Source organism: Pseudothermotoga hypogea DSM 11164 = NBRC 106472 (assembly GCF_000816145.1).
GTDB lineage: Bacteria > Thermotogota > Thermotogae > Thermotogales > DSM-5069 > Pseudothermotoga_A > Pseudothermotoga_A hypogea.
In genome coordinates this window covers 1210677-1268347 of record NZ_CP007141.1, presented here as the reverse complement: position 1 = coordinate 1268347, position 57671 = coordinate 1210677, and the positions used below count along the sequence as shown (strand labels likewise).

The window sequence follows — 57671 nt, the reverse complement described above, 5'->3', positions numbered from 1 at the left end:
CCAGATGATCGTCACCACCGACGATGGTTCTTTCGGCATCAAGGGTGTCGTCACCGATGGTATGCAAATGTTTTTTGAGAGAGAAAAGATAGATATCGTTTGGGCTGTGGGACCAACGATCATGATGAAGTTCTGTAGCATGAAGGCGAAAGAACACGGCGTGAAGATCTGGGTGTCTCTGAACCCCATCATGGTAGATGGAACCGGCATGTGCGGTGCGTGTAGGGTCACCGTGGACGGAAAGATCAAGTTCGCCTGCGTGGACGGTCCAGAGTTCGAGGGAGAACTCGTCGATTGGGACGAGCTTTTGAAGAGATTGGCTCAGTACAGAGATGAGGAAGAGAGGAGCTTGAAACTCTTCATGGAAAGAGTGGGTGATCTGTCATGGCTGTGAAACCATTCCCAAAGAAAACACCGATGAGAGAACAAGAAGCGAAGGAAAGAATAAAAAACTTTTTCGAAGTTCCGTTTGGCTACAGCGAAGAAGAGGCAGTTCTGGAAGCTGGCAGATGCCTCCAGTGTCCCGCGAAGCCGTGCGTGAGTGGCTGTCCTGTGGGCATTGACATACCCGGGTTCATAAGGAAGATAAGGGAACGGAACTTCGCTGAAGCTGCGAAGATTTTGAAACTCTACAACAATTTACCCGCGATATGTGGAAGGGTTTGTCCTCAAGAAACACAGTGTGAAGAGAAGTGTGTGGTCGGTAGAATACCAGGTTCAGAACCAGTAGCCATAGGTAGGCTCGAGCGGTTCGCCGCCGACTGGGAGGCCGAACATTCCGTTCAGACGCAGATCGAGATCGCTCCAGCCAAACACAAGAAGGTGGCAGTGGTTGGCTCGGGTCCAGCGGGACTCACCGTGGCGGCGGATCTGGCGAAGCGAGGCTACGAAGTTCACATCTTCGAAACGCTTCACAAGCCCGGAGGAGTTCTGGTTTACGGAATACCCGAGTTCAGGCTTCCCAAATCCATCGTTGAGAGAGAAGTGAACTACGTCAAATCTCTGTCCGTTCAGATCTTTCTGAACATGCCGGTCGGAAGGGCGATACCGGTGAAGGACCTTCTGAGAGAGTACGACGCAATTTTCATAGGAGTCGGCGCCGGCACACCCAAGTTCATGGGGATCGAAGGGACGAACCTCAATGGTGTCTATTCGGCCAACGAATTTTTGACACGCGTCAATCTGATGAAAGCCTACCTTTTCCCGGAGTACGACACACCGGTGCGACGGGGAAAGAAAGTCATAGTGGTGGGTGGAGGAAACGTGGCGATGGACGCAGCAAGAAGCGCGCTCAGGCTTGGTGCTGAGAGCGTCACGGTGGTGTACAGAAGGACCGAACAGGAGATGCCTGCCCGCCGCGAGGAATACTTGCACGCAGTGGAAGAAGGCATAAAGTTCTACTGGCTCACGCAACCGATAAGGTACGTCGGGAACGAGAAGGGTGAAGTGGTTGGCGCTGAATGCATCTCGATGAGACTTGGTGAACCAGACGAATCTGGAAGGCGCCGTCCCATTCCGATAGAGGACAGCAGGTTCATCTTGGAGGCAGACACCGTGATAGAAGCCATAGGGACAGAGGCGAACAGGTTCCTCCTCAGTCAGTTCGATGGACTGAAATTGAATAAATACGGCTACATCATCGCCGATGAGAACACCTGCGCAACGAGCATGAGGAAGGTCTTTGCAGGTGGAGACATCGTCACCGGAGCGGCCACTGTGATCGAAGCGATGGGTGCTGGTAAAAGAGCTGCTGAATGGATCGACAAGTTCCTCTCTGGTGAATACGATCCATGGAAGTGAGGAGATCTTATGATAGTCTGCATTTTTGTCGAAAGTTCCGAGCATTTTAAGGAAAGAGTGAAAGATTGGTTCAAAGAGCGAAAGATGCAAGTGCGTTTTGTTGAGAGCGAAGCGAACGTGGACAAGTTGACCGAGCTGTTGTTCGAACACGCTCGAGACGATACGCAACTCGTGCTGGTTCTCGGGGGTGTGGATGTAAGGTCCAGAGCAGTTTCGAGTATAGCACTGAAGAGGATCGCCGATGAAAGAATATACACTTTGGAAACGTACCTGTGCGAGTACATCGCAGAGAACTGTCCGGAGTGCTTGCTCACTTCACCGACCGTTGGTCTGAGAAACCGAACCATCATGATTTCGTTGCCCGACCACGAAGTGATCTTCAAACTTCTGAGTTTGATACTCAGCACTTTAGAAAGAGGCGGCTGAGCCGCCTCTTCATTTACTGTAGACGAGCTCACCTTCGATGTAAACCTTCTCCACAACGGACTTCATGTCGAACGGATGTCCCGACCAGACGACTAAATCTGCGTCCTTGCCGGGTTCTATCGAACCGAGTCTGTCTTGTAAGCCAAGGATCGTGGCGGGGTTTATGGTGAGCATCTTCAAAAGATCCTCTTCTTTCACACCATAGCGCATCGCGGCCGCCGCCTGGACCGATGCGAACTCGAGTGGTATCACTGGATGATCGCACATCAGAGCCACGAGTACTCCCTTCTCAACGAGTATTTTCAGAGCTTCCATGGTCATCTGCCTGAGTTCCAGCTTCGTGGCGAACGTCATGAGCGGACCAGCCACGACAGGTATCTTCTTACTCGCAAGTATGTCCGCAACTTTGTAGCCCTCTGTGCAGTGTTCTAAGACGATCTTCAGGTTGAACTCCTCGGCGAGTCTGACCGCCGTCAGGATATCGTCGACACGGTGCGCGTGTATCCTTGCAGGAAGTTCACGCTTCAAAAGTTTCTCTCCTACTTCGTGCTTGGGATCTCTCTCCAAGAAGGGTTTTCCCTCCTTCAGCGCCTGCTCTTTCTTCTTCATGTAATCTTCCGACTTGAGCAGGAACGTTCTTATGACTGCCGCCGTTCCCATTCTCGTCGTCGGCATCATCTTCTTCTCAGAGTAGACCCTCTTTGGGTTTTCCCCGAGCGCCATCTTCACCCCTGCGGGATTCACCAGGCACATATCAAGCGCAGTTTTACCTTTGAATTTTGCTATGAATCCCACACCACCCACGGGATTTCCGCTCCCCATAACAACGAAGGCGGTCGTGACGCCACCGGAGAGCGCCTTTTTGATCGATTCGTCCTCAGGGTAGAAAGCATCGATCGCCTGAAGGTGTGCCGTGATGGGATCTGTCATTTCGTTTCCTTCGCTCTCGGTCGGTCCCAGACCTTCTGGGTAAAGCCCGATGTGTGCGTGTGCATCTACGAAGCCCGGAACCAGGAACTTGCCTTTCAGATCGATCACTTCCATGGACTTCGATGGCTTGATCTGGCCGATTTTCTTGATCTTCCCATCCTCCACGAGCACGTCCCCGACGAAAGGTTTTGAAGTTATCGGTAATACCGTTGCGCCCTTGAAGAGAAGCTTCATTCGTCCACCTCCAATTGTTCGCTCTGCTCACTTTATGATAACACGTTCAGGCCTTGATCGCGCCTTGAGTCAAGCCTTCGACGATGTACTTCTGAGCGAGCGAAAAGACCACGATCGTCGGCAAAAGCGCCACGATTATGCCTGCGGCCATCACGTTCCACTGTATTCCGGCTTTCGAAACAAACGAATACAGCGCCACGGGTACGGTCATCTTGCTGTCCGTGTGCAAAAACAAAACTGCCGTGAAGACCTCGTTCCAGCTGTTGACGAAGCAAAAACTGAATATGGAACCCACACCGGGAAGCAAAAGTGGAATCACCACCCTGAAGAGCGCCTGAAATCTGTTGCAGCCATCTATCAGGGCGGCCTCTTCGATCGTTCGAGGCAAGTTCTTCAAAAATGCCCTCGCCATGATCGTGCCGAACGCAGAACCGAAGCCTGTATAAATGATGATCACGGACGTCAGCGTGTTCGTGAGTTTGAGCCTTGAAAACATTGTGAACTGGGGTATCATGATCAGATACGTGGGTAGCATCTGAACGAAGAATAGAACGAGGATCAAAAAAGTTCTGAGCTTGAATCTCTCGCGCGTCAGTACGTAACCTGCCATGAGCGAGAAGAAGGTGGAGAATCCAGCCGAAACCGTTGCCACGACGAAGGAGTTCTTGAAATACATGTTGAACCTGGCAAAGCTGAAAAGATATCTGTACGCTTCGAAAGTCGCTCTCGAAGGAAGATACTTCACGGGAAACGTGTAAACCTCCGTGGCGGGCTTTATCGAAGTGAGGAATATCCAAATCAAAGGAAAGAGCGCCACAACGAGAAATATCCCAAGTCCAATCGCCCTCAGGATACCGATCGCTCTCTTCTTCACAGTTCGAACTCACCCCGTTCGAGCAACGTGAGATAGATCACGGCGAAGATCGTTAAGATAGCGGTTATGATCATGCCAAGTGCGGAGGCCAGCCCGAAGTTGTTCCTGTAATAGACGATGTTTATCATCTGAACGGACAAAATGTTCGTTGCCCCAGCGGGGCCCCCACGCGTCATTCCGTAGATGATGTCTGGAAAGTTCATCACCCAGATGATTCTCAGAAGGACGGTGCTGTAGATGGTCGGACGAATGTAAGGCAACGTTACAGAGAACAGTTTTCTAAAGAAACCTGCACCATCGATCTGCGCAGCCTCGTACAGCTCGCTGGGAATCGACTGGATCGCCGCGAGCAACATGATGGCGAAGAACGGAATACCGTACCAAACGTTCACCAAGATGACCGAGAACATCGCGAACCTCTCGTCCGAGAGAAACCCTATGGGTGTTTTTAACAGGCCAAGCCTTATGAGAACATCGTTCACGATGCCGAATTGACCGTTCAAGAGCCAAGACCAGAGCAGACCTATGGCAAAGCCAGAGAGCGCCCACGGGTAGAAGACCAATCCCATGTACAATCCTCTACCGAAGAAGGGTTTTGCCAAGAGCAACGCCAAGATGAGTCCGAAGAGGAACTGGAACGCCACCGAACAGGCGATCCAGACGAACGTGTTCCAGAGCAGGCGTGGAAAAGCAGGATCGTTCAAAATCGTCCTGTAGTTGTTCCAGCCAACGAAGCGCGGGTTGTTCAGGTTGAAAACGGTGAGCCTTTGAAATGAAATTACCCCCCCGCGGACGAGGGGGTAAAGGTTCACGAAGAAGACGAGCGCAAAAGTTGGAACGAGCATCAGTATCCAGAATTTGGATCTCTTCACTTCTTCCCAAGACCCGCCTTTTTCCAGAAGTCCGCCCAAGTCTTCAAAGCGTCTTCTGGCTTCATCTTGCCCAGAAGCACCTGTTGCATCGTCGTCTCGTGCAGTTCGTTCCATTCGCTCCAAGCTTCGTTGTCAAGCGGATACTTGGTGAATTGATAGTGCTCCTCATCCTCGAACATCGCAGTCCAGCCATAGAAGGTTTCACTCTTGAAGTAAGGATCGATCTCATAAACTCTCATGTCCACGGGCAGCGCACCGTAGTCTCTACACCAGTACGCGTTGATCTCTGGTGAGTTGAAGAATTCTAAGAACTTCCAAGCCAAATCTTTGTGCTTCGAATAGCTCGTGATGCCCCATCCGGCGAAGCCGATCGTTGGGTAAGCCTTTCCACCACGACCGATCGGCAGTGGCGCGGTCTTGTAAGTTCCTTCCTTCATGATTTCGTTGAGCAAACCAACCGTGTCTGGATCTTGGAAGAGATAGGGAGTGATTCCAGAAGCGAAGGCGTTCACCTGCTCGTCGAATCCCCAGTTGATCGAGTCTTTTGGAGCCGTTTTGAACAGCTCGATGTAGAACTTGATTCCTTCCAGAGCCCTGGGATCTTCGAAAATGAGTTTTCCATCTTTCTTGAGGTACATGCAGTTCGGATCTATATCGTCGAAGAAGGATGTCATCACAATGTCGATGAATGCCGTCGGATAACCTTTGCCTCTGAAGTCGAAACCGTACTGGCCGACCTCGGGTTTGGTCAGATTTCGACAATGCTCCAAAAGCTCGTCCATCGTCTTGGCAGGTGGTGTGATGCCGTACTTGGTTATCACGTCTGGCCTGTAGAACAACGTTTTGACGTAGATGGCGTTCGGCAGAAGGTAAGCCGTTCCTTTATAAGTTCTTGCGGCCTCCAGAACACCCGGAACCAAATGCTTGGTGAGCTCGGACTTGGCGAGGTAAGGTTCAAGAGACAGGAGCTTTCCCATGCTCGCGAGCGCACTCAAGGACCAATCGCCGACCTCGACTATGTCGAGGGGTTCCTCAGCACTGACCATGAGGTAGATCTTTTGATACGCCGTTTCGTAAGGTGGAGAGATGAGCTCGATCTTCACACCGGGATTTTGCGCTTCGAACTTCGAGATGATGTCCTCGAGCACCTTCGTCCTCAGAGGACTTGTGAACACCTGAATCATGCGGAGCGTCACTTGCTCTGAGAACACCAGTACAGAAAGGAGAACGACCAAAATGAGGATCAACTTTCTCACAGTTCCACCTCCCAAGAGTTATTCTACACAAATGTGGTGAGCATGGATCGGCACGAAACTCGTTTGCCAAACCTTCACTCAGACTCGACCTTCAACGAGCGAACCTGCCGCCCAAGAACATCGTGAACCACGGTACATAAGTGACCAGCAACAGGATTGCGATCATCACGGCGTAGAACGGTATGGACGCCTTGGCGACCCTTTCCATCGTGCTCTTTCCGATGGCGCATCCGACGAAGAGCGTGGTGCCAACTGGCGGTGTACACAAACCTATACCGAGATTTATCATCATCACTATCCCGAACTGCACTGGGGACATTCCCAGCGATTTCACCAGAGGCAAAAGGATCGGTGTGGTTATGAGTATGAGTGGAGCCATGTCCATGATCATACCCAAGAAGAGGAGCATCAGGTTTATCAGCAGCAAGAGCACGTACTTGTTCGTAGAGATGCTCGTCAGCGCGCTCGCAACCAACGCCGGCACTTTCAAATACGCCAGCAGGTAACCGAACGCGGAGGAGCTCGCTATGATGAACAAAACCATCGCGATGACCACCGCAGTGTTTTGAAAGGTCCTCAGTAGCTTCTTCAAATTCATGGTCTTGTACACGAAGGTCGTTATGACTATCGCGTAAACGGCTGCGACGACTGAAGCTTCCGTCGCCGTGAACACGCCGAATATGATACCTGCTATGATGATGACACCGACCAACAATCCCAGAATCGAGTCTCTCGTTATGATCAGTGCCTCCTTGAAACTCATCTTGCCAGCCACCGGATAGTTCCTCTTTCTCGAAATGATGTACGCAACGATCATCTGTGCTACGCCGACCATGATGCCTGGAATGTAACCAGCCATGAAGAGCGCTCCAACCGAAACTCCGCCTGCCACGAGTGAATATATGATCATGTTGTGACTGGGTGGAATGATGATACCCAACGTAGAGGAGGTGATCGTCACGGCAATGGAAAAGTCCCTGTCGTATCCTTGGTCGACCATCATCGGGATCAAGAAGGCGCCGATGGAAGATGTGTCCGCCACGGAAGAACCGCTCACGCCACCGAAGAACATGCTCGCAAGTATATTCACCATTGCAAGTCCGCCGCGCACTCTACCGACCAGGATGTTTGAAAACTCCACTATCTTCTGTGCGATCCCACCTTCCGCCATGACCTGACCGGCCAGTATGAAGAACGGAATGGCTATCAAAGAAAACGCGTTTATGCCGGCGCCCATCCTCTGGAAGATCACCATCGTTGGAAGGTTCAAATAGATCGACGTGAGAAAGGCTGGAATGCTCAAACAGAAGGCTATCGGCACTCTGAGCATCATCAACAACACGAACGATGTGAACAGTACGATCCTTCCACCCTCCTCGCGGGAAAAACCCTGAACGATGGGAAGTTTGAACATGAAAGCGAGGAGCACTCCCAAAAGAAAGATGATGAAAGCGCCGAAGATGTATGAGAAAAACTTCTTCATCGTTTTCTCCCTTCTTTCAAGGATGCGATCTGTTCAAGGATCTTGAGAAAAGCACACATGACTACCAGAACACCACAAACGGCGATTGGTACGTACATCCATGCGACCGATATACCCGTCGCGGCGAGTCGATTGGGTAGCCTTTGAACCATCATCACGGTGTAGCGAGTCATCTGAACTCCAAAGTAACCGATTAACACCATGATCGCGATCTCAACGAATCTTTGAATTTTCTTTGGAAAGACCGACATGAACACTTCAACACGCACGTGTATGTCGTTCTTCAAACCGATACCGGCACCGAGCATGGCGATCCATATCATGGTCACGAGGGCGATCTCTTCGGTCCATTTCGGCGGCTTGTTGAAGAAATACCTCGCTATCACTTGATAGAACACGATCACGACCATGAACGCAACGCCAGCGATGGAGAAACCAACCACGGCGTTCTCGACCCACCTGAGGATCTTCTCAAGAACCTTCCTCAACGTGCTCACCCCGAAAGGCTGGGCGCAGGGCGCGCCCAGCGAGGAGAATCATTTGACTTCCTGGATTCTCTTGATCAAATCTTTGTACTGTGGGAACTTGTCGTAAACCGATTGAGCTGCTTTCTGGAAGGCGGTGATGTCCGGCTGGAATATCTTCGCTCCACCTTTCTGAACTTCCTCCAAAGCCTTGAGCTCCATCTGCTTCCACAGGTATTTCTCGTACTGCGCAGAGGCTATGGCTGCCGTCTTGAAGATGAGCTTTTCTTCGGGAGTCAGCTTGTCCCAGAACGCTTTGGAGATGAGCAGGATCTCAGGAATTCGCGTGTGTGCGTCGAGACAGTAGTACGGTGCGACCTCGAAGTGTCTGGTCGTGTAATAAGACGGTGGGTTGTTCTCGGCACCGTCCACGACACCAGTCTGAAGAGCGGTGTAAACCTCAGCGAAGGCCATGGGAACACCCGTCGCACCGAGCGCTTGCATCAGCGCCACCATGACCTCGTTCATCTGGACCCTGATCTTCATACCCTTCAGATCCTCTGGTTTCTGAACAGGTCTTCTGGTGTAGAAGCTCCTCGCACCCGCATCGTAATAGCAAAGCCCGACCAAACCGATCTTTTCAACGCCTTTGAGCAGTTCTTCACCGATGGGCCCTTCGAGCACTTTCCAGAAATGATCTTCGTCCCTGAACAGATACGGCATCGTGAAGACTCCGATGGGATCGTAGAACATCTGCAACGGTGCAACGGAGACGCGTGTCATCTGGATCGCGTTCATGATCGTCTGCTCAATCGTTTCTTTTTCGTCTCCCAGCTGTCCGCTCGTGTACACTTCGATCTTGTACTTTCCGTTCGTCATGACTTCGATGATCCTACCCATCATCTTGACGGCTTCCACAGTTGGATAACCATGCGGGTGCACATCCGAGGATTTGATCACGATTGGCGCAGCAAAGCTCATAACCATTAAAGAGGCCAACAAGATCACCAGAAACCTCTTCATACAAACACCTCCTCACAAAGAGTGTGGTACATAATCTTCCCTTATCGGAGTGAAAACATCCAGCAGAACACCATCCGTGAGCGCCTCGACTTGGTGTTTCACGTTGCTTGGCACGTAGATCGCTGAACCTGCCTTCATGTGGTACTTCTCTTCCCCAACGCTGTACATGAATTCACCCTCTACCACGTAGCTGATCTGTTCGTGAGGATGGCTGTGAAGATCTCCCACACAACCTTTTTTGAAACTCACCTGCGTCATCATCAACTTTCCAGACCACACCAGAACTTTCATTTCTATGCCTTCCTTGACCTTCTTCGGAACCACTTCGTGTGCGTTCACGAACGTTCTCATCTGCTCAACCAACCTCCGTCCACAACGATTACGGAACCAGTCACATAGTTGGAAGCTTCGCTCGCCAGGAAGACCACAGCACCTTTGAGGTCTTCCGGCAAACCCCACCTGCCCATGGGTATCCTCGAGAGTATTTCGTTGTATCTTTTCTCGTCCTTTCTGAGCGCCTCGGTGTTGTCGGTGACCATGTAACCGGGAGCGATCGCGTTCACGTTGATATTGTACCTCGCAAGCTCGTTCGCGAGCAGTCTTGTCAAACCAAGTATACCGTGTTTCGAAACGGTGTACGCCGCGGTGTAAATACCACCCTGAAAAGAAAGCATGGAAGCGATGTTGATGATCTTACCTTTCTTTTGATTTTCGATCAAATACCTCGCGAACTTCTGAGAGAGAAGAAAAACCGATTTCAGGTTCACATCCATAACTTCGTCCCAGTCCTTCTCGCTGTACTCGATCACGGGGGCCCGCCTTATTACGCCCGCGTTGTTGATAAGTATGTCCACCGTGCCGAACTCCTTCACGGCTACATCGACGATCGCTCCAACTTTGTCCAGCTCTCTCAGATCGAGTTCGATTCCAACATATTTTCTACCCAGAGATTCGACAGCCTTCTTTGTCTCTTCTTGTTGCTCAGTCGACCTGCTCACGCCGACGATGTCCGCACCTGCTTCGGCCAAGCCTATCGCCATCGCTTGACCAAGCCCTCTCGATGCGCCCGTGACGATTGCGACTTTTCCATTCAAAGAGAAACTCTCCAGAACACCCAACACCATCACCTCACACAGAGAGGTTGTCCTCGATGTTTTTGATCATCTTCGTTGCTTGATCTATGAACCTCATCTCTGGATCGACGTAAGGTATTTGAACTCTCTCCTCACCCGCCAAGAACCAAAGATAATAGACCGTGAATCCAGGCGCCGCAACGACCGTGTGGTACCCCTTTGGAATGAGGTGCAGTGTGTCGTCCTTTATGACACCAGCAAAATCTATGGCTCCATCGTCGCTGTAGTGGCGAGCCAAGCCCCAACCCTTGGGATGATCGACCCTGTAGTAGTAGATCTCTTCGAGGAAAACTTCTTCGGGTGGGTTGTGCCTTTCGTGTCTGTGCGGCGGATAGGTGGACCAGTTGCCTGAGGGTGTGAAGGTTTCACCCACCATCAATTTCACTGCTGGGTGCTTCTCATCCACGGCTATTTGATGGAAAACCCTCGAGTAGTTCGAGATACCCCACTTGCCACTGTTCACTTGAGAAGGAGTTATCAGATATGGTTCTATCGCCGCAGTTCCATGAATGAGAGCCTTAGCTAATGCGACCTCACAGCCGAAATCGAGCGCCTGTTCACCTGATTAATCAATGTACTTGCCCTTTGTCTCCCTCCCAAAGGTCAAGATGATGATTCCTGTCAGTATTGCTATCGCAGAAATCCAGGCAAGAGTTTCTGTGATACTTTTCCCCTTTTCCATCATGAAACTAGTGTAATATGGTGCTATTACTCCCGCTATTCTTGCCCACACACCCGCTGTTCCATTTCCAGTACCTCTGATGGGAGTAGGATAAAGCTCAGGCGTGTAGGCATAGACCAGTCCCCATACACCAAGACAAAAGAACGAAAGGATCATCGCAGAGACAAGGAGAGATGTTCCACTTTGCACGTTGGCCCAGAGCAAAGCTGCAAGACCCGTTCCTATAAAATAGACAGCAAGAGAAGGCTTTCTGCCCCATTTATCAATAAAATAGGCTGCTGAAAGGTATCCAGGCAGTTGTGCTACCATCATATAGAAGGTAAACCAAGTAGAAGTTATAACGTCTACACCCTGAGAAGAAAATATCCGGGGTGCCCACGTGAAGAGTGCGTAGTAGATAAAGCTTACGGCAAACCAAGAGATCCATATAACAATAGTGTCCTTTAGGTGCTCTTTTCCTAAAATGGAAAACAATGGTACTTTCACTTTCTTTGGGGCTTCTATATTTTCCTCTATCTTAACCCCTAGAACTTTTTCCAGCGCTTTTTTCCCACCTCTCAAAAGAGCATATCTTGGGGTCTCAGGGATCAACAGAAGGACAGGGGTAAAGATGTAACCAGTACCGAAGATCCAAAAGATCCATCTCCAGTCAGGGAGAACGAGGACGGCGAATAATCCTATAAGGATGCTGCCAACCGCCCAGCTAGCTTCTAAAAGAACAAGGTATCTTCCCCTCAGAGAAATACTGGTGAATTCAGAGAGATATGCGTTGAAAGAAGGCATTAGTCCCCCATATCCGAACCCAGACAGAAACCGAAGGATCATGAGCGCGGAAGCAGATTTAGAGAAACCCGAAAGAAAGGTAAAAGTGACCGTAATCATAAAAAAGAATAAATTTGAAGTTTTTCTTCCAACCAGATCTGCTACGAACCCGACAGAAAGAGCACCAAGTAACATTCCCATGAAAGTGGAACTCGCTATTGTGGCTCCCTGAGTGGGACTAAGGTTCCAGTCTTTGATCACAAAAGGTAGCACAAATGAGAGAAGCATAACACCGGCTGCATCGAACATCCAGGCTATTGAAGTAAGAATCAGGAGCTTTCTCTGAAAGCCCTTGCTTACGTACTTTTCAACAGCTTCGTCTATTCTCATCTCAAGTTTCACCCCTTCCTCTTAAAGAGCCTTTATTTCTCACGACTTCCTCGCTAGGGGCTTCCATGGTGTGAAGATATTGAGGTTTACAAACTCAAAAATCTCTTCTTCCGCTCACCGATCTTTTCAAAAACTTTGTCTCTCACCTTCACAGTGCATTTTCCACCCAACACGACGAGAAAGATCTCAAAATCTTCGCTGCTTGAAGTATGGCGCCGTCCAGAAGGAAGAACGAGTCTTTCGAAACCCAAATACTTCATGCCGTTCGCAGGCGGTTCACTCACGAAATGCTCAATATCCCTTATCTTGATGAACATCGCATCACCCAAAAGCAATTTTACCGAATGTTTCAACTGTTTTTCAAGAAAAAGGTCGTTGGACTTTATATGAATGGTGTATAAACATTAACCAAAAGAAAATCGCGCGAGCTCTTGGAAGGCCACGCGACTCATCTACGTACAGATTCAAATCCTGTGCCGAACGAGATAATGAAAGATCACGAATTCAAAACTCTTTGCACTTACCCAACTATCTGAACTCACCGACACACTGGACAAGAAGTCGTGGTGAACTTCCACACAGGCCCTTCAGTTTTGCCACCTTTGTCATCCTCGGCAACGATTTTCCAAACATAGTCGACGTCGAATCGGCCAAGTTGCTATCCAACCTCGCGGTGTGACCCGTTGAGGTGCAAAGAGACTCCGTTAAGGAGAGTCAGAGTAGAAAGCCCTGATCTCTGGCAAGATTCTGAAGAGGTTCGCTATGTCTTGTGCGGTGAACCTCTCGATCGTTCCCACCGCGACGAAGAGGTTTCCAGCCATTCCGTTCGGTGGAAAGTAGGCCACCAAGTAATACCTGCCCGTCTCGGATAACGCTATCCTCTCGCTCAAATGGATCCAAGAGTGCGTGTTCGTGAACGGTTCGTAGAAGGCCCTGGGCGGACCGGTTGGCTCGAAGACGATGGCTCCAAGCTCAGCGCGAACTTCGAACGGCAAGTCGGACCTAACGGGCAAACCCGGACCCAAAAGAACGGCGATAGGCCTCATCGTCTCATACCTGATGGTCTTCGGTGTGCCCAGATCTAATTTCAAGACCTCTCCTTTCTCACCTTCGAAGGTCAACCAGACGAAACTGTTGTCGTTGTTCAGAATCTTGTACAAAACTTGCGATATCGCGATGTTTTTGACTGGTATCGCGCACGAAATGCATGAACCGGGCAATTCTGAAACTATAGGCGCGTGGGAGTAGCCTGTCAATGGTAAGGATATCAGAAGAAACAGAAGCCCACGAAGAACTATCTTCATCAGCTTTTCCCTCCTATCATTTTAGGCTGTACAAGAATGTTAGCGTTACAAAAATTATCTTGTTCAACACGATCTTACCACACCACGATGCTTCGATCTTCGTTCGCTTGACACCAATTTTGCGTCACACCAATCTTGTTCATGTCTTGAGACATCTTAACGAGGGAGCCGAGTTATAATAGCTTTTGGTATGCGCGACTCTCATGGAAGGAACATAAACTATCTCAGACTTTCGATCACGAACAGGTGCAATTTCGACTGTTTCTTCTGTTCCTCGAACAGCTCTCTTGTGCATGAAATCACTTTGCAGGAGCTTCGAATTCTTTCCGAGCTTTTCTCACAGCTGGGAATAGAGTACGTGAGACTCACAGGTGGTGAACCCACACTCAGAGAGGACCTCCCCGAAATAATAGAACTGTTCTCGAAACGCTTTCGTGTCTTGATCACGACCAACGGTTCACGTTTGAAAGATTTCGCAAAGCTCTTCAAAAGGTACAACGTGCACGTGAATTTGTCACTCCACAGTCTCAACGACGAGACTTTCCACAAGATCACACAGGCGAAGCTGAAAGACGTTCTGGACGGTTTGAAAAACGCTATGAAAGAAGGACTCAACGTCAAGCTCAACTGCGTCGTGAGCGAGTACAACGTTGATGAAATCCCAGAATTGGTTCGTTTCGCTGGTGAGCTTAAAGTGCCCATCAGGTTCATCGAGCTCATGCCCGTGGGTAAAAACAACAAGGCCGTACCATTCAAGGAAATCTTGGATCGTCTGAAAGATTTTGATCTCAAACCCGTTGATGTCAAACTCGGTTTCGGCCCGGCGAGCTACTACGTCACAAAGGATGGCAACTACGTCGGAATCATCGCCGCCCTGAGCAAGAACTTCTGTGACAGTTGCAACAAGATCAGACTCAGCAGCGATGCGAAACTTTATCCTTGCCTCGGTTCGAACTTCCACATCGATCTGAGGGCGATCATGAACCGTTCGAGCGAAGAAATTCTGAAGGTCATGAAACAAACCATAGAGACCAAACCTTTGAAGCACAGAATGGATGAGACGCCTGTTTCAAACAACATGAGAGAGCTTGGAGGCTGAGTGATGTCAGAATTCTCTCATCTGGACGAACAAGGTAACGCGAGGATGGTTGACGTCTCTCAAAAGCAAGACACCGAAAGGACCGCGATCGCGCAGGCGAAGGTACGCATGAAGCCAGAGACGCTGAAGGCGATCTTGGAAGGTTTTGTCCAGAAAGGCGATGTACTCACCACTGCAAAAATCGCCGCGATCATGGCCGCGAAGAGAACGTCCGAGCTCATCCCTCTGTGTCACAACATAAACCTTTCGCACGTGGATGTGGAGTTCGAATCAGACATCGATAACGGAATCTTGACCATAAGAAGTAGCGTCAAGTGCGTTGGAAAAACCGGTGTCGAGATGGAGGCGCTCGTTGCCGCGTCGATCGCCGCGCTCACCATCTATGACATGTGCAAGTCCGTCGAGCGAGGAATGGTCATTGAAGAGATCTGTTTGCTGTACAAGGCAGGTGGAAAGTCCGGTGAATGGAAAAGATGAACTCACCGCGATCGTGCTCTCTGTGAACGTGTCCAAGGTGAAGGGTGTGAAGAAGGTCCCTCAAGGAGAGATAGTCTTGGTTGAAAACCATGGAGTACTTGGCGATGCGCACGCTGGCGATTGGCACAGACAAGTCTCCATGCTCTCGAAAAGCAGCATAGACAAAGCCAGGAGCTGGGGAATAGACGTTTCTTTTGGAGACTTTGCAGAGAACATAACGATCGACGGCGTGGACGTGTGGAAGTTGCCCATTGGAACGAAGGTCTACATAAACGACGCGATACTCGAAGTCACCCAGATAGGTAAAGAATGCCACGATCGTTGCGCTGTGGCGAAGATGGTTGGAAAGTGCGTCATGCCCATCGAAGGTATCTTTCTCAAAGTTCTGAAGGGTGGAACTGTGAAACCCAACGACAAGGTGGTGTTCGTCCTTCCCAGATGAGAAGTTCTCTGATCTTTTTCTTGCTTCTGTCTGCCACGTTGCTTTCCAGACAGCTGATCATCGCAACGACCACGAGTCTGTATGAAACCGGTTTACTCGATCTTCTCAAGGCTCATTTCGAGAAAAGATACCCCATCCATGTTGTCTTCGCACCTGTAGGCAGCGGCATGGCCTTGACGATGGGCAAGCGTGGTGATGCGGACCTACTCTTGGTGCACTCACCATCGGACGAGGAGCAGTTCATGAAAGATGGTTTTGGTTTGAAAAGAGTGAGTTTCATGTACAACGACTTCGTCGTCGTTGGACCGAAGGAATGGCAGGAGAGAGAATTCGCAGACGCTCTCTCTTTCATGAGACACATATACGAGAATCGTCTGCCCTTTGTCTCGAGATCCGATAACTCTGGAACGCACAGAAAAGAACAGGAACTTTGGAAGAGCATCGGCGTTGTACCAGAAGGAAAATGGTACCACATGGCGGGCACGGGTATGGCTCAAACGCTTTTGATCGCGAACGAACTGAGGGCGTTCTGTCTCACAGACAGGGCGAGTTTCGAAATGTTGAAAAATAGACTGAACATGAAAATCTGTTGTGAGGACGCCGAGCTTTTGAGGAACGTCTACAGCGCGATCTTGGTCAATCCCAAAAACGGAAAGAGAGTGAACCACGAAGATGCGAAAAAGTTCTTCGAATTCCTCTTCGAAGATTCCACGCTCAAGTTGATCGAAAACTATTCCGTGAACGGCGTGAAGCTCTTCAGAGTGTTCAGATGAGCGAACTCGTCGAGATCTCACTCAGGTCCATCTACGTCAATTGCCTTGCGACGTTCATAGCTTCCTCGATAGGCGTACCGCTGGCGCTCCTTCTGGATGTCGCAAGACCCCGCTTCAGAGGCGGTATCATACTCATCTTTCAAACCCTCGTTGGAATTCCACCCGTTTTGGTTGGCCTGATCCTCTGGCTTCTGTTTTCCAGAAGCGGCCCACTCGGCGCACTCAATCTTCTCTTCACCACGACTGCGATGATCGTTGCTCAAGTTCTCATCGCCCTACCGATCATCATCACGATGAGTCATTCGCACTTTGTAAGGGTGGACGACAAAATCAAGTTGCTGGTGCTGACACTCGGTGCGAACAAACTCCAACTCATGGGAGCCATCCTGAGAGAATCTCTCTCTGGCGTTCTTTCTGCGATCCTCACGGCCTTCGGAAGGATCGCGGGTGAAGTGGGAGCGGTCATGATCGTGGGAGGAAACATCCTTGGAAGAACACGCGTTCTGACGACATCCATCGTGCTATACACGAACACGGGTCAGTTCGAGAAGGCCATCTTGGCTGGAGTGATCTTGCTCTGTATCGCTTTCACGGTGAACTTCGTTGCAAATCTGCTCTCGAAGAGGTCCAAAACATGAGCGTGTACAGTGTGGAACAACTCAAATTCAGCTACGATAAGAGATTCACGCTTTTCGTGGAAAGCTTCGAAATGAATGAAAAATGCGTCGGCCTCGTTGGACCATCCGGCAGTGGAAAGACAACATTACTTTTGAATCTCGCGTTTCTCTTGAAAGGAAAGTGGAAGAAGTTCGAATTCTTGGGCCAAAACGTCACCGAGGCAAACTTCGAACGACTCAGACGTCACGTGACGTATGTCGCACAGCATCCAGTTCTTCTGAGAAGAACGGTCTTCGAAAACGTCGCTTACCCCATGGCCTTGAGAGGAACTTCGAGGGAGGAAATCACAGAACGAGTTGAGAAAATCACAGAACTGTTCGATCTGAAAGATCTTTTGAACAAGAAACCCTGGCAACTCTCAGGCGGTCAAGCCAAGAGGGTTTGTCTTGCGAGGGCCTTCGTCTTCGAACCAAAGGTGATCCTTCTGGACGAACCTACGGCAGATCTCGACGAAAAGGGCAGAGAGATTTTGAACAATGTGCTGAAGGTTTTCTCGGATCGAACCAGTTTCATCATCGTTTCTCACGAGATAGACTGGCTCGAGAGCGTGTGCGAAAAGATCTACACAATGAACGACGGTGCTCTGAAGGAATACAGAGCAAAGGTTAAGAAAAATTAATTGGAGGTGCAGACGTTGCAGAAGAGAAAGTGTCTTCTTTCCGTGGCGATGATCGTTAAAGACGAAGAACACAACATAAGGCGGGCTTTGGACAGCATCAAGGACGTTGCCGACGAGATCGTCGTTGTCGATACCGGTTCAACAGATAAAACTCCACAGATCGTCAGAGAATACACCGACAAACTCTACTTTCATCCCTGGAAGAACGATTTTTCCGAGGCACGAAACAATTCCTTAAAGTATCCCACCTGCGAATGGGTTCTCATCTTCGATGCGGATGAGGAAGCCTCGGAAGATTTCAGAAAGAACATAAGGAGTTTTCTGGAAAGTTTGCCTCCAGATGTGAACACGGTTTATTTACCCACCTTAAGCTATCTGGACTGGGATTTCAAGAGGTCCGAAGTTGCCTCGACTCCACGCATCTTTCGCAACGGTACGGTGTACTACAAAAACATCGTGCACAATCAAGCTATATACAAACCGAAGGTCGTGAATGCAAACTTCTTGATATACCACTACGGCTACATCTGGACCAGGAAACTGAAAAAACAGAAGTACGAACGCACTGGCAACCTCATAAGAAAACACCTTCAATCTTGTAAAAACGATCAAGAAAGGCTCTACTATCTGGTGCAACTCTACAAGACCGAGAAAACCGGTGGCACATTGTACCAAGCGAGCGAGGTGGGTTGGCAGGCATTACAGCTTCTCAAGAAGCTGACATCGGTACCAGCCATAGGCTTGGAATTTCTTTATCTTTTCTCGGTGGATCTTCTCAACGCCGGTCTCTACGATCTCGCCGAACAGCTTTCTAAGACTGCGATTCAAGCAGTTCCCGAATATCCAGATCCATACCTCTCTTTGATCCACGTGAGCTTCAAGAAAAAGGATTGGCAAACTCTTCTGAAACACTACGACGATTTCAAGAAGGCCGTGGAACACGCATCAATCAACATCGAAAAGTTCGGTTGGACGATCATGAGCTTCAAAGACGTTCCCACAGCCGATCTTTTGGCCATGATCGCCGCCATAGAAGTCGAAGACTACGACAAGTTCAACGAGATAGCACTCGAAAGATTTGAGAAGGATGAAGATGTGAGAGAAGACCTGGTCCAATATCTTCTCAACAAGGCGAGCGCGAAGGACGCCGAAAAAGCTTTGCCTGGTCTGAAGAAGTTGCTCGAATTCGCAAGGAGGAAGAATCTGCAACTCAACGCACAGGCCTTTTACGAAAAAGTCGTTGAAAAACGTTTGCCCGTCAAACTCGAAGAGATACTGCTCAAACAGATCACACCGTTCTCTTACTATCTGATCAAGCGCTTGGAAACCAACGCCGATCTGTTGCTCGACTTTCTGTCCTCTGGTCAGCACGAAAAGCTGGTGCGCGAAAATGGAGTCGGTGGCCTGCTCTTCGTCTACACTCATCTCCGCGATGATGAGAAGAAACCATTCTTAGAAAAGTTCTTGGAAGACGAAGACAGTTTGATCAAGGGTGTGGCAAAGGCGTTGTACGCGGACCATCTTTTGAAAGAATCCAAGTTCCTCGAGGCCATAAGGGCCTACAGAGACTCTATACAACTGGTTCCAGAACTTTCACAGTTCATCAAACCCATCGTGGAGGACCTCAAGACCAGACTCGATCCCACGATCGAAGGAGTCTACGAGGAGCTCTATAGGTTCTACGCGAAACAGAAGGAGTTCATGATAGATTTCAAAAAGTACGCCGGAAACGATGTCTCCAAGCTCTATCTGATCTCAGACAGCGACGTGGCGCTCTACGTCTCCGCCGTTCACACCGACAAGGCCGAAAAGTCCGTAGAGCTTTTGAGCAAGATCAAAGATCCTTCGAAGTTTCCCATGTATCACTACAGGATGGCCAAGTTCTACAACAAATTCGACAAAGAGAAGGCCTTCGTACACCACATCAAGGCCGTTGAAACAAACGAAAAGCTCGCCGATCTGGTCTTGGGCAGGTTCAGTTACACCGGACTTTACCCCAACGCAACGCTGAACTGGTTCGACAGATCCGACACCATCGTGTGGGTGGGCAACATCTCGGAGAAGTTCCCCACGCTCGGAGTGATCCATCCAATCAGGGCGTGGAAAAGAGCGAAAAATGGTTTGCTCTACGCCATACCGTTCCCCATAGATGAGTCCATCAAGGCTTACAAAGACTTGGAGAAAGAGTTTGGCATCGAGTCGTTCGCGAAGGTGAAAGAATCGCAGCTCCGTCAAGCACTCGTCGAGACAAATTGGGACAACGTCGAAAAGACTGAATCGCTCGAAAGTTTTGAACACCTTTTCGAAGATCTTGGAGTGGAAACATCGAACGATTCGAAAAGGCGCATCGTTTTGGAAGGTATCGAAACCCAACTGGATTTGAGCAAACTCGTCGGTGATTCCAAGGAAGCTTTGATCTTCTATCACTTTCCAAATCTTTCAGACGAGAACGATTTGGTGTGGTTCTACCCCGCTTTCAGAGTTTTGCGTTCGAGCGCACAGATGAGGAAGGAACTCTCCAAGCTTGGCTTTCACCTCGTCAAAGAGTTCTTCTTCGACAGAGGCCTGAGGTGCGTTTGGGTGAAACGCGAGGGAAGTGACCCTTGATCAATTCATAAGAACGTGCCAAGCGCAATAGTCTCACTCGGACGTTGTATGTCGCATTGCAATCTTTTCTGAACTGAATTGATTTGGCTCGAAGTTGAATTTGTTATGCTCGTATGGTTTATAATACATAACAAGGAGTGAAGACCACGTATTATCGCTGTCCGAACTGTGGGCAGATGTATTATTCGGCAGCAAATCTCGAGGGTGAACAGCTCATCTGTGACCGCTGTGGGGCGACGATTGCACCGATAACGTACGAAGAGTTCAAAAAGCGCATTGAAGAAAAGACAAGATCTTCGAATGAAGAACAGCGTCCTTAACTCTTTTTGTTATACACGCTCTCATGCGTTCTTTCTTCATGAAAGCAAAGCAATACAATCAAGGAAGTTTCAGCACCGTTCTTTCAACTATTGGATCGGGGATCACGTAACGTTTCGAGCCGTCTTCAAAGCGTTCTTCGAGGTAGCTGTACTTCACTAAGGCTTTCAAGACGTTGGTGAGGGTTCTATCGTTCATGGACATCGATTTCATAACGGAGTACTCCTTTATCTTCGAAAATGTGTTCATTCTGTGTGCAATCGCCTCCAGCACGATTCTGTAGTTTTCGGATTTTTCAAACAGTTCTTCCAACTCTTTCTCAACGATCCGTTCCGCACTCTCGAGTGTTTCCGAAAGCGCCGTTTCGTAACTTCCCTTCTGCCACACGGTGTATCCGTACATGACCAAATAACCCACCAATCCATCCAAGCCGTCAATGGCTTCTTCTATCTTTCTCAAATCCTGTTTCAAGTTCAGCTGTTCAAAACCTTTGACCAAAAAGTCGATGGAACGTTCCCTGGAAAACCTCTCGATTTTGATCTCGTTCAAGTACCTTCCAAAGAGTGGAGAGTTCGCATCGTCCAGTCTGAGAAAATCGTGCAGCACACCAACTTCGGAACCATTGACACTCCCAATCCCCTGAAGGAGATGGGATTCTTAGCAGCTCTTTAGGCTGCCTTCCATGGAGCATTTGATACTCCATGGCCACAGAGGTGTGGTTTAAACCTTACACCTCTGATGGGTGCCAATCCCGCTACTACTTGGGACTTCTTCCCAAGATACCTCTGCCAGATGTTTATCGCTCCTACTCCGTCCCTGTGATAACTAAATCCACAACTTTTACACTCATAGTTGCGACCAACCGCATGATTCTTGCTACCACATACAGGACAGACCTGACTCGTATATTCTTCCGAAGCAAGTTTCACTTCAATCCCCAGTAGCTGTGCTTTGTAGGTTATCATGTCCACCATCTTTCTGAAACACCACTGATGAACTTTTTGATTAAAGTTATCGTTCCCTTCTACACGCTCTCGAATATTTGTGACATCACCAATTGCAATAGTGCCCACGCCTTTCTGCGAGCAAATTCTCAGAAAGTTGCTGGTTATCTTGTGCAGTATGTCCGTTATTTGATGCTTTGTTCGTTTCAGCATTCGCTGCTTTGCTTTCAACAGTTTTCTATACCTCTTGGAACCTTTCTTGCATTTGCTTAACGTTCGCTGAAAGTCTGCCAACTTCTTATGAGGTTCAAAAATTCCAGACCACCACTGCCGTCCAACCTCATGTTCTGAACTTCGTCCATCGCCACGATCAACTTGCGCCTGGATTTTTCCAGCTTCGAGTTGACCTCGTTCAGAACGTGCGCGAGAGAAGTCTGAAGACCTTCCTTTCCCTTCAGTTCAACCTCCAGCCAAGGAGTCTTGATGTTCGAAATCGATCTTGCGGCCCTCTTGAGAATGCTCTTTTTAAAAACGTTCTGAATCTCGACGATCATATGGTCCTTTATCGTCCTCTTGTCGAGCAAGTTTCCCCGCCTCACGAAGGCCCTGCAGTCTACGAATATATGGATGTTTTGCCTATCCTCCTCGTGTCCGTCAATAGAACTATCCTTCCGTTCTCGAAAGCTCTTTCCAATTCGTCCAGTTCGTTCTCCCTGTCGTAGAGGTCTTCTCTCCTCGTTTTCGGTTCCAAAGAGAAGAACATGGAAATCCCTCCGTCAACCATCACTGAACATGGGTTCAGTAGTATCCTGCCATCGAAAGATCCAGAGTGAAACGTCCAACAGAAGCGTAATATCCACGCACGAAGAAGATGGGGGTTGGAAGAGAAGGTTCCAGTCTTCAAAATCTCTTTTTTCGTCCTCGAAGAACGACACGCAACACAGAAACTCGAAGGTGCAGAGTTCATAATTTCTTGCGTCAAATCTTCACACGAACCAGTCTACATCGCTTGCTTGGGCCCACTCCCCGAGATCGCTGAAAAAATCGTGCTGTGGATCGGAAGATGGTGGCCAGTCGGTGGCCCCGAACACAACGTGTTCGATGGTTCAGTGTCTTCGACGTGTGCGCAAGACGATCGTCGAGGTTCTTGCCGGTGAGATCTTCGCCGACTTTTTCAGAAAGTTGGAAGCTTTCAGTCTGCAAATCCGTTGAACTTGAAAGGCCTCACCTCGGCCAGCGTTCCTCCGCGCTCGGTAGCTGTGGGAACGGTGCGTGTGGCTCGACCTGGTACCAGTAAGCGACCGAAGCGATGTCGTCCGTGAGAGGTTGGAACCTCCCGTTGGGCCACCATCCGAGCGCCTGTATCGTGACCTTCAGATTCTGCTTGAACCTGATGGGATCGTAGATGTGCCAGCGGTACATCGCGTGTTTCGGAGCTTCCCCAAACCTTTTGTGCCACAGAGGATAACCACTGAAGGGAGCGTTGAAGGTTTGACCGAAGCACCACGCACCACCGAAATAATCTTCGGTTCCCGTTCCACAGATGGTGGGATATTCTGTATCTCCGTCTATGTAGAACTTCACCTCACCTTCGCCCCACCAACCGCTCGAAAACTGTGTCCACGCGATGAAGGTGCCTACGTAATGACCTTGACCCACGATTCCATCGACTATGATGTGTTCTGGGTGCTCGCGCTTGGTCATCGATCTTCTCCACTGTGCATGGAAGTAAGCGATCTTCTCAGGTAGGTCGGTCAGCGCGTAGGTGATTTGGTAGAAAAAGCCAGTTATCTTTTCCCAACGCTGGTTCTCTATCGTGATGAGCGCACGTTTGCGAAACGGCATGGGAAAGTAACAGTTGAACCCACCAGATGGATTCACCGCAATGGGTATCGAGACCACGTTGTACCTCATTCCATGGCCGTTGCAGAAGAAATCACCCAGTGGAACTTCGACGGAAGGTTTTTCTTCTTCGTCCCAGTACATGCGAAGTACGGTGTCTCTGTAAGCTTTCGTGTCCACCGTGATCCAGATGTGCTGAATGATGCCAGGTCCAGCGATGTCTGCAAGAACCGTCGTGCTCTGTGGTTCCAAATCGATGCACGGCCGAACCTTCCAGCCTTTGCCGAGCAGGAACGCAGGATTGTTTTCATCTGGCACCGCCTTCGCCCCACCACCCTTCTCGCCCGTTGGGTTCTCTGCGGATATGGAACGCGTCTCTGCATCCGACAACAAAGGTAGACTACCAAGTCCAAAGTTCAACGAGTAAAGTTCTCTCACCATGAACACCTCCCAAAATCTTCAACTGAGCAACCAATTCAAACTTTTCTCCAGCAGTTGTTTGAACTTCTCGTTTTTCAATGCTTCTTCGTCGTGTGCTGGTGTTAACGCCAAGATCTTCCCACTTCCAAGAAGTTTCTTCCAACCAGCGGTGGATCGACCGAAGATCGACTCGGACCAAAGGAAAACTTCAACGTTTCCTCTCAGTTCGACGAAATAGTGTTCGTCGAAGATTTCGAAAGAGAATCCATCCTCGGTGAAATACCTCACCGAAGTTCTTTCTGGATGAAAGATGAACCTTCCTCCCACAAGTTCTGCGTAAGACTGGGGATATCTCGCAAGGCCTGAGTGCCACACGAAGAGCCTTCCACCGTTCTCCGCCCAACGCGTCAGAAGCTGAACGAGCTCTTCATCCAGCCAGAAAGTCCCACTCTCGCTCAAACCCCATTTGGCGATGACGATCGAGTTTGGATTTTCTCTCAAAGCTTCCTCCAAGTTTTGCCCCTCTTCGACTTGGAACGAACCAAACTGTTTCTTCAAAGCTTCGGACAGCACGTCGAAAAAGGCTTTTTTGTCGTGGTATCGATCACCCAAGAAAGAGAAGAGTTTCATCATCGACCCCCCACTCACTCATCCTCTGAGCCTGCTCAGATCGGCACGCATGAAGAGAAGTAAATAGTAAACAGGTTCTGTGTGATCTTTGACGTAGATCCAGCGGGACATTTTTAAAAATGTGTCTGTGTCGATCAAACCCTGAACGTGGTCTTCTGCTTCTTTTTGTGTGCATGGTTCTATGATCTGTTCAATTCTCGCGATCTCGATGTGTTTCAAGCTCTCGAAGAACACCTTCGCCAATGACTTGGTCAGATCCTCGTTCTCGATCGCTTTCGCGATTTCTGGATGAAAGTACGACTCTTCCACTACGATGGGAAATTCGTCCACGTACCTGAGGCGCTTCACCAAAAAACACTCTTGAACGGCTTTCCATCTCGCATCGCACGACAAATTCTCATCCACCTTCAAATACCCTTTCTTCAATACAACGTTCTTGCTCACAAAACCAAAAGTTTCGAGCGCGTAATTGAGACTTATGAGCGGTTCGAAACTGAAGGTGGGTCTGAACTTCCTGACGAAAGTGCCAATGCCGTGACGCTTCACCAAGAAACCTTCAGCAACGAGCGTGTCTATGGCGGCTCTCACCGTCGCTCTGCTCACACCGTATTTCTCCATGAGCTCGAACTCAGGAGGGATCTTTTCTCCGTCTTTCCATTCGCCTCTCAATATTTTCTCTTTCAGTTTTTCTGCAAGCTGTGCGTAGAGCGGTACAGCACTACTCTTGTCGAGCAAACGTTTCACCCATGTTCATTTTACCATGTGTTCACCATCGCTCAGATCCAGCGCCAGCGTCCCACCGGGGTTCATTATGTTGTTCGGATCGAAATGACGCTTCAAAGCCCTTATGACCTCCAGTTGGTTTTTCCCGATGCATCTTTCAAACCACGGTGCGAACAACCTTCCAACTCCGTGGTGATGACTGAGCGAAGCTCCACTCTCAACGATCTTGTCCACGATCTTGGCCTGATAGTCCACGAACTCTTCGATACTTTCGAATTTGCCTATGAATATGAAATACAGATTCGTACCCTGTGGATAGAAGTGTGAGCAATGGCTCATCACGATCGTCTTCGGACGTGCTTTGCAAACTTCCCTGACGGTTTTCCAAACGTACTCGAGCTGGTCCCAAGCCATCGCACACTCGAGCGTGTCGATGAGTATTCCAAAGTCGTTCAGATCGTCCCTCAGGTATGGATCTGTGAACCTGCCCTTTTCCCAGGCTTTGGCCACGTAACCCGTGGTGTAGAGCGCTCCGTGAGCCTTGGCGATCTTTTTTATGTTCCTCTTCACGTTTTTCGCGAAGTGCTCTTCGCCCTGTGCGATACCGAGCAGAAGGCATCTTTCCATCGGTCTGTAGCCCATAGCAGTGACGAACTTGTCGATCACAGTGCCCTCAACGCCGTAGAGTTTGAAGGCAACATCTGTTTCTTCTGGGTCTGAAAGTCTCATGACGGCGGGAAAACCGAAGTTCGACTGCATGATCTCTCTGCACGCTTCGATCGCGCTGTGAAAGTCTTTGAAGACGAAACTGAAGTACTGATCGTTCTGAGGCATGTATCGAAAAATCTTCAGCGTGACAGAAACGAGAACTCCGAAGGTACCCTCGCTTCCGATCATGATCTGATCGATCGAAGGACCGATCGCCGCACGCGGATATTCCTTGGTTTTTATTTCTCCAACTGGTGTGACGTACTCCTGACAAACCACAAGATCTTCTATCTTTCCGTAATACGTCGAGTTCTGACCAGCACCTCGCGTCACGACCCAACCACCCACGGTGGAATACTCAAAAGATTGTGGTAGATGACCACAGGTGTAGCGATGTTTTGCGCCGAAGTATTTTGGTGCGTTGTTGAGTTTTTCTTCGAGCGCAGGTCCGTAAATGCCAGGCTCCACAGTCACGGTACAGTTGGTCTCGTTGAGCTTCAAAATTCTGTTCATGTGTCTGGTCAAATCCAAACTCACACCGCCACAGACACATTCCGTTCCCCTCGTCACACCCGAACCTCCACCGCGCGGATAGATGGGTATTTTGTGCTGATTGCAATATCTCACGATCTCGACCACATCTTTCTTGTCCCTTGGGTAAATCACAAGATCTGGCAAGTTCTCAACGATCTTGTGTCTGAGTCTGAGCACGTCGTACTGGGTCTTTCCGTAGCTCGCTTTGATTCTGCTGTAAGCGTCGAGTGCGACGTTCTCTGGACCGACAATTTTTTGAAACGCTTCTATATGCTTTGCTTCGAGCCTTATAGGAACCTCCACATCCACGATTTCAAAACCTGTGTTCTTAGGACTTTTGAGATCTTCTTCAGTCAGTTCGAAAACCTGTCTCATGAGTTTGCACAGTCTTTCGTTCGGATGCTTGAAATAGCTTGGATCTCCCCAACGAAAGATCGATCTGTAGCTTTTTTCCGGTGCGACCTGCTCGATCCACTTCGGACAACTCATCTATTTCACCTCACATCTCTGGATAGTTCGTTATCCTCTGCATCGCTCTGTAGAGAGGTCTGAGTCTTGGATAGAGTCTTTTGTAGACGCTTCGATACAGCTTCTGATAGAGTGAAGTCCTTTCTGGATTGGGATCGCACTCGTGGACGTATCTGACCATCTTCCCGACGGCTTCTTCGAAACTTTTGTAAAACCCAAGGCCACAGAAACTGACGATCGCAGATCCCAAGCCTGCAGCTTCGTACACGTGCGTCCTCAAAACCTTTCTGTTCAACACGTCGCTCAGAATTTGACAAACCATGTTGGAGCGAGAACCACCACCTGTCGCCACGATCTTTTCTATAGCGGTCTTGGAAACTTTCTCTATTTTCTCCGCCGCATCCCTCAGAGCGTACGCCAAACCTTCTATGATCGATCTGTAAAGATACGCACGGTTGTGCACATCCCCAAAGCCCACGATGGCACCACGCGCTTCGGGTTGCTTCAACCCAGCCCCCCAGTAAGGTTGTAGGACCAGTCCGAAGCTACCAGGTTCAGTCTGCAGCAACAGTTCTTCGAGCACTTCTTCTGTCGAAACGTTTCGTTCGCGTGCGATCTGAGCTTCGACCGAGGCGAACTGTTCTTTGAACCATGTCACCATCCAAAAACCTCTGAATATCTCAACTTCCGGGTTGAATTTGCCAGGTATCACCGCTGGATAAGAGGGCATGAATTTGATCGGTTCGAGGTATTTCTCGCTCGTTATTTGCAACGTAGTCGTCGTGCCCAAGCTGGCACAGGCCATGGACTCTTCGATGCACCCAGCTCCCAACGTTTCACAACCCTTGTCCGACCCCGACGCGATCACAGGTGTTCCTTCTTTCAAACCGGTGAGTTTCGAAGCCTGGCTCGTCAGACCACCCACGATCGTTCCCGGTGCAACCAATTCTGGAAGTTTGTTTCTGTCTATCGGGAAGAGGTACGGATGAAAGTCTCTCTTCGGATCTGCCCAGGTCTGCTTTTTGTAGTTGAAGGGAATGTGACCGATCTGGCTCGCGATCGAATCGACGAACTTTCCAGTCAGGAGATAGTTGAACCAACCAGAAAGGAGCAAGAACTTGTGAGTTTCCTTCCAGATCTCTGGCTCGTTCTGTCTCACCCAGTTCGCCTTGCACTTCTTTGAAGAGATCATCGCAGCTTTCTCCATACCCACGATCTTGAAACCGATCTTGAAGTGTAGAGGAAGTTTCGCATCGTACTGGGCCATCCTTTGATCGAGCCAGAGGATCGCTCTCTTCAACGGTCTTCCGTCCTTCGCCAGAAACACGCACGTATCTCGCTGGCTCGTTACGCTGATCGCAAGTATTTCTTCTGGTTTTACCTTGCCATTCTCGAAGAGCGTTTTACAAGCCTTCGAGAGCGCTGATTCGTAAACTTGGAGGTCCTGTTCCGCCCAACCAGGTTTCGGTGAGACGTAGGTTTGAGGATACTCCGCCTTGCACATGTCAACGAGATTTCCGGTCTCATCGAACGCGAGAGCCTTCAAACTCTGTGTGCCACAATCAACGCTCAAGACGAGCTTCGACATTCGTCCTCCCCCCAGAAAGATTGTACAGAGTCGCAGTGGCAACGAGATTGGCGTTCGTGTTTTCGATATTCTCCACGATCACTTCCCCACGGCGAACAGTCTTTTTTACCACGATGCTCTTCACTCTGTTCATGACTTTCTCAAAACTTTCGAGTGGGATCTCTCTGTCCGTTCTGACGGGAAGAAGTCTTGCATCTTTTGTCAGAACGGTCGTGCAGAGGACTCTCCTCGGATTGATGATGTCTTGTTTTGCAAATTCGAGCCCCTTCTCACAACTATAGCCTCTGAAGATTGGGTTTGAGGCATCTCCGTACAGCTCTATCTCACAACCTTTTGGACACACGATGCACACCAGGCTCTTGAAAGGTTGCTCTCGTTCATCCAAGGAAGAGACGTGTTTGAGCGACATTTCCAACGGCTCGTCTTCGAACCTCGGCGTTACATCGATGAATTCTATCTGCTGTGGTCTCAAGATTTTGAACTTCTTCGAAACAAGCTCTTGTCCTGCTTGAGAGACTGCGATCTGCGCGTTCACAAGCTTCGTTTTGGCCCTGAAATAGATCCTCACCTTTCCAGTCAGAGGAAAACTCAACATCTGTGGCACGCAGTACTGCAACGATGAATCGAATTTCAGTGGAACTCTCTTTTGCACCTTCAGTTTGCCCTTTGCGTACTCACTTGCCCATTTTCCCGCCTCAAAACCAGTCCACGTGACGTAGTCCACCAGATCGTGCACGTGCAGAGAGTTTCCACAGCTGAAAACACCTTCCACCGTGCCCATGAAATACTGATCCACGAAAGGACCGTTCGTGACTTGATCGATTTGAAGTGAGAGCCTTTCAGCCAACTCGTTCTCGGGTAGCAAACCGACGGCGAGCAAGAGCCCGTCGCATTCGATCGTTCTTTCGCTACCAGCAACAAACGAAAGGTTTTGATCGACTCTCACCACTTCGACCTTCTCGACACGATTTTTTCCAAAGACTTTGCTGACGGTGTGTGAGAGATACAAGGGGATGTTGAAATCGTGCAGGCACTGTGAAACGTTCCTCAAGAGTCCCGCTGGCTCGAATTTTATCTCGTAAACTCCTATCACCTTGGCACCCTCGATGGTGAGTCTGCGCGCCATGATCAAACCGATGTCCCCACTGCCTAAAACGACGCATCTTCTGAAAGGCAAAAGACCCATCATGTTCACAAACCTCTGTGCCGCTCCCGCGGTCATGATCCCTGCTGGTCGTTCGCCGTGGATGAAGACCTGCCTGGAGGTTCTCTCCCTACAACCGGTTGCAAGGACAATGGTCTTCGAACGAATGGAAAAGATGCCTTTTTCGTTCTGAAGTGTCAAGGTGAAAAATCCTTGTTCTCTTCGAACGTCCAGTAAAAAGGTACTGGTGAGAACGTGCACATCTGTCTTCAAAAGCTCTTCGATGAAAATCTCCGCGTACTCTGGCCCTGTGAGTCTCTTTCTGAAATGAATAATCCCAAACCCATCGTGGATGCACTGTTTCAGTATTCCTCCAAGCTCCGGCTCTCTTTCGATGATCACCACACTTGAACCGTTCTTGGATGCGGATATGGCAGCCGCAAGCCCAGCAGGCCCAGCACCTATCACCGCAACATCATACATGTTCGTCTCCTCCCAGTCTTGTTTTCGCGACGAACAGCTCCGAACCAGGACCCTTCTTCGTCATGGTGAGTGGATCGATTCCAACCTCTCGCATTAACTCGACCAAAAACGGTGTACAGAAACCGCCCTGACACCTTCCCATCCCAGAGCGTGTTCTCCATTTGATTCCATCGAGCGTGGTGGCTGGTACGTTTCCATGGAGCGCTTGAAGGACTTCACCCTTCGTCACGGTCTCACACCTGCAGATCACGACGCCGTAGTTTGGATTCTTCTCTATGATCCTTTGTTTTTCTTCCAGAGAGAGCTTCTTGAAATCTGGATCCTTTTTTCTGACAGGACAGAATTTTTCGTTGGGAGCGATCTTTATCTCTTTTTGTAATTTTTCGATGCACATAGCCGCTACATCCACCGCTATGGCAGGTGCACTGGTAAGTCCCGGTGACTGGATTCCCGCAGCGTGGATCAGGTTCTGGATTTTCTGAGAAGATTCAACGATGAAGTCTTCTTCATACGTTGCTGCCCTCGTCCCAGCGAAGTAGTTGATCACATCCTTCTTGCTGAGACCTTCAACCAAGCCTGCGTGCTTGTTGAAAAGTTCGTCCAAACCTTCCTGAGTCGTGCTGTAATCTTCTCTGTCTGGAACTTCCACCGCAGTTGGTCCAAGAAGAAGATTCCCATGAACCGTCGGAATCAATCCCCCACCCTTGGTGACCGAACCGAGCTGTTTGAGAGAAACTTTCGAGAGAGTCAGTCTGGACAGGTTGGATTTCTTTTTGTCGATAATCGCCATCTCGCCTTTTCTCGGATGAATCGTGAAGAACTCATCGTTGGCAAGAGCCGCGATGTGATCTGCCCAAACACCGGCCGCATTCACAACGATTCTTGGAAAGATCGTTCCCCTGTTCGTCACAACGGCCTCGATTCTGTCATCTTTGACGACGAAATCCTCAACGAAGGTGTTGAAAGAGAATTTTGCTCCGTTCTGAACGGCGTTCTCGGCGAAGGCTAAGGTCATTTGGAAAGGATCCACCACGCCCGCTTCCCAAATCACGTACGCCCACGAGAAGTTCTTCTTCACGTTCGGCTCGATCTTCAAGAACTTCGAAGCGCTCAAGAACTGTGTGTCTTTGACGTCGTTTTGAACTTCTCTCATCTTCACGAAGGGCAGCAGGAGTGTGAACCACTCGCTCGGGAACAACATCGCCATACCGTTCCTTTGGAAGGGAAAATCGAGCTCGCGTGAGAGTGTTTCTATCATGTCCAGGCCTTTCCTGTTGTAACACGCCTTCTTACTCTTCGGATGCGGCGCGATCGGTGGATGCATCATGCCAGCGTTGTGAGAACTTTGGTGCATGGCAACGTCTGCTTCTTTGTCGACAACCAAAATATCCAGCTTCCATTTGGTCAACTCCCGCGCGATCGCACAGCCTATCACACCTGCACCGATGATTAAAACATCCACTTTTCTTCCATGAAGGTTCATATCTCGAAAGGTTGGAGCTTTCGGAGTTGAAGGTTCGGCGTCTTCACACTCGATCTTGTTCACAACACCCCTGAAGCCAAATTTCGTCGCGAACTTGCCTATCTTGACGACTTGGTCCCAACTTTTGACCTTCCCGTACAGAAAGAGCGCTCCGTTTCTTTCTTCACACTGGATGGGAACTGAGAATTTTTTGAAAAGTCGTCGTTCTATCTCTCTCACGAAACGGTCCTCCTTACATACGGTTGTCCGTACATCCGTATCATAACATTCCCGGTCCTCCCTTGTCAACACACTGAAAAACTTTCGTAGGACAGAAAGTGCACGATCACCCTCGACAGTCAAATGGCGAAAACCCCTGCGTGAAGAAAAAACTGCGTGGTGAAAGCGAGTAATTAGAATTCCTGTCTTTCGTATCTACAGTAAAAAGGGCCAGGAGAGACCCTTTCCCTTTTTCTTTTTCGCTCAATGAACATCAGCGTTTGCTTTGCGCTTTTGATTAGCATCCTCAAACTGTCCTAAGATTCATTTTGTGTCGTTGAGAGTATCGTATAGAAACCTCTCTTTGGAACTTCAAAGATCGTGAATTCAGCGCGCCCAGCCATGACTTCCTGCATCGACAGAGTCTCAAAACTCGTCGCTCTGTACTTTTGAGAATCTCTCTCACCTGCAGATAGAGTCTCAAAATCAGACTTCTCCAAGCTTCTTGCGATCTCCCGCACCAGCATTGTCAAATCCAATCCCTGAACCGGTTCGCTCAATTTCGAGATGTTCATGTTCGCATACCACATAGTTCAGATGAAACCTGTAGACAAATTGCTGATATGCCTTTGGCAACAGTTGCCATTCAACTGATATGCGTTTTGGCAACACCCCTTAGTGGCGTGAAGTCTATGATGGTACCTCGAGGTGACGAAAACACGGTCAAGACGACGTGTTTGTGCAATTCCCCAAGGTATTTCTGTAGCCCCGCATGATCATGATGCAGTTCAAGTGCCAATTTCCGCACGCTGAACATCAATTTTGTGTTTTTGTATTTGACGAGAATCCGCATAGAACGTGAATAGTTGTCGGTGTAGTGTTCAAATCGCAGAGTCTATCTACCATTTCTATGGTTTCTTCCGCTGTTAATGTCTCACCTAAGGGTATTACACCCTGGGGTGTTTCCGTTTTGGCAACACTTGGTGTTGCCGTTTGGGATATATCCTTTTTGGCAACACCTTGATCGGTTTCGGCTGGTTGGGTGCCAGACGTTAGCGTTTGTGTAGTACGCTGTTCGGCAACAGTTGCCGATTGGTCAGCATGCTTTTCGGCAACACTTTCTGTTGCCGAATCGCTTATAGGCGTTTTGGCAACGCCTTGGTCCGTCTGCGACTGGTTACATACCACATAGTTCAGATCAAACGCGATTGAGACAAGATCAGATGGCTCGTTATGTTGCCAAGTTCACATCCCACATAGTTAAGATCAAACGAAAAGGCTGTACCTTGATTTTGTAAATCAGACCGAGTTCACATCCCACATAGTTCAGATCAAACATGGTCATGTCTGGCGCTGGCAATTAGCTCTTGCCTGTGTTCACATCCCACATAGTTCAGATCAAACTCTGATACCAATAAACATGTTCTAAACACACTCAAGTTCACATCCCACATAGTTCAGATCAAACACCTGACAAACGCAACGGAAGATTACTTTCTGAAAGTGTTCACATCCCACATAGTTCAGATCAAACAAGAATCTGAAGATGCGTTTCAGACAAACGTATCCAAGGTTCACATCCCACATAGTTCAGATCAAACAAGAATCTGAAGATGCGTTTCAGACAAACGTATCCAAGGTTCACATCCCACATAGTTCAGATCAAACCTTATAATCACGCTTGTCAATCAAAAGCACATACACACTGCGTTCACATCCCACATAGTTCAGATCAAACCAACCGCACAGCAAAAGTATGGAATCATCGAAAAGATTGGTTCACATCCCACATAGTTCAGATCAAACTGAATTACCACCAGCAAGAGCCCGTCAACGTTCTTTATGGTTCACATCCCACATAGTTCAGATCAAACCTTTTCGACGGGTATTTCGATGATTTCGCCCGGCTGTGTTCACATCCCACATAGTTCAGATCAAACCCTTCGGTTACAGGCGGTACGAGCGGAGCTTATAGGTTCACATCCCACATAGTTCAGATCAAACCTTTTCGACGGGTATTTCGATGATTTCGCCCGGCTGTGTTCACATCCCACATAGTTCAGATCAAACCCTTCGGTTACAGGCGGTACGAGCGGAGCTTATAGGTTCACATCCCACATAGTTCAGATCAAACTCTTCCTCAAGAACCGCGCTCCTGATAGATGGACGGACGTTCACATCCCACATAGTTCAGATCAAACTGTTCGCGGTCTCTTCCGTGATTGTCGCCACCGCGCTGTTCACATCCCACATAGTTCAGATCAAACCCTAATACACCTTTCGTAAGCTGGAAGGGCACTCCCAGGTTCACATCCCACATAGTTCAGATCAAACCAAAGCTGTTGACCAAAGAGCAAGTAGTGAACACAGGTTCACATCCCACATAGTTCAGATCAAACCTGGTATCCTGTCACACCCTCGATGACTTGATCTAAGTTCACATCCCACATAGTTCAGATCAAACTCACTTCTTCAACCTTGACAGAGATGTTGACCTGTTTGTTCACATCCCACATAGTTCAGATCAAACTTTTTAAGTCCACCCCGTTGACGATCAATCCCATTAGTTCACATCCCACATAGTTCAGATCAAACCTTGGGCTCCTGTTGCGGGATCTGAGTACATCATTTTGTTCACATCCCACATAGTTCAGATCAAACGTCTCTGACGTACCTTGGAAGACTATAGACATGACAGGTTCACATCCCACATAGTTCAGATCAAACTTGTGTCTGTGCTTGTAATCCAGCCGAACGGACGGGTTCACATCCCACATAGTTCAGATCAAACGTGGTTACGTGGACTTTTCTCTCCCTTCGCCCTTGACTCGTTCACATCCCACATAGTTCAGATCAAACGCAACACAACGGACGTGTACTACGTTCTTCAACCTGGTTCACATCCCACATAGTTCAGATCAAACGTAGACAAGATCATCTTCCCACCTCTTTTCATAAGTGTTCACATCCCACATAGTTCAGATCAAACAAGCAATGTTGTGCCCAAACCTCTTTCTCGCCTCACGGTTCACATCCCACATAGTTCAGATCAAACCTAATTCAGGCGAGCTGAACTACTACGCTTTGGGAAGTTCACATCCCACATAGTTCAGATCAAACCCTCTTAATTCATAAGTAGAAAGCCGAGCAAAGGGAGATCGATTTTCAGAGAAATTTTCAATATTGTCGGACGAGAAATTTTGGCTTTCGTTCTTTCAGGTCTTTGCAGCGAACCCCAAGTTACATAAAACCATGATTGTGAAAAACATCGGTTTGATTCGATGAGATCAATGAACTTTATACTTTCAACAGGTAAAGAGGTTTACTGCAAACTCACAAGAAGTTGTCGGTAAATTCTTTTTCTACGCCGATTACTTGCTTGTCGAGATCTGTGAGACGATGAACTTTATAGATGTATATTGAATCTTCCCTTTGATCTATGACTTGCAAAAGCTCTTGCTTACATTTCTCAAGCTTGCCCAAGCTAATTTCCCCCTCAAAAACAGAATTTTGAACCCATACGAAGTACTTTTTCAAGATCTTTCTAACTTTGTTTACTCTTTGTTCCGAAACATCGTATGTGATTACGTAATAAGGCATCACCACCACGCCTTCAGAGGTTTGTAGAATTCGTCTTGTAGTAAATGTCTTATAAGCTTGTAACACTCGAGACGAATAAGGGTCCTATAGGAGACGCTCCTTTTCAGCTTTCTGTGTTTAATGGTGGTTTCAAGCTTTTCCTCGAATTCCTTCAAAAACTTCTTTTTTCCAGATGATGTTAGGTAACAAAAATCGAGTTCATCTTCGAAATCCTCTTCTTTGAGCATGCTGTTGTTTATTAGCTTGAAAATGATCGGATCGACTATCAAAGGCTTGAATATCTCAGAAATGTCTAAGCTCAGTGAAAATCTCCTTTCCCTTGGCTCGTGCAGGTAACTTATCGTTGGGTTGAGCTCGGTTTTGTATATTTCCGAGAGTACAACCGAGTACATAACGGAGTTACCAAAGGAAATCAAAGCGTTGATGGGATCCTTTGGTGGCCTTTTCTCTCGCTTATTCATTGCCAGTCTGCCACTCGTAATCGTGTTGAACGCTTGATAATAAGCCTCTCTCGCTCTTCCCTCACAGCCCATCAACTCCGGCACGGTTTTGGCTTCGAACGACTTGGCTTGCTCTTCGCTGATGATTCTCACAAATTCTTCTGTCCCGTCGTAATTTCTGAGGTTTCTCAGCATGTGAAAAGTCGCGCCTTCCACAAAAGCTTTGGCCAGATAAAGCCTTTTCTCGTTATCGAGATAGTACTCAACCTGCTTTACCAAAAGCTCACCGGAGATATTTTTGGACCTCGGCACAAAGCTGCCGGAGTAAAAACCATAGTAATTGTAGAAGTGAATAGGTTTTCCGTGCTGAGATAAGAAATTCAAAAATTTTGTGTTCATCTCCACTTCACCGAAGATGTGCAAGGATTCTACCTCTTCGATTGGTAGAGCCTTCTTTTCCCCTTTTTCGTTTTCGACATAGATCGTGTTTTCTCTCCTCATGATTCGCCCACTCGAGAATATATAGTAGGGTCTCAAAGTCATTCACCCCTATCCAAAGCAAAATTCATAGTAAGCGCATTTTGGACAATAGGACTTCCTCTTGACTTCCGGTGGTCTGGGTGAACTCAGGACCTCTTCAACCCTCTTTATGGCTTGTTCAACTTCTCTTTCGGCCTCTGGTGTCAGCGAAACTTCTTCCATTCTTCTCATTTTCGGATAATTTATGATCCCCTTTCTCTCGATCCCGAGCATTTTTAGATAATAAAGATAGTAGAGTATTTGAATTCTATTCGCGCTCGCTAAGCTGTTGCTGTACTTGATTTCTCTGATTTCTTCCTCGCCCATCACGTCTATTTTTATCAAGTCGTCTATGAGGACTTCTCTCCTCGTTTCGCTTGGGTAAGAATATTCACTGAGAAGCTTTCCCAGCAAGACCTTCTCAGAGTTTTCTTCCAACTGAATTCCTCTGTCGAACAACCACAGTTTCCTTTCACAGACGTACAAATAATTGATCTTCACGCCGTTGATCTTCAACCTCTGCAGGTCGGTTCTGTCGAAAATTCAGCTCGCCCCCCAACCTTCAGTCTACGATGTGAGCCTCTCGAGTTTCTCTGGGTGTGAAGCCTTCCTCAGGATCGTATTCCCCAGAGCAGAGGTATATCCCATCGAGCCATCTTTCAATCCTCGATCCCTTCTCAGCTTCAATGTTCGCTTCGTACACCAAATCTTTAGTTGGACGCAGCGATATCGCTTTCTTGGTGATGTACTTTCGTGCATCTACGTTCACAACGAAGTGAGACAAGACTTTCAGTTTGAAATCGGAGTAACTGAGACTATCCTTTTGAGAGTATTTTTTGATTTCTCTGACGAAATGCTTCTCTAAGCTTTCCGGTATCACTGGTATCGAGTAAATCTCTCTGAATATTTGAAAAGCTTCGCTTTTTCTCTCGGACATGAAACCAGCGTTCAGTATCTCGATGGTCTTGTAGAACTCGTCGAGATACTTTTTAGAGTTTCTCAACGAGCGGTAATAATCGTTGACGATCTCATACTTGCGAAATTCGGACATTTCCGCTGTTCGACGGATTTCCTCTTTGATGATCTCTTTTGTCTGCTCAATTTGATCTTTCGAATAAACAGCACCTCTACCGGATTGATATCCTTCTTTGAATACCCACACGAAGACGTTCGGTTCTGACCCGTCGTAGAGTCTTATTTCTTGATGCAGTTTGTACTCTTTCCCATCGCTTTTGTTCAAAACCCTTCCGTTCGCGTAAATGTATCTTCTTATCACCCTTCCCATTCGTTGGATCAAGGCATCCAACGGGCAGATTTCCGTGAATAGGCAGTCCGCATCTATGTCCAAAGATGCTTCCACAACTTGTGTTGTCACCAGTACCTTGGCTTCTTTTTCATCCTTCGGTTTTGGGTTGCCGAAGTGTTTCAAGATCTCCACTTCTTTCCTTCTTCTATCCCCGAACGTGAACTCGGAATGGAGGAGGAAGATCTTGCAATCGTCACCCTGGTCCCTCAGTTTTGATTTCAACCTTTCGAAGACTTTCTTCGCCAGTTTTATCGTATTCAGGATCACAAGAACTCTCTTTCCCTTTCGAGCTTGACGGAGAATCTCGTCGATGTTCTTTTCCCTGAGATCGAAGTTCGAATCTTCGTTTTCTATCTCTTCGATCTGCACTTTGTGTTTGATGATCTTCTCGAAATCTTGCTTCTTCTCTTCGTAGATGTTTATCTTCTCGAATTCTTTCGGCAGTTCCCCCTCCACAAATTCTGGTAAGGTTGCCGTCATCAGCAGGAAATTTCCACCCATCTTCTGCACCCATTGGATGAGCTTCACGATTATCGCACATGCCTTTGGATCGTAGGCTTGGATTTCGTCTATCACGAGACGAGAGTGAGAGAGCGTCGCAAATATCTTCTCGTAGCCGGGTGGTCTCAAGGCGTATGGGAAGAACTGGTCTCCAGTTGAAACTATCACGGGGTACGAAAGTTGCCTGGAAAGCTCATAAACCTTCATTGGATCAACCATCTCATCACCCTTCTCCAAGAGGAACAAGTCTGCGTCGGAGTGCAACAGACCGACTTTATCTTTCCCGAAGATCCCCTCAGCCCTGTCGTGTATCTGGTTCACCGCGACGCGTAAGGGAAGTGTGTACAAGAGCTTTTCCGAGTTAGACCACAGGAAGGCGAACTCGGTCTTACCATAACCAGTTGGAGCGATGAGAACCACGTTCTTGTCGGTCAGATCGTTGATCTTTGAAAACTGCCAGGCGTTCGATCCTATCTTCTTTTCGATGTTTTCCCTCACGTTCACTTCGACCTTTTGCTCGATTTTCCCGAGCTCGTCGAATCCCTCCATTTCACACCACGAAGCAAAGTGATCACATCTTTGTAGAATTCCAGAGATGAGGATCCACTCTTTTTTCATTTGCTTCCTCAAAGGTTCGTAGTCGAACTTGTACGGTGGTACGACGAGTTTCACAAGTTTCCTTCCGTTCAAAATGGCTTCGACGAGCTCGTTGTTAGTTCCAACAAGATCAAGGTAATAATCTTCAAAGTCTTGGAGTTCTTGTCGGAGATTTCTCAAAAGGGGTTCTTCCCATTCCCCTTTGAGCTTTTGACAAACCGCGACGAGTTCGCGTTTGTTCGAAATGAGAAAAGCTTCGTACCCTTCCCTCCAGTGGTGATAAGCGATCGAGGAGATCAAGAAGTTGAAGAGATCTTCAGCCCTTTCTTTAAACTTCTCCTCGAGTTTCTTCTTCAGCCTATCCACGTTCAACAGGAATATGGAGAACAGTGAATGGGGTATTTCGTACACCACATCCCAAGGTTCGTAGTTCCTGTTTCGAAGCTGTTTTATCTGAAACGCGGGTAGGACCTTTCCAAGGTCGTGAAGAAAAATCGCGATCCTCACAGCCTCGCTTAGGTCTTCTTCTATCTTCAAGGTCTCTCTCAAAGCTTCGAAGACTTTCAGCACGTCTTTGACATGCCTTGAAAGAGTTACCTCACCCGCGCGAGGATCGGTCGTTTTTGCCAAGATCTTAACCTTTTCCGTGGCGTTTGCGTTCATTTCAACCACCCCTTGGATCCGCCAAGAAAACTGGGACATCCTCGATGTTATCGTAGTGGGCTTTGATCCCCCCGAAGTCTCCATCGTTCAGCTTCACCCTCACGTAGTCGAACTCTCTCGCACCGTTCCTTATTCTGTAGAAGGTGGGAAGATCGTAAGTCAAACCCTGAATCGAATCGAACACGTTTTCGCTTGAACCAAACATCTTCTGTGGGACCCAGAAGAAATAGTCGAACTGCCCGTTGATGGGTTTGAATTCGAGTTCTTCAAAACCGATCTTGTTCACCACCAAGATGTCTTCTGCCCTTCCCAAATGAAGCGTGGACGTTCTGTTCTTCGGCTCCAAAAAGTTCTTCTCGATCAGTTCGAGAAAATCTCTGTCTCTGTGATAAAGGTGAATCAAGATCTCGACGTCGTTCAAAACGTCCACGTAGCAGGGCATTTGACCTCCGATGTGTTCAACGTGTCCTCCCACACATCTGTTGGTCGTGCTTCCAAATCTTTTTGTGTGCCAACCTTTCTCCAAGCTTCTTAGCCAAACGTACTCAGTTGTTTTGACTTTGAATTTGCCACAAATCGATATCTTGAGTTCTTTGTACTTGTGATAGACGCACTCGCAGCTCTCACGAACGCACGGTTCCTCCTGTCCAGGCACGTTTTTCACACCAAGCATGTTGGCGATCAAACCCAGCACGGTTGAGTACGGTGGTATGGGGTAGGTGAGCCTTCTTTTGTAAGTGAATGGGATTCTAAAATGAGCCTGTGGTTGATAGATTTTGATCTTCAAAACCCTTAACTTGTCCATGACTTTGCCCCATCCCTTTACAAGTTCAGCATTTGGAGAAATTTGTTCCAGTCCGTGATGATCGCTCCTTCAACACTCTCGAAATCTTTTACCCTCAATCTCTCACACGATTTTAGGAAAACATACGCTTTGTTATTGCATCTTTCAATCCAACTGTTTTCCAAGCAATCTTTAACACCTATGACACTGAGTTTTCCATCCGCTGACCTTTCTACATCGATGAACGGGTGGAATATGGGGGACGGTATCTTAACAGCCGCGGCGATCATGAACAGTGGGACGATTGTGTTCGCTTCGCCACTCGATTGGGCGTACAGTCCATCCTTTATGGCCTCCAGGATCTGTCTAATTCGCTCTTTTTTCTTTTTTTCGTCAAGTTCGAAGATCACCTTCTTATTCTGTATTCTTATTGTCCCTATCGTTTTGTCACCAATCGCGTACTCGTACTCGTTCTCGCCGTTGTTTTTCTTCCTTAAATTGTCAATCGTTACTTTTATTGTTTCCTGAGTTCTTCCTTCTTTTTGTTTCTTCTGAGTTTTTTCTTCTTCTTTCAGAACAATTTCCAGCTTATTGTCCACAAATGTAGGTTCTTGCCGGACTATCCACTCGTCTTTGCCGAGTACGTCCACGTCTATAGTGAAACTGGCCTTGTAGATGGAAAGATGCTCCTCTTTATTGTAAAGGTTAGGTTTGTAATGGTTAGGTTGAGCGTCTTGTCCTTGTTCGATTGCCCTTCTCACGAGGTCGTGGTTAGCATAAAAGGCCATATCGCCGTCGTATGGGTCCAAACCGATGGCTTTCGTGATGCCGACGGGAGATTTTCTCGTGATTGCATGCTCATTGCTGATGGTGTACATGTATCCAAACGCGTCCAATTCAGGAGAAGTGAGTATGTTGTCCTTGCAAAGATCGAACTGCACAACTTTGTTTTCTTCTTCTCTTCCTTTCAAGCTTACTGCGCTTGGCTTCCAACCGTACGCCTTGAACAAAGTTTCGAAGAGATAGTGCCTCATAGCTGGTTTGCTTATGAAGCTGACGGTTCTATCAGCCTGTTTCAACTTTTTGATGGACTGAATGTTCCCACCGATTTTTTCATCCCTGTTCAACGCGAATCCCTCGAACAAGATCGTAACGGTAACATGCTTGAGTTTTCGATCATTCTGACTGTTCATCTTGATCCCCTCCTTGACCGCTCGTTGTGGGTTTTTCAGCAGGTTTTGACAAACCACCCACGAACGAATAAATGAAGACTTTGAAGACCTCGATGGGAAAAATGGGATCGAAGGCTTTCATCAACTCGTACGGGACTTCTTCGCCCGAGCTGAGAAACTCTCTCAAAATCAAATGGAAAACCTCGTCTCTCTTCCCCATCCTTGTTAGCTCGAGCAATCTGAAGGTTGTGCCGGTTGGAGAGCCGTCTTTGAAAAACCTTTGATAAACACCGTCTTTTGAGTTCTCCCTTAGCCGTCTGGCCTTTCTTCTCAAGCTTTCGCACAAATCGCTCAAGCTCTTGTGCGCAAACTCTTTGTACAGCCTCTCGATCTCCTTCCTTTCATCACCTTTCGCGATCTTCGAAGCGTACTCCAACAGCTTCAGCAGTTCGAAACCCATATCTTTGTACTTCTTCACGGCATCCTTGACTGTTTCGAGTTTGATGTCGCCTCTCTTGAGTTCTTTTTTAACAGGTTCCAGATCGAGCACGTCACTCACAACGCTCCCCCCTTTCGCTTTTCATTCACGAGCGCATACAACTCGAAGAGTTTTTGAGAGTATGACAGTGTTTTTGCATCGGAACTCTTCAAAGCCTCTCGGAAATGTCTTTCCCCATCCCGCAGTATTTTGTCGAATTCACCATCCAAGAACCAGCTTAGAACTTCTGTTCTTCCGATGTCGAAAAGAAGAGATGCCACACTTTTGTCGAGCAGTAGCATGGTGATTTCGTGTGGGATGGAAAAGAATTCCACTTTGTCTTTGCCTTTTTTGTCTTTGTACTTGATAACCACCTCTATGTTCATCATGGTCCATTTTCCAAGTTGCAAGTTGAGTTTCAGCGCAAGCTCGATCAGAGACATTCCGAAGAGCTCTTTAACACCTTCAACTTTTCCTGCACCGTACAGCTCCTTCGCGTATTTGTTCAAATGCCACATCACCTTGAAAGAAGGGGCGTTTATGAAGATGCTCGTCGAATCGCTCAGCCTTGTCCAAGCCACGTGACTGTGGATGATTAAATAAACGCAGAGTGGACAGACAAGCAGAGAAGAATTATTGTTCCAGAATGCGTTCGGAAAGTCTCCTACGGACGATCCAAATTCAGAAGAATGAGCTGAGGCGAAGCGAAACAACCTCCTCGTGAACTCGGTTGCCTTGTCCAAATCGAGGTACCACTTTCCCCCACAGATCTCACATTTTTCTGTATCTTTCTTTTCTGAGATCTTTTCCAAGTTTTTCACAAGCTCGATGAAGTGCGACCATTCATTTTCCTGAACCAAATTTTGATACGGTGTGTTCGATCTAAACAGCTTGTTGAAACTCCTGGCCAACTTGTAGCCGAATTCTCCGAACATATCGTGGTACTTTTTGTACTTTTCTTTGTTTGTTTTCTGGTCATTTTTCTTCTTCTCCTCCAGCCATTCGTCCAAATTCTCTCCTTTCACCAGATAATTCACATACCTCACCAAAGCTTCTGGAATATCAAGTTCCCTGTGCTTCGCGAATATCTTCCTGTCTATTAGAACTGTTCCATCGTCCCTGATCAGTTTCTCAATTTCTTCGCTGTTCTGATCGGCCAAAACTTCCAAAAAACCTGTTACCGATAAATTGTAGAACCAGTTCTTTGGCCTCAGTTCAATATACTCCACCTTACACCACCTCGAGCATTCCGAATCCTTGTCCAGTCCTGAGCCCAAGTCCCACTTGATAGGTGAGTCTCAGATCTTCCATATCCCCCTTCAGCACGAATTCTCCATGGTACGTAGTCAGGAACATGTACGGTTTTTTGGTTTCGTCTCGAAAACCTTTCAACGCGTGCTTAACCACTTTTCTTATTATTTTGTTTGGAACGAATTCGAGCGGTTTTTTCAATCCGTATCCCCTCAGATCTTTGAACCTTTTGTCTTGCACGACGTTCAAATGGTGGACGAACCTTTTGAGCTCCTCCTGATCGACCCGATCATTTTTCAAAATCTCTATTGGCTCGTCGTTCCCGTCTTCAAGAGAGATGGGAGACATCGTTTTGAAGGGAACCTCTTCTGCGGTTATTTTCCTCTCGTTCAAAACGACCGCCCGGACCAGGTGAATGTGATGCGTTTGTCTTTCACCCGATTCACTCAGAAATTCAAAGAGTGGGAACTTTCTCAACTTTAGAAGGCCATTGTAGAGGTTGACAATGAACTCGGGGGCCCATGAGCTTACAAACAACGAAATCTCTCTTTCGAGGAGAAAGACCGTTTCTTCCAAAGCTAGGCCATCATCCAGCAGAAATTTCTCTTTAGTCGTTTTAAAGCCTGGTGGTATGTAAACACTGAACGTGAAGGGTTTGGTGCGCTTGAATCCTTCAGGATAAAGAATGGCTTTGTACTCTGGATCTGATATCTGGATTGCTTCTTTTATCAACGACATGATGCGGTGCCTGTAGAGAATCGGAAGCTTGTCGACTCTAAAGTCGAACCGAACCCTCAAAGTTATTCCCCCTTGATTTGATATTACCACAACTTTTACACAGACTATGCGAGAAAGTCCATCCCATGTTTCGAAACCGTTGAGAAAATCAATCTGTCTCTCACTGAGACAAAAACTGTTACTTTCCGTCTCCAGATGGCAATAAAAAAATCGCCGCAGAGCGCAGAGTGAATGACGCGGCGACGATGTAAAAGAATCATCATGATTCCTTTCTAAAGGGCAATCCCACCCGAAGAATCCGGGTGAGGTGCTCACTCTCTCGCACTAATTTCATCTGCAAGGATGGTCAAATCCTTGCAGTGGTGCGGGCTCACTTAGAGAAGGAGGGGAAAGCCCATTAATGAAGGCCCCTACAAACTCCCCGAAGGCTGGCGGTGGGTGAGATTGGGGGAGGTGTGTGATTACAAATCCGGGGTGTGGGCGCAGGCTGATCCCGAGGGTATCCCTGTTCTTCGATCAACTGATTTTTTACCTGATGGTAGCCTATCTTATGGGACAGCTATTCGGCTTGCTTTAAATGAGAAACAACTGAGAAAATCCATTTTGCAGCCAGGAGGTATACTTTTGGAACGATCCGGCGGAGGACCAAACAAACCGGTCGGTAGAGTTGCCTATTTTCAGGGGCAAGGAACATACTGCTTTGGTAACTTCATTACATGTCTACGTGTTTCACGTGCAGATGTTGAACCCAAGTTTTTGTTTTATTACTTGTTCCATTTCCACATATCCGGACGAACAGAGCCACTCCAGACACAAACCACCAACATAAGAAACCTTCGCTTCAATGAGTACCTCGCAATCACTATCCCCCTCCCACCCCTTGAAGAACAAAAACGCATTGTGGCACACCTCCAAGAAGTGCAGGAGAAAATCAAAGCCTTGAAAGAGGCACAGGATCAAACAGAGGAAAAACTCAAACGTCTAGAGCAAGCCATATTGAACAAAGCTTTTCGGGGAGAGCTGTAGAGCAGGCACGCGTCGAGCGTACCTTTCCACAATGCTACCGGCTCCAGTGAGGATCTACCACAACTGTCCGTTCGCAGCCAGTTTTAGAACATGGGAAAACAACGTGAAGTGTGAAACCCACCAAGTTTTTTCGATTAGCGGCCCCGCTCATCTCCGCTGAAGGATCGAGGAAAGATCACAATAAAATGATGTGATAGGCAAAGCACAATTTTTGTGTCACGTTGCTGCCTTCGTTTTTCTTCTGAGAAGAACGAAGATCACCACAAACTGAACAACCACAGCGACGATCCCGATAACGACCGCAGTGATGAATCTTGATCTCATCTGCGACGATTCATCCTTCAAGGTCTTTATCTCTACATCTTTGCCCGACATCTGATTCCTCAAGGTGGTAATTTGTTCTTCAAGAAGCTTGATTTTTTCATCTTTATCGTAGAGCTGACCCTTCATGGTTTCAATCTGACTGTCCTTCTGAAACAGAACGGCCATCAGACTGATGATCTCAGAGTTTCGTTTTTCTAAATCGTTTTTGAGGTTGTTTATCTCTGTCTCTTTGGAAGTGATCAAACTCTTCAGCTCCTCGATTTGCTTCTCCCTTTCGGACAGAACAGCCTCGAGATTGTTGATCTCACTCTTCAAATCAGTGATTTCTTTTTCTCGATTCTCTAATTCTCCTTTGAGATCGTTTATCTCAGCTTCTTTGGCGGTGATTATGTCACTCAGTTCCTTGATCTGGTTTTCCTTCTGAAGCAAGTCATCCTTGAGATCAGCGATTTCGTTGTCCCGCTTTTCCAAATCGCCTTTGAGATCGTTTATCTGTTTATCCTTTTCGAGAATCTGACTCTCCAATTCCTCAAGCTTGTTCTCCAGACTAACTTTGAGTTCTTCGAGATTGTTTATCTCCTCGTCCTTGCGGGAAATCTGGTTCTTCAAGCTCTCAATTTGCTCTTTCTTTTCGTACAGATCGGCCTTGAGATTGTCGACTTCGCTCTTCAAATCAGTGATTTCTTTTTCTCGCTTCTCCAATACACCTTTGAGATCGTTTATCTGTTTATCCTTTTCGAGAATCTGACTCTCCAATTCCTTAAGCTTGTTCTCCAGACTGACTCTGAGTTCTTTGAGATTGTTTATCTCCTCGTCATTGCGGGAAATCTGGTTCTTCAAGCTCTCGATTTGTTTCCCCCTTTCGGATAGAACAGCCTCGAGATTGCGGAGCTGGTTCTTTAGAGCCCGGTAAATCATCTCGTTTCTCGGGATCAAATTATTAAAAAGGTGGTCAAAAACGTCTTTTTGAATGTCTACGTAAGTATTGTAGCCAACCCACGTGTGTAACTCCGAATCGAGCATCCACTTGAACTCGTAGTAGGTGTCTTTTTCAAAGTCGTAGACAATCTTTGTTCCACCACTGAACAGAATTGCTCCCCAGGCAAGTAAAACCAAAACAGTCAAACATTTTTTCATGAGAGCACCCCCCTCACAGCGTTTGGTCAATTCAAATTATAGATGAGAAAAACCCTCGCCGCGCAGAATGACTTCTTGCTTGATCTTTCGAAGGCTCACTTCTTCATATCGACGAACCAAGAAGAGTTGTCGCACCATAACGTATTACCACACTTGTTTTTCCACATAACGGACTTCACGGATGGTAAGTCTCATGGGATTAAACAAAGCCACAACCTTATCTTGCCACGTTGAATTCACGATCTTTGAAGTACCAGACAAGGGTTTTTACATGGTTCTCTCAGTAGCACAAGCTGAGTCTTACGACAGTTTGAGGATGGTCATAAGAGCGGCGAAAATGATGTTGATGTTCATAGAGTGAAGGCTGTGAAAAAGTTCCAGCGTTGAAAAACAAAGAGGGCAGGGAACACCCCTGCCCTTCGCGAATCGGTAAATTCATTGCGGATAAGAACCAGTGTTGCCGTACTTGTCGAGCTTTAGAACGTAAACATCCCTACTACCTGCTCCAAACGATTCTGTATACCCTGCGACGATGTATCCTTCATCATTAGTCTGTTGAATGGAGTATGCTTCATCAGAGTATTCCTCACCAAACGTTTTCTCCCATAACTTGTTGCCATCAGCGTCGAGTTTTAGAACATAAACATCTTCTTCACCAGCTCCAAACGATGTCGTATACCCTGCGACGATGTATCCTCCATCGCTCGTCTGTTGAATGGAGTATGCCTCATCATCACGATCTCCACCGAACGTTTTCTCCCATTCCAGATCACCGCTCGCATCGAGTTTCAAGATGTAAAAATCACGCCAACCGGTTTCAGAGGCTGTGTATCCCGCTATGATGTATCCCCCATCACCTGTCAGTTGAATGCAATTTGCACTTTCATAATAGTGCTCGTCACCGATTACTCTATGCCACTCTTCATAACCATCCCCATTGAGTTTTATGACATAAACGTCACTGCTTGCGAAAGAACACGTGTGTCCCGCAACGATGTATCCATCATCCCTTGTCTGTTGGACAGAATCTGCCATATCATCAAGGGTTCCGCCAAACGTTTTCTCCCATTCCAGATCACCGCTCGCATCGAGTTTCAAGATGTAAACATCATCTCCACCGGCTCCAAAAGAATTTGTGAATCCTGCAACGATGTATCCACCATCGCGTGTTTGCTGAACAGACCTTGCCCTATCAGCATAAATTCCAGCGAACGTTTTCTCCCATAGCTTGTTGCCATCAGCATCGAGTTTTAGAACGTAAACATGACCTTCACCTTCAAAGGACGTTGTGTACCCTGCCACGATGTATCCACCATCTGTTGTTTGTTGGATTGAATACGCTACATCCCAACCACTTCCACCAAACGTTTTCTCCCATAACTTGTTGCCATCAGCGTCGAGTTTTAGAACATAAACATCTTCTTCACCAGCTCCAAACGATTCTGTATACCCAGCGACGATGTATCCTCCATCTGTTGTTTGCCGGATTGAATACGCTACATCCCATTCACTTCCACCGAATGCTTTTTGCCAAATGCTAACAACAGAGATTGGGGCTTGTGCACACGAATAGAGTAGTAAGATTGCCATGACCATCAGAAACAAAGAAATTCTTGAGAACCCACTCATCAAACAACACCCCCTCTGATTAGTGTTTTCAATGAATGGAAAGCATGACTATGTTGAAATGTGAGCAGTGGAATCACAAAAGGATCATCCAAAGAGATCTACAAGCTTCACGTTGAAATGGCAGTTCTCGTGCGCTTCAACTGAGATTCTTGCAGGTGCGGCCTTAAAACGAGGGTAAAATAACCTGAGACTTTGGAAAGGTAAGGTAGGTTTCGATCAGACAGTCAGGAGAAATGATTCAGCTTGTACAAGGGCTAAAGACTATGTTTAATCTGCGGCTGGGTTTTTGCGTCCTTCGTCTGTTGAGAAAAGTTCGCTTCATTCGAAGTGCTCTTATCAAACATTCCCACTGAGATGGAATTAGAAACCCTTTCACCCCCCTCGTTCCGCTGATGGGAACTTGCCAAAGTATAACACACCTTTCTCATTTTGTATCGAAAAATTTCAGTAACGCAACCTTCGTCTTGCATAAAATCCTGTTTTCCAGTGAACGTGACGATGAGACATCCTCTCCCCAATGAATTAGGGAGCATCCTTACGTGGGATGGCGGCATACGCCGCAGCTTGGCCAGCATTCGCCGGATTAGCCATTATCACCTTGGCCTTTGGGTGTGTCACTGCTCCCCTTTCTCCCAGGGTCTTGCCCTAAGAGCATCGTGTGCTTTGGCTGCGATATTCAAGGCCTCAACTCTGTCCGCATCTGACTGATAACCACATCTGGTGCACTTGAACCAGCCTTGAGTCTTACGGTTATAGCGCGATACGTTTCCACATCGTGGACAACTCCTGGAGGTTTCCTTGGGCTCAACACAGATCACAGGAACTTTGGCAAGCGCAGCCTTATACTCGATAAACGAAGCCAGCTCTTTGAAATTCCACCCGGACATCATGCGGTTGAACTTTTTGGAACCTTTCGTCCGCTCGCGGATACCAAGCAGATTTTCCAGTACGATTGCCTTGCCTTCTCTGTTCGCTATTTTTACAATGCGTTTCGAGACACAGTGGTTGATATAGCGCATCCATCTTCGTTCACAACCAGCTTCTTTCTTGACACGTTATAGTCTACGAGTTTGTTGAATGGAGTACACCACGTCGTTAGTGCTAAAGAGATATCCCGCTACAGGATAGATTGGTCGATCACATCTCTATTCTCGACTTCTGTCCCAAAGACAGCTGTTAGGATATCGTTTTCAATCTGTCGGTGGTTCGACGAATATGGATATGTACTGACCACGCATGACCTCGTTTTCGTTCTTGACGATCTCCACCAAGCTGTTCCTCGCGTTCTCATAGGCTTCCTCGGCAAACGCAGATGGTATATCTGTGACGAAATATTGCCACAGGAACACCAGAGCGGTTCCCGGTGTACGGCACACCCTGTAGCCAAGGTCTTGGCCGAAGATCCACGAGTATATTTCTACTTCGATCGCCCAGGTCAACAGTGCCGCTTTCACAGGAGGATAGATCTCACCTATAACCGCGAAAGTCGTGTCTATGGTGTCGGCCGCTATCTTCTCTGCGTAGGCTTTCTTCAAGATGGGATCTTCGGTGCTTGTGTACTTGTAAACGTCGTAACCAACTTCAATCATGCCCACAGCGATCGCGAGTGCTACCTGTCCGCGCGTTGACGATATCACACTGAGCTTTGTGGCTTTTCCGGTGTATCCAAAGCTCGTCTTTGCGATGTTCACAAGTTCTGGTGCGACACTCACAGAGGTGGACAGGGCCTTGAGACCGTAATAGCTCGCCGTCACGTAGTCCCCTTCTCTGAACGCCACCCAAGCCTCGTAACCACTACTGACGATGGATACCGCACCGGTGATCACCTCCAAATTGGACTTCACGAGTCCAAACTCAGCTGATTTCGCCCAGTGTCCGTCGGGCAGCTTGTCAAGATCGTCCACTCGGTGTTTGCTCTTCATCACGGCTTCGGTGAGCGAACAGATCTTCTTGCCACTTTCTAAGGTGATCATCGTGATCTTTTGCACAACTTCCATCGCCGTGAAAGAATTTCCTTGTTCTGTAGGTTCCTTTTCAATGATCTTGAACGATTCCTGAGAGCTTCTCGTTGGCTCAGTTGTGGAAATGAATCGTTCTCTGCCAATGGGCGTGCGGTCTAAGTCCTCGAAGGACGAAAAATGTTCACACACTGTCCAACTGCTCCCCGAGGTGTCCTGTTCTGCGATCACTTCCCTTGTGATTCCAGTGATGTTCCATTTCACCACCGTGGGATCATAACTGGTCACATTCTTTTTCCGTATCACCCAAACCGGTGTGATCTTCAAGTAACTGCGAGCACGAACACTCCGCTCCGGAACATCTATGACGAGACGAAAAACTCCCTTGTCCTCGATCATGGCGAAGGCGAGCCCTTGATGGTATGGAAGGTTTGCATCGTCGCTGAAGTCGTTGGAGGCGTAAAAGGCGAACAGAAAACCAGCAATCTTGTAGTCATCGTCGGCGACGTAATTAAGGTTGGACCACATGTCGTAATCTCTGAACTGCATCGTGATACGGTTTCTGTATCCTTGGTTCAAGCGAACGGGCAACAAGAGGTATTTGTAGCACTTGTTCGGACTCGGATAAAGCATCGCTTTGCTGTTCTTCAGATGCACCAAGCGACAGTCCTGGAGAAAGTCGTAGTAGAAACGATACTCGTTTGGGTGTAGAAAATCAGCCTTGAAGATGTACTGAAACTCTGACTTGTAATCAGCTGCTGCTCGCCACGTCGTGGTGAATCTGTTGCCCGCAGGCTTCATATCGTAGACGACAAAACCAGATTCTTCAAAGAGCCTGTTGAGGTTCTTTTTGTAACTGTCCTCATCCATCTTGCTGTGTCTCACACCGTCCGTTTCGGTACGACGCAGATAGATGAGTTCTCCCGATGTGTTCAGTGTGTAAACTTCGACCCAACCGTGCAGTCCGTAGAACATGACAGGTTGCTCCACACGTATCATCCCAGGTTCTTGGAGGTCTTTGAACTGCGTCCAGTTCGGCTGACTCGGATCGATGGTCGGCGAAAGATCTCTGCCATCGTCCAAGCCGTCACCATCGGTGTCGGGATTCTGTGGATTGCTGCCCTGTAGACGTTCTTTCCAGTCGCTCACACCATCTTTGTCTGTATCTTTGGGTAACACGTTCACGGTGAACTCCCGACTGACCCTCGATGTTTTCAAGGTGATGATGTAGGAGCCTGGCTCATCCGGAGTTCTCCATATTTTATCTTCCACCGTTCCCCCGCTGGTTGTGACCACCGCGATCTCTGGAGTATAAGAAATGGGAACTTCGCTGTTCGTGTAAACAAACTCTGGCAGGTTCAGGTCAAGTACGTATTCGGAAACTTTCATTGGAAAGTCTTTCTTCAATCCTGCAAAGCTCAGCGTGAGTGTGTAATTTCCGGGATCGCTGGGAGAAGTCCAAAATCTGTTCTGTGAGACCTGGCCGGCACTTGCAGAAAGAATGGCAAAAGATGGTGAGAAGCTCACTTCGACTGTGGAGCTGGGATAAATCGGTTCTGCCACGTTCAACGTCGCGTCCAGCCAACCTGGAGAAGTCAACGGGATGCGTAAGATCGTGACATCGGGCGAAATGGTTGAGCTGAGTGAGAAGAACAGAGACGAAGAATTCGCTCCGCCACTCGAAACACAGGCGTCTGGGACTTCTCCAAAAGGATAATACCCACTGACACTCCCATCGTTCTTTTCGATCGCTATGACCGCGCGTACACTTGTTCCTGTCTGTGCTTCGTAGCTGACTTCAAGAAAGATCCTGCTTTCGGTCTCGGCGATCTTGCCACACGTCTCCCAAAAAGATCCGTAATCTCTTTCCCAAGATATCTCAAGCGATGGGAGATGGTACGCCATGATGTGAGAACCATTTGTCTCATCTGAATAGACAAAGAACAAGTTCTCTTGGTGTACACAGATGTGGTAAAGATCTGTGAACCCAATTTCCTCACACCCAAGAACACGTCCCGAAGAATCGAGGACCAGAAGAACCGCACGACTACCAATGTCTGGTGTGTCTGGCCTTAGGACAACGGCAAGAATTAGATTGGCTTTAATTTCTATTGTTTTCTGAAACAGAATTCTCCACCTCTGATCGCGTTCCAACCCGAGGCTTTCGGTTGAGATGAGAGAACCTTTGTCATTCTTTGTGAGCAAAAGCAGAGAATTGGTCTTGTTAGAATCAGAACACGTCAACAACACTGGAAAATCTGTCTGCCAATGATAAACTGGGCCAACGTAGCGTGAATAAAAATCGGCCCTCAGGGACTCGAGCTCTCTGGTGCTGAGCTGAACATCAACGGTTTTAACGCTTCCGTCCTGTAAGGAGAACAAGACAGGTCTACGCTGCGATCGTCTATCGAGGGCCAGCACGTGTTGACCAATGACAGTGAGAAAGGAGAGATTCTGAGTGATATCAGTTTTGAACCATCGTCGTTCTTTCAAGTCGAAGACCGCAAAGTTTGCCATCCTGGCTACAACAACTCGATTTCCGCAAGTCGCAACGATAGGTTCGCTCAACCCTTGTCCCTGGAGAGCTTGATTCCAGACCTTTGCTCCGATCACATCGTACAGATCTTTACCCGTTTCAAGGTCGAAGATGAACGTACGCCATGGATCTGTTCCTTGAGATCCATAAAGACACAGCCATTGCCCCACGATCTGAAAAGAAGAAATGTTCGTGTTGACGTTCCCGAGGGACTTTTGCCAGAGAAGCTTTCCATCTGGTTCTCGATAAACTTTGACTGTGTAATCGTTGTCCGAATAGAGAAGCAAAGCCAGGGCTTGGTCAGAAACGGCTATGTGTGTCTCGGCCATTGACTGGGCTTTGACGTGTACGAACGATTCCCAAGGAAGTTCGCTCATCGCTCCGTTCGCGATGCAAATGAACAGGATCATAAAAGCCAGTGTGCCCCACACTCGCTTTTCAAACATCTTGTCATCCCCTTCCCCCCACGTACACCTGCTACACGATACCCCCTCTTGAAAAGATCTCCACGAGAAAGCCAGTTCGTTGGAGTCCGATACGAAGACAGATAAAAACTCTGTCCATCCCCTCGGTCACGAATGGATCACACACTCTTCAGCTGGGAGAGATGCTTTTCAAAACTTTTGCGCTATTTCATCTGCTGCAGAATGCTCAGATCCTCACCCACGATGACAACACTGTTTGGAATGATGGTCTTGTAGCTTTCTAACGTTCTGAGGAGCTTGTAGAACTCGTAATCTTTCGAGAACGCCTCTGCGTAGATGCGTGTTGCGCTCGCTTCACCGGAACCTTTTATCCTTTCAGCCTCACTCATCGCCTGTGCCCTTATTATGGTGGCTTGTTTGTCTGCCTCCGAGCGGATCTTCTGCGCTTCCTTCTGTCCCTCCGCCCTGATCAGCGCGGCGATGCTCTGTCTTTCGGACTTCATCCTCTCGAAGACTGCATTTTGGTTCTCGGTGGGAAGGTCGGTGTGTTTGATCCTGACGTCTCTGATCTCTATACCGAAGTCGGCAAGATTCTTTTTCGCAAAATCGGTTATGTCGACCAGGTACTGTCTTTCACCGGTGACGATGTCGTCGAACTCGAGTTTGGCGAGCGTGTTTCTCAAGCCAGAGTAGACCACATCGTCGATCCTTGAGAGCGCGAGGCTCACAGTTCTTACAGATTCGAGAAACTTCTTAGGATCGTCGATCCTCCAGATCGCGTACGAATCCACGAGCATGGTTTTTTTGTCCAGCGTGATGATCTTTTCAACAGGAATATCGTATATGTAGTATCGCTTGCTCAGCCTAACGACGTTGTCAACGAAAGGCGTGCGCACGTACAAACCGGGTTCCGAGATGACCTTTCTTATCTCTCCGAATCTCAGCACTATAGCGTACTGGGTTTGATCCACGATGAACAGAGAGAGCGCCACGAGAACTATCGCCAAGATCGAAACGATCGCAACAGTCACGATTATGGTCAGCTTCATCATTTTGCACCACCACCCAGCAAGTTTTCGAGATTCATGAGCAAGATCTTTTGGGATCGATCCAAAAGGATGATCGTCTTCGCTCTCGGGAGCACCTGCTCGAGTGTCTCGATTCTCAAGCGGGTCTCGGTGATTTTGGGCGCGTTTTTGTACTCGTTCAGTATGCTCAAGAACCTCTGAGTTTCACCCGTGGCTTGAAGGATCTTCTGTTGTGCGTAGGCCTCGGCTTCGAGCACGATCTTTCTCGCCTCACCTTCGACCACGGGAATCAGGTTGTTGGCGTACCTGAGCGCTTCGTTGATGTATCTTTCTTTGTCCTGCTTGGCGTTGTTCACATCGTCGAAGGCCGCTATGACTGGGTCCGGTGGGACGACTTCTTGGAGTAGAACGTTCAAGACTGTGACACCCACGTCGTACTCGTTCAAAAGCTGCTGCACCATCTCATGAACCTCGTAGGCCACCTTGTCCCTTTCTGCGGTCAAGATCTCGTCCACGGTCCTTTTGGCGATCCTCTCTCTCAGAGCAGATTCTGTGGTGAATTTAACCAGTTCTTCTGGTCTTTCGACGTTGAAGACGAACTTCACTGGATCGCTGACGCGGAACTGCACCACGGCCTCAACGGAGACGATGTTTCCATCCCCGGTGAGTATCAGGGCTTCTTCTCTCTTCGAAGCGTATTGACCTGGCCGGATTGTTCTGAAACCGATCTCTTGCTTTCGAATCGTCTGCACATCCACGATCACGTGCGATTGGAATGGATAGGGTGCGTGCAGATGAATACCAGGTCCGGCAGTGTAAGAATACTTCCCGAAAGTCTTTACCAGTGCGACCTGAGATGGATCGACCTGGTAGATGCCGGTCATGATGTAAACGACGACGAGAGCTATCAGGACCAGGATCACTATGAATTTCGTTTTCATCTTTCTACCTCCTTTCGCTGGGTTGAGTATAGCAGGGGCTCGAGGACCTTCAAAGTCGAAAGTTGGTAGATCTTCTCCAAAATGTTTCCTTCTCTCAAAGGTGAAGTCCGTATATGTATTTACGGGAGCGCTCCGAGGAACCGTCCGGATGGATCAAAGTCATCGTAGAAAGCCCTCATTCTAATTCGTTTATAGCGCTCCCGGGATATTTTTTAAGGAATCAACGCACTGGCACGAAAACGATCTTTGCGACCCAGCGTTTTGTGAAATCGTGAGGTGAGAAACGATCGACGTCCAAACCCGCCCAGAGTTGTACTTTTATTTCGACTTCGACGATCGAGCTGTTGAAGGGAATCTTTATCGCCTCGGGCAACACGTAGCTCACCGAACCTGCTTGGTTCACGACGAAGTACCTGACGTCCCCAGCGCCCCTGGGAGTCGAGGTGACGATGATGGCCGAGTTGGGATCGAAGTTGCCAAAGGAGTGTGGAATAGAGCTCGTCTGTCCATTCTGATATTTCACGTTTATCCAGTAGACCAAGTACTGATCCCAAGGATTCGTCTGGGGCTTTGAATCTGCGACAACGATGATCTTCAACTGTTGACCCAGTTCGAATGGTTCTGGCTCAACGAGTACATCGAGGATTCGTTCGACTTGGAAGTACTGTTGAGTTTGTTGCTGTGAAACTTGATCCTTTCTGACGAACTCGCAACTCTGCATGGGTGCCGTGACCCTCTGAACAGACACCCAGTCCACTCGGGCGCCTTTGTGCACACCTGCCGTCGGTTGATTGTAGACTGGATCCATGTCGAGGTCTGCGATGATGCTGAAATTCCTGCAAGCCAGCGGGTATGAGACTCTCCAACCCCAGATCTCCTTGTAGCCCGTGTCCAAATCGGCTTTTGTGACGTAAAAACCAACGATCTGAAAACCTCCGTACTGGTAGTTGCTCGGGAAAGCCGACGTTGGACCGTAGTAGATCAAGGTGTTGGTCTCCGTCTCGCTGAGTTTCAGACCTATCAACCTGATGCTCATCAGCTTCGTTTCGTTCTCTTTCAAATCAAAAGAATACGTCGCAGCTTGTCCAATGACCCTCATGAAGTTGATCCTCACACCCACGTTGATGATGCTTTGACCGTAGAACTTCTCAGGATTTGTGAGTATTTCGATGGATGAAACGGTGAAACCTCCCGGCACCACGTGCGTCAGTGGAACCTTCAGTTGAGAAAAACTCAGGACCGAGAACAAGAAGACAAAACACATGAGCCACGTTCTCTTCACACGATCACCCCCTTGGATGTTGGAACAATTATACAACCAAAAATCAAAAGGGGCCAGTGGCCCCTTTCTTTCTTTGCGCTCAAACGATGTGTTTCCTGCTACCTGGTTTGACCAACGGAACACCTTGTTGGCACAGTGGACAGTCGTTCGGCTCGAATATGGGAAGCTCGAGCTTCACGAGAGAATAGAAAGGCACTTCGAAGGGAAGTTTCTCTACAGATCTGTCCACGATGCTCGCGATGCAACAGACCTGTCCACCGTGCTCTCGAACGACCTCGGCGACCTCCAAGACGGATTTGCCAGTCGTCGTGACGTCTTCAACTATCGCGACCCTTTCATTTTCCTCGATGTTGAAGTTCCTTCTGAGTCTCATCCGACCATCTTCTCTCTCTGTGAACATGGCACGTGCGTTCACGTGGCGTGCCACTTCGTAGGCCAAGATAACCCCACCCAGCGCTGGACCTATGACGATGTCTGGCTTGTGCTGGGATATCTTTTCAGCGATCGCTTTACCTATCTTTTCACCGTAGCTTGGAAGCTCGAATATCTTCGCGCACTGAATGTACTTTGAAGAATGTTTGCCCGAAGACAGCAGGAAGTGGCCTTCCAGAACTGCCCCGATTTCTTTGAGTAGCTCAAGCATGAACGAACCTCCTCATTTTTTCCATCGTGGCCTTTGGATCTTGGCTCTTGTACACTTCTCTGCCTATGACGGCGAAGTCGGCGACTTTCTTGATCTGCTCGAGGCTCACCACGTCTTTCTGATCGTCCGCACCCCTCTCCATGCGAACACCGGGAACGAGTATCTTTCCCGAGATCTTTTTGCGCAACTTCATTGCCCAACTTCCGGGAAGAACGAAGGAACAACCGAGCAATCTGAGGGATTCCACCTGCGTCGCGTAGTCCTCCAAGGAACCTTCGATGGACGTGAGCTTCACGACCACGAAGATCAGTTTCTCTGTGCTTTCCAAAGCGGCCTTTACTGACTCGATGCCCGCGGCGGCGTGCATGGTGAAACCCACGATCGAAGGATGGTCCCATGCCTTGATGGATCTTGCGATGGTTGAAGGAATGTCGACGAACTTCAGATCGAGTATGGCTTTGAGGTTCCTCTTGGCAAGTTCGTCGAACACGCTTTTACCGAGTGATGCAAGGTTGTGACCCACCTTGACGTACTCGAAACTTCCAAAACGATCGATGAACGACAGCGGTTCATCCATGTCCAAACTCAGTACCAGATGCAACTTCACCACCTCCATTCACAGTGCTTTCTTCATGATTTCAACGAGGTCCTTTTCTTCGAGCTTCTTCGGGCTCTTCACGACCACACCCTTCATGATCCTGTAGGCAACCTTGGCGATCTCTGGAAGATCTTGCTCTTTGAAACCGAACTTGGAGAGTTTCTCGTTCAGATTGAAGAGATCTTGGAACTCGTAGAGCTTTTCTATGAACAACCTCGCGGCTTTGTTCACATTGAACTCGTCGATGTTGAACACATGTTTGGTCAAAACCGCGAGCCTCTCTT

General features: G+C 48.0%; 54 protein-coding genes, 3 pseudogenes and 1 CRISPR repeat array (2 of these 58 cut by a window edge). Of the genes and pseudogenes, 13 read left to right on the top strand and 44 right to left on the bottom strand.

The genetic code is table 11. From position 1 onward, the window contains the following. The 3 genes in view from AJ81_RS06275 to AJ81_RS06265 are tightly spaced (at most 9 nt apart) and all read left to right on the top strand, a layout consistent with a single transcriptional unit that may run on beyond the window. A protein-coding gene (locus AJ81_RS06275; protein WP_031504616.1) for a sulfide/dihydroorotate dehydrogenase-like FAD/NAD-binding protein crosses the window boundary here: on the top strand, positions 1–394 show its final stretch. The gene continues 443 nt to the left of window position 1, outside the view; only the last 394 of its 837 coding nucleotides appear in the window; the start codon falls outside the window, past its left edge; it ends in the stop codon at positions 392–394. After that, positions 385–1800: an NADPH-dependent glutamate synthase gene (gene gltA, locus AJ81_RS06270; RefSeq protein ID WP_031504618.1), complete on the top strand. Its 1416-nt coding sequence runs from the start codon at positions 385–387 to the stop codon at positions 1798–1800. Before AJ81_RS06275 ends, gltA begins: the two co-directional genes overlap by 10 nt. A gap of 9 nt (positions 1801–1809) precedes the next feature. Next, on the top strand, positions 1810–2226 hold the full coding sequence (locus AJ81_RS06265; protein ID WP_031504619.1) for a hypothetical protein: 417 nt from the start codon (positions 1810–1812) through the stop codon (positions 2224–2226). Positions 2227–2235: 9 nt separating this feature from the next. On the opposite strand, the gene AJ81_RS06260 is transcribed toward AJ81_RS06265, so the two are convergent. The 13 genes and pseudogenes from AJ81_RS06260 to AJ81_RS06200 all read right to left on the bottom strand — a co-directional run bounded on the left by AJ81_RS06260 (position 2236) and on the right by AJ81_RS06200 (position 13633). Next, the gene (locus tag AJ81_RS06260) at positions 2236–3390 is read right to left on the bottom strand and encodes an amidohydrolase (RefSeq protein WP_031504620.1); all 1155 of its coding nucleotides are present in this window, start codon (positions 3388–3390) and stop codon (positions 2236–2238) included. A gap of 46 nt (positions 3391–3436) precedes the next feature. Further along, the gene (locus tag AJ81_RS06255; RefSeq protein ID WP_031504623.1) at positions 3437–4264 is read right to left on the bottom strand and encodes a carbohydrate ABC transporter permease; all 828 of its coding nucleotides are present in this window, start codon (positions 4262–4264) and stop codon (positions 3437–3439) included. Then, on the bottom strand, positions 4261–5136 hold the full coding sequence (locus AJ81_RS06250; RefSeq protein ID WP_031504624.1) for a carbohydrate ABC transporter permease: 876 nt from the start codon (positions 5134–5136) through the stop codon (positions 4261–4263). Before AJ81_RS06250 ends, AJ81_RS06255 begins: the two co-directional genes overlap by 4 nt. Continuing rightward, a complete protein-coding gene (locus AJ81_RS06245) occupies positions 5133–6392 on the bottom strand; it encodes an ABC transporter substrate-binding protein (RefSeq protein ID WP_031504625.1) in 1260 nt (419 codons plus the stop codon). Before AJ81_RS06245 ends, AJ81_RS06250 begins: the two co-directional genes overlap by 4 nt. Before the next feature lie 91 nt (positions 6393–6483). Continuing rightward, entirely contained in the window at positions 6484–7875 is a 1392-nt protein-coding gene (locus tag AJ81_RS06240) for a TRAP transporter large permease (protein ID WP_081708846.1), read from the bottom strand. Beyond that, positions 7872–8363, bottom strand: a complete 492-nt coding sequence (locus AJ81_RS06235) for a TRAP transporter small permease (protein WP_051368729.1) — start codon at positions 8361–8363, stop codon at positions 7872–7874. Before AJ81_RS06235 ends, AJ81_RS06240 begins: the two co-directional genes overlap by 4 nt. A 48-nt stretch (positions 8364–8411) precedes the next feature. Then, positions 8412–9362 (bottom strand): TRAP transporter substrate-binding protein, encoded by a 951-nt coding sequence (locus AJ81_RS06230; RefSeq protein WP_031504631.1) that lies wholly within the window; start codon positions 9360–9362, stop codon positions 8412–8414. A gap of 12 nt (positions 9363–9374) precedes the next feature. Beyond that, positions 9375–9713: a cupin domain-containing protein gene (locus AJ81_RS06225; protein ID WP_031504633.1), complete on the bottom strand. Its 339-nt coding sequence runs from the start codon at positions 9711–9713 to the stop codon at positions 9375–9377. Further along, positions 9710–10486 carry a 2-dehydro-3-deoxy-D-gluconate 5-dehydrogenase KduD gene (gene kduD, locus AJ81_RS06220; protein ID WP_031504634.1) on the bottom strand — a complete coding sequence of 259 codons (777 nt, stop codon included), beginning with the start codon at positions 10484–10486 and terminating at the stop codon, positions 9710–9712. The genes AJ81_RS06225 and kduD overlap by 4 nt, the downstream gene beginning before the upstream one ends. Positions 10487–10490: 4 nt before the next feature. Then, a pseudogene (locus AJ81_RS06215) lies at positions 10491–11024 on the bottom strand (5-deoxy-glucuronate isomerase); the annotation flags it as partial. Positions 11025–11060: 36 nt separating this feature from the next. Then, the gene (locus AJ81_RS06210; RefSeq protein ID WP_031504637.1) at positions 11061–12329 is read right to left on the bottom strand and encodes an MFS transporter; all 1269 of its coding nucleotides are present in this window, start codon (positions 12327–12329) and stop codon (positions 11061–11063) included. Positions 12330–12415: 86 nt separating this feature from the next. After that, positions 12416–12646 carry a 5-deoxy-glucuronate isomerase gene (locus tag AJ81_RS06205; RefSeq protein ID WP_031504639.1) on the bottom strand — a complete coding sequence of 77 codons (231 nt, stop codon included), beginning with the start codon at positions 12644–12646 and terminating at the stop codon, positions 12416–12418. Positions 12647–13033: 387 nt separating this feature from the next. Continuing rightward, positions 13034–13633, bottom strand: a complete 600-nt coding sequence (locus tag AJ81_RS06200; protein ID WP_031504640.1) for a hypothetical protein — start codon at positions 13631–13633, stop codon at positions 13034–13036. Between the two features lie 190 nt (positions 13634–13823). Between AJ81_RS06200 and AJ81_RS06195 the strand changes: the two genes are divergently transcribed. The 7 genes from AJ81_RS06195 to AJ81_RS06165 are packed head-to-tail and all read left to right on the top strand — an operon-like array spanning position 13824 to position 20328. Continuing rightward, positions 13824–14732: a GTP 3',8-cyclase MoaA gene (locus tag AJ81_RS06195; protein WP_031504642.1), complete on the top strand. Its 909-nt coding sequence runs from the start codon at positions 13824–13826 to the stop codon at positions 14730–14732. A gap of 3 nt (positions 14733–14735) precedes the next feature. Continuing rightward, a complete protein-coding gene (gene moaC, locus AJ81_RS06190) occupies positions 14736–15209 on the top strand; it encodes a cyclic pyranopterin monophosphate synthase MoaC (RefSeq protein WP_031504644.1) in 474 nt (157 codons plus the stop codon). Further along, positions 15193–15651 (top strand): MOSC domain-containing protein, encoded by a 459-nt coding sequence (locus AJ81_RS06185; RefSeq protein ID WP_031504645.1) that lies wholly within the window; start codon positions 15193–15195, stop codon positions 15649–15651. Before moaC ends, AJ81_RS06185 begins: the two co-directional genes overlap by 17 nt. After that, entirely contained in the window at positions 15648–16424 is a 777-nt protein-coding gene (locus AJ81_RS06180) for an ABC transporter substrate-binding protein (protein WP_031504647.1), read from the top strand. The genes AJ81_RS06185 and AJ81_RS06180 overlap by 4 nt, the downstream gene beginning before the upstream one ends. Beyond that, a complete protein-coding gene (locus AJ81_RS06175) occupies positions 16421–17062 on the top strand; it encodes an ABC transporter permease (protein WP_038059775.1) in 642 nt (213 codons plus the stop codon). Before AJ81_RS06180 ends, AJ81_RS06175 begins: the two co-directional genes overlap by 4 nt. Further along, positions 17059–17721 carry an ABC transporter ATP-binding protein gene (locus AJ81_RS06170; protein WP_031504650.1) on the top strand — a complete coding sequence of 221 codons (663 nt, stop codon included), beginning with the start codon at positions 17059–17061 and terminating at the stop codon, positions 17719–17721. The genes AJ81_RS06175 and AJ81_RS06170 overlap by 4 nt, the downstream gene beginning before the upstream one ends. A 15-nt stretch (positions 17722–17736) precedes the next feature. Then, entirely contained in the window at positions 17737–20328 is a 2592-nt protein-coding gene (locus AJ81_RS06165) for a tetratricopeptide repeat-containing glycosyltransferase family 2 protein (protein WP_231845452.1), read from the top strand. A 378-nt stretch (positions 20329–20706) separates the two neighbouring features. Here AJ81_RS06165 and AJ81_RS06160 read toward each other — a convergent pair whose 3' ends face one another. From AJ81_RS06160 to AJ81_RS10820, 4 genes and pseudogenes are all read right to left on the bottom strand, one after another. Further along, positions 20707–21252 carry an AAA family ATPase gene (locus tag AJ81_RS06160; RefSeq protein WP_051368727.1) on the bottom strand — a complete coding sequence of 182 codons (546 nt, stop codon included), beginning with the start codon at positions 21250–21252 and terminating at the stop codon, positions 20707–20709. A gap of 62 nt (positions 21253–21314) precedes the next feature. Beyond that, a pseudogene (locus AJ81_RS06155) lies at positions 21315–21893 on the bottom strand (RNA-guided endonuclease InsQ/TnpB family protein); the annotation flags it as partial. Next, on the bottom strand, positions 21860–22189 hold the full coding sequence (locus tag AJ81_RS10825; RefSeq protein ID WP_144316858.1) for a hypothetical protein: 330 nt from the start codon (positions 22187–22189) through the stop codon (positions 21860–21862). The gene AJ81_RS10825 and the pseudogene AJ81_RS06155, both read right to left, overlap by 34 nt. 14 nt (positions 22190–22203) lie before the next feature. Further along, positions 22204–22353, bottom strand: a complete 150-nt coding sequence (locus tag AJ81_RS10820; protein ID WP_144316857.1) for an ATP-binding protein — start codon at positions 22351–22353, stop codon at positions 22204–22206. A 115-nt stretch (positions 22354–22468) separates the two neighbouring features. Between AJ81_RS10820 and AJ81_RS10965 the strand changes: the two genes are divergently transcribed. Next, positions 22469–22747: a hypothetical protein gene (locus tag AJ81_RS10965; protein WP_031505395.1), complete on the top strand. Its 279-nt coding sequence runs from the start codon at positions 22469–22471 to the stop codon at positions 22745–22747. A gap of 67 nt (positions 22748–22814) precedes the next feature. Here the strand turns inward: AJ81_RS10965 and AJ81_RS06140 are convergent, their stop codons facing one another. From AJ81_RS06140 to cas6, 17 genes are all read right to left on the bottom strand, one after another. Further along, positions 22815–23870 (bottom strand): glycoside hydrolase family 172 protein, encoded by a 1056-nt coding sequence (locus AJ81_RS06140; RefSeq protein ID WP_197536859.1) that lies wholly within the window; start codon positions 23868–23870, stop codon positions 22815–22817. 21 nt (positions 23871–23891) lie between these two features. Further along, a complete protein-coding gene (locus tag AJ81_RS06135; RefSeq protein ID WP_031505399.1) occupies positions 23892–24482 on the bottom strand; it encodes a ThuA domain-containing protein in 591 nt (196 codons plus the stop codon). A gap of 18 nt (positions 24483–24500) precedes the next feature. After that, a complete protein-coding gene (locus AJ81_RS10740) occupies positions 24501–25217 on the bottom strand; it encodes a GntR family transcriptional regulator (RefSeq protein ID WP_031505401.1) in 717 nt (238 codons plus the stop codon). Between the two features lie 15 nt (positions 25218–25232). Beyond that, a complete protein-coding gene (locus AJ81_RS06125) occupies positions 25233–26936 on the bottom strand; it encodes an FAD-binding oxidoreductase (protein ID WP_031505402.1) in 1704 nt (567 codons plus the stop codon). 10 nt (positions 26937–26946) lie between these two features. Next, positions 26947–28503: an FGGY-family carbohydrate kinase gene (locus AJ81_RS06120; protein ID WP_031505403.1), complete on the bottom strand. Its 1557-nt coding sequence runs from the start codon at positions 28501–28503 to the stop codon at positions 26947–26949. Then, positions 28478–30130: an FAD-dependent oxidoreductase gene (locus AJ81_RS06115; protein ID WP_031505404.1), complete on the bottom strand. Its 1653-nt coding sequence runs from the start codon at positions 30128–30130 to the stop codon at positions 28478–28480. Before AJ81_RS06115 ends, AJ81_RS06120 begins: the two co-directional genes overlap by 26 nt. Beyond that, a complete protein-coding gene (locus AJ81_RS06110; RefSeq protein WP_051368725.1) occupies positions 30123–31832 on the bottom strand; it encodes an NAD(P)/FAD-dependent oxidoreductase in 1710 nt (569 codons plus the stop codon). Before AJ81_RS06110 ends, AJ81_RS06115 begins: the two co-directional genes overlap by 8 nt. A gap of 296 nt (positions 31833–32128) precedes the next feature. Beyond that, entirely contained in the window at positions 32129–32386 is a 258-nt protein-coding gene (locus tag AJ81_RS06105; RefSeq protein WP_031505408.1) for a hypothetical protein, read from the bottom strand. A gap of 600 nt (positions 32387–32986) precedes the next feature. Further along, a CRISPR array of direct repeats spans positions 32987–34931; the repeat unit is 29 nt; unit sequence GTTCACATCCCACATAGTTCAGATCAAAC. Between the two features lie 213 nt (positions 34932–35144). Continuing rightward, entirely contained in the window at positions 35145–35411 is a 267-nt protein-coding gene (gene cas2, locus AJ81_RS06095; RefSeq protein WP_031505409.1) for a CRISPR-associated endonuclease Cas2, read from the bottom strand. Continuing rightward, positions 35411–36394, bottom strand: a complete 984-nt coding sequence (gene cas1b, locus AJ81_RS06090; protein ID WP_031505411.1) for a type I-B CRISPR-associated endonuclease Cas1b — start codon at positions 36392–36394, stop codon at positions 35411–35413. The genes cas2 and cas1b overlap by 1 nt, the downstream gene beginning before the upstream one ends. Positions 36395–36400: 6 nt before the next feature. Beyond that, on the bottom strand, positions 36401–36871 hold the full coding sequence (cas4, locus tag AJ81_RS06085) for a CRISPR-associated protein Cas4 (RefSeq protein WP_197536856.1): 471 nt from the start codon (positions 36869–36871) through the stop codon (positions 36401–36403). A 61-nt stretch (positions 36872–36932) separates the two neighbouring features. Then, positions 36933–39437, bottom strand: a complete 2505-nt coding sequence (locus AJ81_RS06080; protein ID WP_051368724.1) for a CRISPR-associated helicase/endonuclease Cas3 — start codon at positions 39435–39437, stop codon at positions 36933–36935. A 1-nt stretch (position 39438) separates the two neighbouring features. Beyond that, positions 39439–40242, bottom strand: coding sequence for a type I-B CRISPR-associated protein Cas5b (gene cas5b / locus AJ81_RS06075; protein WP_031505416.1), 804 nt, complete (start codon positions 40240–40242; stop codon positions 39439–39441). A 17-nt stretch (positions 40243–40259) separates the two neighbouring features. Next, on the bottom strand, positions 40260–41414 hold the full coding sequence (gene cas7i, locus AJ81_RS06070; protein ID WP_031505418.1) for a type I-B CRISPR-associated protein Cas7/Cst2/DevR: 1155 nt from the start codon (positions 41412–41414) through the stop codon (positions 40260–40262). After that, positions 41398–41952, bottom strand: coding sequence for a hypothetical protein (locus tag AJ81_RS06065; RefSeq protein WP_051368723.1), 555 nt, complete (start codon positions 41950–41952; stop codon positions 41398–41400). Before AJ81_RS06065 ends, cas7i begins: the two co-directional genes overlap by 17 nt. Continuing rightward, entirely contained in the window at positions 41949–43100 is a 1152-nt protein-coding gene (gene cas8a1 / locus AJ81_RS06060) for a type I-B CRISPR-associated protein Cas8b1/Cst1 (RefSeq protein ID WP_031505422.1), read from the bottom strand. Before cas8a1 ends, AJ81_RS06065 begins: the two co-directional genes overlap by 4 nt. 1 nt (position 43101) lies before the next feature. Further along, positions 43102–43920, bottom strand: a complete 819-nt coding sequence (gene cas6 / locus AJ81_RS06055; protein ID WP_031505424.1) for a CRISPR-associated endoribonuclease Cas6 — start codon at positions 43918–43920, stop codon at positions 43102–43104. A 336-nt stretch (positions 43921–44256) separates the two neighbouring features. Here cas6 and AJ81_RS06050 point away from each other — a divergent pair, with 336 nt between their 5' ends. Continuing rightward, complete coding sequence (locus tag AJ81_RS06050) at positions 44257–44886, top strand: restriction endonuclease subunit S (protein ID WP_081708843.1); 630 nt, start codon at positions 44257–44259, stop codon at positions 44884–44886. 216 nt (positions 44887–45102) lie between these two features. On the opposite strand, the gene AJ81_RS06045 is transcribed toward AJ81_RS06050, so the two are convergent. Further along, on the bottom strand, positions 45103–46347 hold the full coding sequence (locus AJ81_RS06045; RefSeq protein WP_031505427.1) for a coiled-coil domain-containing protein: 1245 nt from the start codon (positions 46345–46347) through the stop codon (positions 45103–45105). Positions 46348–46540: 193 nt separating this feature from the next. Between AJ81_RS06045 and AJ81_RS10815 the strand changes: the two genes are divergently transcribed. Beyond that, positions 46541–46708 (top strand): hypothetical protein, encoded by a 168-nt coding sequence (locus tag AJ81_RS10815; protein WP_154655784.1) that lies wholly within the window; start codon positions 46541–46543, stop codon positions 46706–46708. 74 nt (positions 46709–46782) lie between these two features. On the opposite strand, the gene AJ81_RS06040 is transcribed toward AJ81_RS10815, so the two are convergent. From AJ81_RS06040 to AJ81_RS05995, 9 genes and pseudogenes are all read right to left on the bottom strand, one after another. Beyond that, the gene (locus AJ81_RS06040) at positions 46783–47976 is read right to left on the bottom strand and encodes an outer membrane protein assembly factor BamB family protein (protein ID WP_031505428.1); all 1194 of its coding nucleotides are present in this window, start codon (positions 47974–47976) and stop codon (positions 46783–46785) included. A gap of 614 nt (positions 47977–48590) precedes the next feature. After that, positions 48591–49016 (bottom strand): annotated as a pseudogene (locus AJ81_RS11105) (RNA-guided endonuclease TnpB family protein); the annotation flags it as partial. A 150-nt stretch (positions 49017–49166) separates the two neighbouring features. Further along, entirely contained in the window at positions 49167–52916 is a 3750-nt protein-coding gene (locus AJ81_RS06025; protein ID WP_031505431.1) for a hypothetical protein, read from the bottom strand. 182 nt (positions 52917–53098) lie between these two features. After that, positions 53099–53944, bottom strand: coding sequence for a protease modulator HflC (hflC, locus tag AJ81_RS06020; protein ID WP_031505433.1), 846 nt, complete (start codon positions 53942–53944; stop codon positions 53099–53101). Continuing rightward, complete coding sequence (gene hflK, locus AJ81_RS06015) at positions 53944–54864, bottom strand: FtsH protease activity modulator HflK (protein ID WP_031505435.1); 921 nt, start codon at positions 54862–54864, stop codon at positions 53944–53946. The genes hflC and hflK overlap by 1 nt, the downstream gene beginning before the upstream one ends. Positions 54865–55084: 220 nt before the next feature. Next, positions 55085–56146: a hypothetical protein gene (locus tag AJ81_RS06010; protein WP_031505436.1), complete on the bottom strand. Its 1062-nt coding sequence runs from the start codon at positions 56144–56146 to the stop codon at positions 55085–55087. Positions 56147–56225: 79 nt separating this feature from the next. Continuing rightward, entirely contained in the window at positions 56226–56789 is a 564-nt protein-coding gene (pyrE, locus tag AJ81_RS06005; RefSeq protein WP_031505438.1) for an orotate phosphoribosyltransferase, read from the bottom strand. Continuing rightward, positions 56782–57405, bottom strand: coding sequence for an orotidine-5'-phosphate decarboxylase (pyrF, locus tag AJ81_RS06000; protein WP_031505439.1), 624 nt, complete (start codon positions 57403–57405; stop codon positions 56782–56784). Before pyrF ends, pyrE begins: the two co-directional genes overlap by 8 nt. Then, a protein-coding gene (locus AJ81_RS05995; protein WP_031505441.1) for an iron-containing alcohol dehydrogenase crosses the window boundary here: on the bottom strand, positions 57406–57671 show its 3' end. Its footprint extends 892 nt past the window's final position; only the last 266 of its 1158 coding nucleotides appear in the window; the start codon falls outside the window, past its right edge; the stop codon is at positions 57406–57408.

Coding starts and splice junctions, on each gene's coding strand:
- gltA (WP_031504618.1), top strand. CDS start 385: ATGGCTGTGAAACCATTCCCAAAGAAAACACCGATGAGAGAACAAGAA.
- hflK (WP_031505435.1), bottom strand. CDS start 54,864: ATGAAAACGAAATTCATAGTGATCCTGGTCCTGATAGCTCTCGTCGTC.
- cas5b (WP_031505416.1), bottom strand. CDS start 40,242: ATGGACAAGTTAAGGGTTTTGAAGATCAAAATCTATCAACCACAGGCT.
- AJ81_RS06200 (WP_031504640.1), bottom strand. CDS start 13,633: ATGAAGATAGTTCTTCGTGGGCTTCTGTTTCTTCTGATATCCTTACCA.
- AJ81_RS06205 (WP_031504639.1), bottom strand. CDS start 12,646: ATGTTCATCAAGATAAGGGATATTGAGCATTTCGTGAGTGAACCGCCT.
- cas2 (WP_031505409.1), bottom strand. CDS start 35,411: ATGCCTTATTACGTAATCACATACGATGTTTCGGAACAAAGAGTAAAC.
- AJ81_RS06125 (WP_031505402.1), bottom strand. CDS start 26,936: ATGAGTTGTCCGAAGTGGATCGAGCAGGTCGCACCGGAAAAAAGCTAC.
- AJ81_RS06210 (WP_031504637.1), bottom strand. CDS start 12,329: ATGAGAATAGACGAAGCTGTTGAAAAGTACGTAAGCAAGGGCTTTCAG.
- cas7i (WP_031505418.1), bottom strand. CDS start 41,414: ATGAACAGTCAGAATGATCGAAAACTCAAGCATGTTACCGTTACGATC.
- kduD (WP_031504634.1), bottom strand. CDS start 10,486: ATGGTGTTGGGTGTTCTGGAGAGTTTCTCTTTGAATGGAAAAGTCGCA.
- hflC (WP_031505433.1), bottom strand. CDS start 53,944: ATGAAGCTGACCATAATCGTGACTGTTGCGATCGTTTCGATCTTGGCG.
- AJ81_RS06265 (WP_031504619.1), top strand. CDS start 1,810: ATGATAGTCTGCATTTTTGTCGAAAGTTCCGAGCATTTTAAGGAAAGA.
- AJ81_RS06135 (WP_031505399.1), bottom strand. CDS start 24,482: ATGAAACTCTTCTCTTTCTTGGGTGATCGATACCACGACAAAAAAGCC.
- pyrE (WP_031505438.1), bottom strand. CDS start 56,789: ATGCTTGAGCTACTCAAAGAAATCGGGGCAGTTCTGGAAGGCCACTTC.
- AJ81_RS06105 (WP_031505408.1), bottom strand. CDS start 32,386: ATGAACATCTCGAAATTGAGCGAACCGGTTCAGGGATTGGATTTGACA.
- AJ81_RS06040 (WP_031505428.1), bottom strand. CDS start 47,976: ATGAGTGGGTTCTCAAGAATTTCTTTGTTTCTGATGGTCATGGCAATC.
- AJ81_RS06080 (WP_051368724.1), bottom strand. CDS start 39,437: ATGAACGCAAACGCCACGGAAAAGGTTAAGATCTTGGCAAAAACGACC.
- AJ81_RS06225 (WP_031504633.1), bottom strand. CDS start 9,713: ATGAGAACGTTCGTGAACGCACACGAAGTGGTTCCGAAGAAGGTCAAG.
- AJ81_RS06260 (WP_031504620.1), bottom strand. CDS start 3,390: ATGAAGCTTCTCTTCAAGGGCGCAACGGTATTACCGATAACTTCAAAA.
- AJ81_RS06240 (WP_081708846.1), bottom strand. CDS start 7,875: ATGAAGAAGTTTTTCTCATACATCTTCGGCGCTTTCATCATCTTTCTT.
- AJ81_RS06025 (WP_031505431.1), bottom strand. CDS start 52,916: ATGTTTGAAAAGCGAGTGTGGGGCACACTGGCTTTTATGATCCTGTTC.
- AJ81_RS06045 (WP_031505427.1), bottom strand. CDS start 46,347: ATGAAAAAATGTTTGACTGTTTTGGTTTTACTTGCCTGGGGAGCAATT.
- AJ81_RS06170 (WP_031504650.1), top strand. CDS start 17,059: ATGAGCGTGTACAGTGTGGAACAACTCAAATTCAGCTACGATAAGAGA.
- AJ81_RS10815 (WP_154655784.1), top strand. CDS start 46,541: ATGGGATTAAACAAAGCCACAACCTTATCTTGCCACGTTGAATTCACG.
- AJ81_RS06180 (WP_031504647.1), top strand. CDS start 15,648: ATGAGAAGTTCTCTGATCTTTTTCTTGCTTCTGTCTGCCACGTTGCTT.
- AJ81_RS06175 (WP_038059775.1), top strand. CDS start 16,421: ATGAGCGAACTCGTCGAGATCTCACTCAGGTCCATCTACGTCAATTGC.
- AJ81_RS06115 (WP_031505404.1), bottom strand. CDS start 30,130: ATGTATGATGTTGCGGTGATAGGTGCTGGGCCTGCTGGGCTTGCGGCT.
- cas1b (WP_031505411.1), bottom strand. CDS start 36,394: ATGACTTTGAGACCCTACTATATATTCTCGAGTGGGCGAATCATGAGG.
- pyrF (WP_031505439.1), bottom strand. CDS start 57,405: ATGGAGGTGGTGAAGTTGCATCTGGTACTGAGTTTGGACATGGATGAA.
- AJ81_RS06230 (WP_031504631.1), bottom strand. CDS start 9,362: ATGAAGAGGTTTCTGGTGATCTTGTTGGCCTCTTTAATGGTTATGAGC.
- AJ81_RS06120 (WP_031505403.1), bottom strand. CDS start 28,503: ATGTCGAAGCTCGTCTTGAGCGTTGATTGTGGCACACAGAGTTTGAAG.
- moaC (WP_031504644.1), top strand. CDS start 14,736: ATGTCAGAATTCTCTCATCTGGACGAACAAGGTAACGCGAGGATGGTT.
- AJ81_RS06195 (WP_031504642.1), top strand. CDS start 13,824: ATGCGCGACTCTCATGGAAGGAACATAAACTATCTCAGACTTTCGATC.
- AJ81_RS10820 (WP_144316857.1), bottom strand. CDS start 22,353: ATGTTCTTCTCTTTGGAACCGAAAACGAGGAGAGAAGACCTCTACGAC.